Below are 54,920 nucleotides of genomic sequence, written 5' to 3' on the forward strand. Positions count from 1 at the left end.
CTTGCAACTAAATCTTATACACATCTTCACAAACCAGTCCGGTTCTACTTTATGGATCCCGCGGTCTTCGCCGCGGGATTTCGAAATGCAGCATGTACTCACATATCATGCGAATTCCCGCTGCTGTGACCGCGGGATCCCATGTTTTAGCACAGCCATCCTGGTTCTGCGATCAAATCCGCTGGTCGTGGACAAGATGTGATCAAGAGACAATTGCTTGCAACCAGAATTTTATGCACAAACTATAAGCTTCGATTTAGAAACATGAGAAACTATGATCCTGTTTGCAAACAAGCAGGCTACAACTCCTGGTTCCGGGGTCACAGCTGCGGAAACTCGAAATGCAGTAATTTATTTTTTTAAATAAACATCAAACCGGACTGTTTTACCCTCAAAACTACTATCAGGCTCTAACAACGGTTTCGTTTTTTGAGGCCATTTTACAACGACCCTTTGCTTCACATGTGATATCGCTGTTGTTAATAAGTCCAATGCATCTTCATCAGTACCAATCATCTGCTGTAAAACCTGCATGTCCTTTTTCACCAAAGCAGATTTACTTCGTTGTGGGTGCATGGGATCAATATAGACAACATCAGGATACTCAGTGTCAGCAAGACTTATCAAATAGGAACGGGCATCACCAGCATGAAGAGAAACATTTAATTTGTGTTTGTCCGATTCATCCTGATGGCCGATTGCATCGGATAATAAAGAAGCCATTAGAGGATTACGCTCCAACATGACAACCTGTGCGCCAAAACTGGCTAAAATCGCAGCATCTCGTCCCCACCCTGCTGTTGCATCAAAAATTTTAACCCCCGGTGCTGGTTTGCATGCACGAATCAAACCTTGTTTTTTTCCTTCTGATCGACGCTTACTCCAGGTTAAGGCAGTAAAATCTGCTGATAAAAGTGAGAAACCAGGTATTTTCAAAGTCAACTTACTTGAAGTGAGGTACAAACAGCTAGAGGCGTCTTTATCAAGGATAAAATCAAGTTGTTTTGCCAGGAGTTCTGCTTTGTCCCGCAATTCATCGCACTCATATCCTACTGATGTTATAAAGTTCATGATTGCGACAATAAATGATCGACATAATGTGCGAGGGACTGATAAACAGGCACCTCAGGATAAGCTTTTAATCCAGCGAGATCAGTCATAGATGACAACACCATAACTGGACTGGCACCAGCCGCATAGGCAGCCTCAATATCCGATACACGATCCCCGACAAAAGGTACACTATTAAGAGAGCAACTAAACTTCTTCGCTAAATTGAGTAACATGCCAGGTTTTGGTTTTCGACAAAAACAGTGCTCTGATGGGAGATGAATACAATAGTCAATTGCATCAATTCGCCCCCCAACCGACTCAATTGTCTGTATCATCTTCAAATGTATCGCTGCCAGCTCATCTTCTGTGTAAAAGCCTCTGGAAACACCGGACTGATTGGTAGCCACGCCAATGGTGTATCCCGCTTTAGTCAATTGAGCAATTGCCTGAATGCTTTCAGGAATAAGAATAAACTCCTCTACACTTTTAATATAGTGTAGAGAGTCCTGGTTTATTATCCCGTCACGATCCAGTAAGATTAATTGAGTCATGACAACTGTAACATTGAAATATCAGCAACGCCCTGTAATAAATCGTTTAATTGGGATAACAATGCCAACCGGTTCTTTTTTATAGCCTTATCATCAACCATAACCATCACATTATCAAAAAAGGCATCAACTGGCTCTTTCAAATGGGCTAGCTGCTTGAGTAATAATCCGTAATTGGCATCGCGATATAGAGAATCAACAGATTCTTTAACAGCATTTATGTGAGTATAAAGTGCTTGTTCAGCTCCTTCTTCTATAATATCCGCGTTAATATCCCCTTCCAGATCTCTTGTATCTGCGTGAGCCAATAAATTATTAACCCGTTTACAGGCCGCTGAAAGTGATGCAGCTTCAGGTAAGCTAATAAAGAGTTTTAGTGCATTTAACCGCAAATCCAGATCATAAAGCCAGTCGTCCTGTCGAGCACGTACGGCCTGAACCAGATCAGAGCTCACCCCTTGGCCTTGATAGTAAGATTGAAGCCTCTCAAGAATGAACGTCTTTAACTCAAGAACAGCAGCCTGATCCATAGTCACTGTCTCACCATAGTTTGCTGTAGCTTCATCAATCAAGGTCGATAAATTAAGAGGTGAAGGTGTTGCTATTAAAATACGAACCACGGCTAAAGCATGACGCCGCAATTTAAATGGATCTTTCACTCCAGTAGGTTTTTGACCTATAGCAAAAATACCCACTAAGGTATCGATTCTGTCTGCCAATGAAAGTGTCATACCTAAAGCAGATTCAGGAAGCTTATCTGCTGCAAATCGTGGCATGTATTGTTCATTCAACGCTTGTGCGACACTCAGGTCTTCACCATCATTTAATGCGTAATAATACCCCATCAACCCCTGTAACTCGGGAAATTCTCCCACCATCCCTGTCATCAAATCGCATTTACTCAATACAGCAGCACGTTCTGCTTGTTTGGTAGATAATTGAAGCGCATGACTTAAATGATGCATTAACGATTTAACGCGCAATGCTTTATCATGCAAACTTCCAAGTTTGATTTGAAAAACTACTTGTTCTGTTGATGGTATGTGCTCACTTAGAGACTGCTTTTTATCCTGTCTAAAAAAGAATGCCGCGTCGCTTAATCGGGCACGCATTACTTTTTCATTACCTGCTATGACCTGCTCAGGATTAGCACTGGCTATATTTGCTACAGTGATGAAATGAGGTAACAATGCGCCTTGTTGATCATTCAAAGCAAAACATTTTTGATGCGATTGCATGGAAGCGATCAAGGCTTCTGCAGGAACATCCAGAAATTCTTTCTCAAAATTGGCAATTAATGCCTGAGGCCACTCAACTATAGAAGTGACTTCATTAACCAGATCATCAGGCATAATGGCACTGGCATTTAAGGATTCAGCCAATTGCCCCACCTGTTCTTCAATCATTTTACGACGTGTTGCAAAATCGGCAACAACAAAGGCCTCACGTAATTGCTCTTCATAGCGATCAGCAGAGACTATTTTTATTTTTTGCGGATGATGAAATCGATGTCCCCTGCTTTCTCGTCCAGATTTAACGCCAAGAATCTCCTGTTCAATCACTTCGTCGCCATAGAGCATAACCGCCCAATGAACAGGTCTGGCAAATTCTTCATCACCATCACCCCAACGCATGGGCTTGGCAATAGAGAGCGAAGCTATGGATTGCACAACCATGGCAGGCAATAACGTCTTTGTTTGTGCGCCAGCGTTTTGGATCTCACAAACCATCCAGTCTCCCTTATCAGTCTGGATTCGGGTCAATGCTTCCACAGGCACTCCGCAGGATTTGGCAAAGCCTGTTAATGCAGGAGTAGGATTACCCTCTTTATCATATGCGGCAATTGCAGCGGGGCCTTTACGGGTCACCGTCTGACTTTTTTGCTCTGATTGTAAGTCCCGAATTAAAACAGCTAATCGTCTGGGTGTCGCGAATCGTTTCACTTCCCCATAACTTAATTGGGCCTTATCTAATGCCGCGAGTAATTGATTAGCAAACTCATCAGCCAAAGGCCAGACTGCAGCGGAGGGTAACTCTTCACACCCTAATTCAAAAATAAAATCATTGACCATCACACACCTTTTGCATAGGGAAGCCTAAAGCCTCTCGAGCTTGATAATAAGCTTGAGCCACTGCTCTGGAAAGCTGTCTTACACGAAGAATAAAACGTTGACGTTCAGTAACGGATATTGCTTTACGTGCATCCAGTAAATTAAATGAATGTGATGCTTTCATTACCATTTCATAAGCAGGCAAGGGCAGCTGCAGAGAAATCAGTTTTTGCGCCTCACTTTCGTAATAATCAAACTGTTTAAATAATTCATCAACATTGGCATGTTCAAAATTATATGCCGACATTTCAACTTCATTTTGGTGAAATACATCACCATAAGTGACAATTCCCTGTGAATTTTTACACCAGGGTAATTCAAACAAATTATCAACACCCAAAACAAACATTGAAATTCGTTCCAGCCCGTAGGTTAATTCCCCGGTAACGGGTTTACACGCCAAACCACCTACCTGCTGAAAATAGGTAAACTGTGATACTTCCATGCCATTTTGCCAGACTTCCCAGCCTAAACCCCATGCGCCCAGCGTAGGAGATTCCCAGTTATCCTCAACGAAACGAATGTCATCCACCAATGGATCAACACCCAAAGCACGCAATGAATCCAGGTATTTGTCCTGAATGTCCAAAGGAGAGGGTTTGAGTACTACTTGAAATTGATAGTAATGCTGAACTCTATTGGGATTTTCTCCATAACGTCCATCAGTAGGTCTTCTGGAGGGTTGCACATAAGCAGCCGACCAAGGCTCAGGACCAATAGCCCTTAAAAAGGTGGCAGGATGAAAAGTACCTGCACCAACTTCCATATCCAGAGGTTGTAAAAGAACACAACCTTGAGCAGCCCAATACTGCTGCAGTGTTAATATGATTTCTTGAAATGTAGTTGGTTTTGTCATGAAAGTCTCAAAATTTACAATTAGGAAGTTTTAAATAACTCCTCAAGTGATCGTATTGCTGGATAATAAGCCATCATCAACCCGAATTAAATATATTGAGACTATGCATTACATAGTCTCAACAGAATGTGACTTCTTATAATTCTTTACGATTGAATCACTGAATTACTCTAGTTTCCAGCAGCTTTCTTAATCAGTTCCTGCAATGACTCTTCACTTGCTGCGCCTGGAATAAATGAAGGCTCAGTACCTGATTTAAATTTGCCATCAGGAGTGGAGGCAACGATAAATGCTGGTGTTCCCATCAAATGCAGTTTTTCTGCCAATTGACGATTCGCTTCAAGAATATCAGTAACTTCCTTACTGTCCATATCTTTCTTGAGTTTATCCATATTCAAACCTAATGACTTGGCAGCATCCATAACATTTTGATCATCAAGACGTTTTTCAATTTTCAATAAAGCTTCATGCATCTGCTGGTACTTGCCTTGCATACCGGCAGCAAGAGCTACTCTTGAAGCCATTTCAGAGCTTTTGCCAAATATAGGGAATTCTTTGTAAATAACTCGTAAACCAGAGTCTTTTTTAACTAAACTATCGATAATTGGGGACATTTTTTTGCAGTGAATGCATTGATAATCGAAAAACTCGACTATGCTGACAGCACCCTTGGCATTACCCACTGTGGTCAGTTTACCCTGGAACAGTTGATCTGCATTTTCTAAAATCGCAGACTGTGCTTGCTGTTGCATATTCTGTTGTTGCTTTTGTTGTAATGCTTGAGAAGCTTCCAACAGTACCTCTGGGTTACTGATCAAATAATCATGAACCAATTTTTCAATTTCTTTTTTTTGAGCATCAGACATAGGGGTAGTTGTAGCATCAGCGGCCATAGTCATGGGTGATACTAAAGTAGTTGCCAGCGCTCCTGCAGTTAAAAATTTTGAAAATTTCACACAATTCCCCTTATTAATGGTTAACTAATAATTTAAGTTAATATCGGCAGCGTACTCAGAGTCGATTCACTACCGGACTGAATTTTAATTGAATCCAGTTTCTTTAGCCAGTCGCACCCTAGCACCGACTAAAGAAAAATTCAATATTAAATACCGATTACTTACAAAGACTAATGCTCTTATCACTAACCTGCACCTTAGCGGTTCTTTAAAAATGAGAACACTCATCAACAACCGTTAAATTAGCATAGGCCAAAACCAGCCATTTTACCCCATGTTCGCTAAATTTAACCTGAACACGGGTGTGCGCACCACTTCCCTCCACTGCAAGAACAACACCTTGCCCAAATTTTGCATGGACTACATTTTGTCCCATCGGTATTCCTGAAGATTCAGGTGCTGAAGGAATTTGACTTCGAGAACTTGACACCGGACTATACCGTGCCTTGACACGAACCTGATCAAGCAGTTGCTCAGGTAATTCTCGTAAGAATCGTGACGGTCGATGATATTCCTCTCGCCCATATTGCCGCCTTACTTCCGCGTAGGACAAGATCAGTTTGCGCATGGCTCGAGTCATCCCCACATAACAGAGTCGACGCTCTTCTTCGAGACGTCCGGGCTCTTCAAGAGATTGCTTTCCAGGAAATACCCCTTCCTCCAGGCCAACCAAAAATACAACCGGAAATTCCAGACCTTTAGCGGCATGCAAGGTCATTAAGTGAACATAGCGCTCATGTTCCTCAGCCTGCATCTCACCTGCTTCAAGTGAAGCATGGGCCAGGAATGCATTGACCAGGGGAAGTTCGTCTTCTTCGTCTTGTTCGTAACGGAATTGTTTGGCCGCGTTGATTAATTCCTGCAGGTTATCCAGACGTGACTCGGATTTATCTCCTTTAATTTTACTGAAGTGGGCGTAGAGTCCACTTTTTTGAATCACCTCAGAGAGCTGTTCATCCAGCTCCATAGCTACTGTCTTTATCTGCAATTGTTCGATAAGTTCTATAAAACGCAGTAGTGATGAACCCGAACGCTGCGTCATTTCACCTGATTGCAGCAGATTTTTCGCAGCATTCCATAAGGAGCACTGCTCTGCTTTGGCATGAGCTCGTAGATCTTCCAAAGTTTTTTCACCAATTCCGCGAGTAGGGAAATTAACAACCCGCTCAAATGCAGTGTCATCATTCGCATTCACCAACAAACGCAAATAAGCTAGAGTATCTTTGACCTCTGCCCTGTCAAAGAAACGAACCCCTCCATAAATTCGGTAGGCAATTCCAGCACGTAATAACGCTTCTTCTAACACTCGTGATTGAGCATTGGAGCGATACAGTATTGCAATTTCATCTGCACTGCCACCCTGATTAATCTCCATCATAATCCGTTCTGCAACAAAACGCGCTTCTTCCAATTCATTAAAAGCACTGTAGACAATTATTTTTTCACCGGTGTTTCCTGCGGTCCACAAATCTTTACCCATACGTGAGTTGTTATTGGTGATTAATGCATTGGCTGCTTCAAGAATAGTCGCTGTTGAACGATAGTTTTGCTCTAATCTGATGATGTGGGTATCTTTAAAATCAGTAGAAAACTTTTGAATGTTCTCAACTTTTGCACCACGCCAACCATAAATAGACTGATCATCATCCCCTACTGCCAATACAGGAGTATGTTCTCCAGCAAGTAAACGAATCCAGGCATACTGGATAGTGTTGGTATCCTGAAACTCATCAACCAGAATCGCCTGAAATCGCTGTCGATAATGCGCCAGAATTTCCGGATTATCCCTCAATAATTCGTGGGTTCGTAATAATAGTTCGGCAAAATCAATGACACCGGCTGTTTGACAGGCTTGCTCATAAGCACTGTAAATCGCTACCAGTGTTTTTGTTGGCCCATAAGATAAAGCATTAACATGCTGAGGCCTGATGCCTTCATCTTTTCTGCCATTAATAAAGGATTGGGCTTGCTTTACCGGCCAGCGATCGGGATCCAGATTTAAAGACGCGATGACTCTTTTAATAACGCGAGCCTGATCTTCTGAGTCCAGAATATGGAACTGCTCGGGTAAACGCGCTTCCTTATAATGGCGACGCAGTAAACGGTGGCATAAACCATGAAATGTTCCAACCCAGAGTCCCATCACCGGAGTATTCAGCATACTGCTTAATCGTGAGCGCATTTCACCGGCGGCCTTATTGGTAAACGTTACAGCCAGGATTCCATGAGGTGAAAGCTGTTCTTTTTCGATTAACCAGGCAATTCGGCTGACTAATACTCGAGTTTTACCACTTCCGGCACCAGCCAGAACCAACATATTATTTAAAGGAGCGGTAACCGCTTCACATTGGCGTTCATTCAAGCCCTTAAGAAGTGCTGTCATGCTCATAAATAGATTCCAATCGAACAGAGATGGAGCATTATCTTCAATTTAACTCATAAAGACAAAGGGATTATTCAAGTCTCTGGCATAAAATTCAGATAACGCTGGTATTGCTTTAAACCTATACAGAGCGCAAAATATTGTGATTTCTGTATTGCAGTTAATTAAAGTATACTATAGAAAAAATTATAAAGGACTAATATGCATTCCCTCTATCCAGCAATTAAACCTTATGCCCAACATGAAGTCAAAGTAAGCAAACCCCATGTACTCTATGTTGAAGAAACCGGGAATCCGGAAGGAATTCCAGTCATTGTCCTGCATCCTGGACCTGGTGCAGAAGCAGATCCTCATCTAAGACGATTTTTTGATCCCCAACGTTATAGAATCATCCTCTTTGATCAACGCGGTTGTGGGCGCTCTACTCCTCATCTTGAAATTAAAGACAATACAACATCCTTACTGCTTGATGATATTGATGCAATCCGAGATTTTCTGGGCTTATCCGAGTTTGTACTGTTCGGTGGTGGCTGGGGCTCATTATTAGCGTTACTCTATGCTCAAAAATTTCCCCAACAAGTTAAAGCGTTGCTGTTGCATCAAATCTTTTTAGGCAGACAAAACGACATTGACTGGTTCTATAAACAGGGTGCCAGCCTGGTGTACCCTGATTATTGGCAAGAATTTATCAGTTTGGTTCCAGAGAACAAGCGCCACGATATTCCCCAATTTTATGCAGATTGCCTGCAAGGATCTAACGATCTTATTCGAATGAGTGCTGCAAAAAACTGGGCGCTTTGGCAAGCACGATGCAGTAGTTTGCAACCCCATCTTTATGTCATCGATCAATACAGCGATCCTCATTTTGCTCTTGCACTTGCGACACTGGAATCCCATTTCATCAATAATCGTTATTTTATTGAAGAAAACCAGGTTATGGATCAGGTGCATAAAATAAGGCATATACCAACCTATATCGTCCACGGTCGATTTGATCTGGTCAGCCCATTAGCCGGAGCGTGGGAACTTCATCAGGCAATACCTGCATCAAATCTTAGAATTGTGCGCGATGCCGGGCACTCCGACAGAGAATCGGGAATAATTGATGCAATAATTTACGCGACTAAAGAGATTTCAAAACAAGGATTAGATGCATGTTAACTGTGATTCAGCGTGTTACTGAAGCGCGGGTTGACATTAATGACACTACGGTAGGGTCGATTAATCAAGGGTTAATGATCCTGTGTGGATTTGAGCCTGATGATACAGAGCAACGGTTGGCTCGAATGATCGATAAGTGCATCAACTACCGTATTTTTGATGATGGTCAAGGCAAAATGAATTTAAGCCTGAAGGAAATTGATGGCGGTCTTTTGCTCGTGCCGCAATTTACTTTAATGGCGGATACTCAAAAAGGCCTCCGACCTAGTTTTTCAAAAGCAGCGCCGCCTGAACTCGGACGACAACTCTTCGATAAATTATTAAGCATGGCACATCAAGCACATCCCAAAACACAATGCGGAAGTTTTGGAGCCAACATGCAAGTCCATTTGTGTAACGATGGGCCAGTTACTTTTTTGATGCAATTTTAAATCTCATCAGGATACTTCTTCATTCAAACTCAAATGGATTATCCTGATCTACCCCTCTTTAATTTGCAGCAAATTTCTTATTGTAAGAGCTGTTTGCAAGAAGCATAAACTGGTGTAACATCGTTCTAAGTATCTAAAAAATTAGAATAAATTATGCGCTTAATTGTAACATTTGCAACTATGGTAAGTTCTTTAGTGTTAACAGGATGTGCTCATAAAGGGACTAATCCCATAGACCCATATGAACCATTTAATCGCAAAGTTCATAACTTTAATATGGCTTTTGATGCAACCATGTTAAAGCCGCCTACACGACTCTATGTTGCGGTTGTTCCTGCTGTAGTGCGCAAAGGAGTTAATAATGCATTTAATAACCTTGACATGCTGCCCACGATCGCGAACGATATTTTGCAAGCTAAAGGAAAATGGGCAATAAGAGACTCCTGGCGTTTTGCCATTAACTCGACCATTGGAGTTGCTGGTATTTTCGATGTGGCGAATAAATTTGGTCTTCCTCCTCACTATAATGATTTAGGGCTTACTTTTGCAAAATGGGGTGATAAAAAATCCCCCTATATTGTCATCCCCTTTATAGGACCAAGCACCATTAGAGATGGTTCGGGCTGGCTGTTCCAATTTGCCCTGTGGAGTCCCTACGTTTATATGAAAAATGATGCTCTCGCCTTTGGTCTAATCGGTTTAAGGTATGTTGATTTACGCTCACAACTCTTTGAAACTGAACGGCTAATGAATGAGGCATTAGATCAATATTCGTTTATTCGTGATGCCTACTTACAGCATAGAAGTTATCTTATAACCGGAGCGGAGCAAGATAATGGTTCACTCTATGCTCAAGACGTCCAGGCAGATCAATCAGCCGCAGCTAACGATTATGTTGATGAATAATTTATTAAAATCGGCTTGATGCCATTTTGTTGCATGATTCCCCACCTTGAGCCTGAGAGATGGTCACTATTTGTGACCATCTCTCAGCCATAAAGCGCGGCAAGTCGAAGTAATTAGATAAAATATCAACAGCCCCTAACAACAATTCCCTCAGTTTCAGCTTTTATTGCTGGCGAATTTTCTCAAGACCGCGAAGAAAATCACCTGCTATATCCAATCCTGTTTCCTCTGAAATTTCTCTTAAACAGGTAGGACTGGTCACATTAATTTCAGTCAAATAATCACCGATCACATCAATACCAACAAAGTACAATCCTTTATCTTTTAGCACAGGACCAATTTGTTCGCATATCCATCGATCTCTTTCTGTGATGGGAACAACTTCTCCCCTGGCTCCGGCTGCCAAATTACCTCGTAACTCCCCTTGCGCAGGAATTCGCGCCAAGGCATAGGGTACTGGCTCACCATGAATCACAAGAATTCGCTTGTCTCCTGTAACAGCAATTTCAGGGATATAGCGTTGTGCCATAATGCACTTGGTTTCACCTTTAGTTAATACTTCAAGAATAACCGATAAATTTCTTCCCTGCTCATCCACATGAAAGACTGAACTTCCCCCCATGCCTTCCAATGGTTTGAAAATTACATTTTTATGCTCTCGCCAAAAGGCTTTTAATCGCTTGATGTCTCTTGATACCAGGGTAAGGGGACAACACTGAGGAAAATTCAAAGTAAAAAACTTTTCATTAGCATCACGTAAACTTTGAGGCTTGTTTGCCACCAAAACGCCATCTCGCTCGGCAAGCTCCAAAGCATAAGTGGTATAAATGTACTCAATATCAAAGGGAGGATCTTTGCGCATGAGTATCATATCAAAATCACTCAAGGGTTTTTCCCCCAGATCGTTTACTTCAGCCCATTCAGAACTGTGTAAATCACCAATATTGATCTCATGAACTCGCGCATAGGAATGACCCGCACTGCAAAACAAATCTTCTTGAGTAAAATAAACACAAGACCAACCCATTGCTTTAGCACTGGATATCATTGCAATAGTAGTGTCTTTATAGGGTTTCAAACAATGTAACGGATCCATTAAAACTGCGACTTTCATTATTCACCTCCGATAGCCCTGATTTCTCGGGCAGCGGCCAAAGCTGCCAAACGAGCAATCACCCCATAAACATAAAAGCGATTAGGACAATCAACCACTTCCAATTCATCACAGGGCATATTGCACGCTTGAGCAAAAGCCAATGGTTCGAAATGCATTCCTGGAGCATTCAAATTTTCATCAATTCCTCTCCCCTGATGAACTCTGTAGAATCCACCAACAACAAATTGACCAATCATATAGACAACAGGCTCAGCTACTGCTCCATTCGGCATGGTTTCAAAGGTGTAGACCCCTTCCTGAATAATCACTCTCTCAACCTTTCGACTTCCTTTGCTACTGGACATTTTGGTACGTTGTTTTCTATTTAACTGTCTGATTTCATTGGCATCGTGGACCATCATAACACTCATGCCATAAGTTCCATTATCTGCCTTAACGACAACAAACGGCTTTTCTGCAATTCCATAAACAGCATACTTATCAGCTATCAAACCAAGAATTTTTTCGACCTCTTGAGCTAATTGCTCAATTCCTTCCTGCGCCATAAAATCGACTCCATCAATGGCACTGAAATAGGGGTTAATTAGCCAGGAATCAATATCTACCAGCTCAGCGAATTCCTTGGCAACTTCATCAAAAAATTGAAAATGGCTTGATTTCAAGCGGGATGCCCAACCCAATTTAGCGGTGGGTCGTATTCGTTGCTCTAATCCGACCAATAGCTCAGGAACACCTGAAGACAAATCATTATTTAACAATAAGAAACAAGGATTAAAGTCATCCAGCCCTACTCGGTTATCTTGTCTTCGCAACGGCTCAATGAGTAAACTCTCACCATTTTCAAGCAATACTTCCGTGGGATTTGTTATTTCGGGATCCAGGCTTCCAATACGAACTATAAATCCTGCTTTTGTAAAGATAGTACGAAGTACATTTAAACTTTGTAAATAAAACTTATTACGAGTGTGGCTCTCCGGTAAAATCAGAATTTTAGTGCAATCCGGAATATACTCAATTAACACCGATTGAGCAGCCTGGACGCATAGAGGAAGAAAGTCTGGATTCAGATTATTAAATCCAGCCGGGAATAAATTAGTATCTACTGGTGCCAGTTTAAATCCCGCATGCCGCAAGTCTACAGATGATGTTAAAGGGGCAGGAGTTTCCTTCCATTTTTGCCTGAACCATGCTTCGATTGGAGCAACATGATTTAACAGAATTTTTTCTACATGAAATAAAGGTCCCGAATGAGCAGTAGTCAGATGGGGTACCGGTATGTCATTAGCGTTCATGCGTGTTCTCTAAATGTGGGAATGACCTGATGTTACCCTATGTTAATGATAAAATAAAAGATAAAGTCATCTATTCAACACACGAACTCCTGGCTCAATTCTCCAAATTATAGTCAAATAATCAGAGGGGGTTAAACTGATTCGAAAATGCCGCAAGGTCACATTAGGGTTAGTCAAAACGCCCTATCACGAACCAGGTATTTTATATCCCGCTTAGCCTTTAGCCATCTGGGTTAAGGAGAAATTATAAGCACACTGTCACTATCTGGCCCAAACAAAAAACACATAAAAATCCTGAGGATTGATTCATTCAGCACTTGAATGTCATAATTCAAGTTTTCACATTCTTGATGAACATACCCGTTTATGGATAAATTAAATACCTTAAAATCACTCCTCCTTCTCATCATTTTAGGTTTTATCTGGGGTTCAGGATATTCGTTAGCTAAATTTGCCATGACGAACGGGGTATCTCCTCTTGGGTATGCATTCTGGCAATCATTAGGTCCCGCTGTATTGTTAACCTGCATTTGCCTTGCCACGCAAAAAGCTAATCTGTTTCACCGCTCATACTACCCCTATTTTTTAATGTGTGGATTAATAGGAATAACCATTCCAAATACCAATATGTATTTCATAGCCAGTCATATCCCTGCAGGATTATTGGCAGTACTTGTGAACACCGTACCGCTTCTTGTATATCCATTGGCCCTTCTGACAGGCCAGGAGAAATTGGATGGATGGCGTTTGTTTGCTTTATTACTTGGCATGACAGGAATACTCTTTATCATAGGTATCAATACCGCAGGTTTGTATTCAGGTTGGACATTATTAGCCCTGTTAAGTCCACTAGGATTTGCTGTTTGCTCTATATACATCGGTATAAAACAACCCAAAGGAATAAACACCCTGCAAGCGGCAAGTGGCATGCTCCTGGCGGCCTCGCTTCTGCTAATCCCTCTTGTGGTATCCCAAGGGGCATTTTATCCTCTTTCTGGACCATTTACTTTTGTAAAACAAATTATCGTTCTGGAAATTATCTTATCCAGCCTGGGTTACTTACTTTTTTTCACGCTTATTCGTTTAGCTGGCCCTGTATTTTATAGCCTGACAGGTGGCGTCGTTGCCTTGACTGGCTTATTTTGGGGTTATCTCATTTTTGGAGAAACGCCTTCCCCTATGCAAAGTGTGGCCGTTGTTTTAGTCATTTCTGCCATTTTTCTGTTATCATGGAGGCAATCAATACATATGAAAGGAACCTGATTTATGATTGCTGAACTGGCAAAACAATTCAGTACCCAACTTGAAACCTTTTTTTACCTGATTGCTTTAATCAATGGAATGTTACATATTATTTTTGCAGGTGCCGTAGCACGAGATGCTGGTAATTTATACCGACTAGGACAAAAACCGGTTTTAGTATCTGCACCAACCTGGGCATTCGCTACTTTAATCGGTGGAGTATTGACTGCGACAATTTACTGGCTGCTTCATCATTCAACATTAACCAGACCGTCAATGAGAGAAATTCGTTATGACAAAGCATGATATTAAAACTATAGATGTTCATGAGTTAAAAAATAGAATGGATGCTCATCCAGATTTATGCTTAATTGATGTACGTGAGATTAATGAATGGCGTGATATGCGAATCCCTGGAGCGCTTCACATTCCCAAAGATGAAATCTCTGTAAAAATAAACGATTCAATAACAGATAAATCAAAACCGGTTTATTTGCATTGCCGAGGCGGAGTTCGATCGTTATATGCGGCTCAATGTCTTATGGATATAGGCTATCAGGACGTTTATTCAGTAGATGGCGGAATCATGGAGTGGGCAATGTTTGGTTATCCCGTTGAGCAGGAGTAGTTATGCTCCAACAGCAAGAGTAACAAAGAGAACCAATTATTCTTTCTTGTGATCTCATACTCCTGCCGGCTCTAGGAATTAAGTAGCCGATAGTAGCTGAAATGGAAAAACGTGGTAGAAATTTGAAACTTTCGTCTCTCAAACATTACATTGAGGCGACTGGAGGGAAGCTACGCCTTGATGAAGAGCTTCCTAATGGAACTCATTATGGTTTTATTGTTTGATGTGACTATGTTGACTCATGCACATAATCACTGTGTCATAAACTGTGGCATGGCTGTGGCAGCACTAGGCTGTTCTAGGCCGTTTCTCAATGATTTGATGCGTTGCAAGATATTGATTTATAAAGCTTTTAAAACTAGAGCATTAGGCTTCGAACCAAGGTGTCTGGGGTTCGAGTCCCTCCGAGCACACCATTTAATCAAATATTTGTAACACTTTTTACTGCATCCTTGAAACTTGAGCCCTACTACCTGTACCCACTCCCAAGCTGCTGATTCTGAGGCCGATTCTGCTAGCCTCAGCTATGAATTTATCCCGGTAATACAGCAAAACCTTGTAATAGTTCATTGTTAATGGTTGAAAATCCTCCCCCTGCATACACGGTGTTGCCATTGAGGGCTAAGGCATACACAACGCTGTTGGCATTGAAGTTCCATGGCGTAGCTAGGCCAGTACTGGCATCTAATGCCGCAATACGATTTCGCGTTTGACCGCCGATAGAGGTGAAGCCCCCCCCTGCATAGACGGTGCTACCGTTGAGAGCTAAGCTGTATACAATCTGGTTAGCGTTGGGGTCCCATGGCGTAGCTAAGCCAGTACTGGCATCTAATGCCGCAATACGATTTCGCGTTTGACCACCGATGCTGGTGAAGCCCCCCCCTGCATAAACAGTGCTACCATTTAGGGCTATGGCATGCACGTAACCGTTAGTGCTGGCGTTGGGGTCCCATGAGGTAGCCAAGCCGGTTCCCATATCCAATGCGGTAATGTAGTTGCGGAGTTGACCACCAATGATCGTGAATTCCCCTCCTGCATAGACGATGCTACCGTTTAAAACTAGGGCAGACACGAGGCCGTTGGCGTTGGGGTTCCATGGCGTGGCCAAGCCGGTTACGACATCCAAGGCCGCAATACGGTTGCGGGTTTGCCCGCCGATGCTGGTGAAGCTACCCCCTACATAGAGGGTGCTGCTGCTGAGGGATAAGGCATGCACAGTATTATTGGCATTGGGATCCCATGGGGTGGCTAGGCCGGTTACGACATCCAGGGCGGCAATGTGGTTGCGCGTTTGACCGCCGATGCTCGTAAAATCCCCCCCTGCATAGACAGTGCTGCCACTGAGAGTTAACGTTCGTACCGTGGTGTTTACATTCGGATTCCATGAGGTGACCTGGCCGGTGCTGGCATCCAAGGCCGCAATACGGTTGCGCGTTTGACCGCCGATGGAGATGAAGAAACCGCCTGCATAGACGGTGCTACCGTTGGGGGCTAAGGCGTACACAACGCCGCTGGCATTGGGGTCCCATGATGTCGCTAGGCCAGTACTGGCATCTAATGCCGCAATACGATTTCTCGTTTGGCCACCGATGCTCGTGAAGTCGCCCCCTGCATAGACGGTGCTGCCGTTTAGGACTATGGCACGCACGTTGCTGTTAGCGTTGGGGTCCCATGGGGTTGCCAGGCCGGTTCCGTCATCCAACGCCGCGATACGATTGCGGGTTTGGCCGCCGATGCTGGTGAAGCCCCCCCCTGCATAGACGGTGCTGCCACTGAGGGCTAAGGCAATTATGCCGCCGTTGGGGTTGGGGTTCCATGGAGTCGCCAAGCCGGTTCCGGCATCCAAAGCGGCAATGTAGTTGCGGCTTGCACCGCCAATGCTAGTGAAGTCTCCACCTGCATAGACGGTGCTGCCACTAACGGCTAAGGCATACACGATGCTGCTGCCGGCATTAGGGTTCCATGGTGTCGCCACGCCGGTTCCAGCATCCAGGGCGGCGATACGGTTGCGGGCTTGGCCATTGATGATCGAGAATTGCCCCCCTGCATAGACGGTGCTGCCGCTGAGGGATAAGGCATACACCCTACCGTTGGCATTGGGATCCCATGGGGTTGCCAGGCCGGTGCTGGCATCCAATGCCGCGATACGGTTGCGGGTTTGGCCGCCGATATTGGTGAAGTCACCCCCTGCATAGACAGTGCTGCCGCTGAGAGCTAGGGCCAACACAATGGAGTTGGCGTTGGGATTAAAATCGGGATCTACAGTGTAGTCAGACAAAATATGGGCGATTCGGTTGCGGGACACACCACCAACCTGTGTAAAGTTCCCTCCGATGTACCAGCCTCCCATCCCGTCGGAGATAACGGTATAAATAGTATCGTTCACCTTAGGAAAATGAGCTAACGGTTGGGCAGTATTCTCATCAATTGGCGCACCATAACCGGTGTTTGGCCCTACCCTAGTAAACGTGCCACCAAGGTAAATGACATTATTAGCAAGGTCTGGCAAAAGGGCATATACTGTACCATTGGTTACCCAGGGATAGTTCACGGCAAGACTGATGTTGATGCTGTTGGTATTGCTTCCTGAAACCGGGACACTGATGGCCTCGTGTGTGGCAGTACCTGGGGTGAACATTAACTGACAGCTCGCTCCCGGAGCAATGCTGGTGCACTGGGAGGCATCTTGTGTTACATCATTCCAGCTTGGGGGGAGCGTGGCGGCAACGTTAGTGGCCGTCACGTTTAAAGAGTGATTGGTGATGGTTAATGTCCAGATTGCTCCGGTAAATGTCAACGAGGCTGGAAGTAAAATTAATGGGGAGCCTGTTACCGTAATTGCGGCATCGGTAGGTGGCACCGGTGGTATCGGGGGAGCACTGCTAATGTTCAAACTACTCCCCGGACTTGGCCGGTAGCATAGATTTAGATTCGGGCTGCCATTCGAGTTTGCCTGGCACAATAACGGCCCGCCATGGACGCCGTCTTTGGGCAGTGCGCTGCCCGTAATCGCCAGATTTAACGTGCAGCTGCTGCCCGCCTGCCCTTTGGGAGCCAACAGGCAGGGCATGGTTTGCGCAATACCCTGTAGGGGTTGAATCACCAGTCTTTTAGGCTTGCCAGACTGATTTTGTACCACATACTGTACGTTGGCCGTCTCATCTTCGGCTACGCTTTGGGTGGGATTACTTCCCGGGGCCGGCAGGATGGTCCAAAGAGGAGCTGCCGCCTGTGCGCCATTGAGCATTAACCCTGACAAAAGTAAGGCTAATATCCTGTTCCAAAAAATGTGTTTGATGCTTCTTTGCATTCGTTCTGTCCTTATAGTTTCCTCAAGGAGAAGAAACAACGCCTCATGAACTCAGGGATAATTGGGAGTTCTCCTCAATGGGGTGTTGGCTCAACTAACTTAAATCATGGCGAGACATCATCAAAAAAGTCGCTGTCGCGAACTAGTTTATTGACTCTTACCTATTGAAATTTAATGGTTTTTTTATTTTTCATCAAAAAATATAGCATAAGTGTCACTGTCTTTTCAATTCAATGCCAACACTTTATAAAGTAGCATCTCAGAGAGAGCTGATGCACTTAAATCTGAGTTTAATGGATTGAGGCCCTGTCCTTATGATTGAATCAATACCACGATCAGACCACGCTTTATAACGTCTATGAATCTGGCGCCAATAGCCGTAATAATAAGGAAGAAGACGCCTTTGGCAGACAGTGCGCAATACATACCAAACTCCTTCCATAAAGCGACGGACTCTTGGCTCATCTTTGACATGCAATCCCTTTATGCAACGAAGATAGGAGTGAATTTTATCCTATAATTTTTTTGATATGTTATGATTCATTTAGACAGTTCCATTAGTGCTTTTTACGACGGCAAATCGAATTGCACTATAAAACCACCTCCTTTTCAATCAAATAAAATTTCGTTCACAGAACCTAGGCTGATTCGACTTATGCAGTATACAAACAGGGGGCGGTAGTTCAACTCTTTAAAAAAATGGCACATTAATTAGGGCGGGTTTAAAACTTATCTGCGCAGACTACGTGCCTCGATTTGTTCCTGAGAGATGGTCACAAAAAGTGACCATAACTTTTTGAAAAAAATGATAATTTTTTTTGGAGTGCATGAAGAATTGTGATCTAATAGTTTTGACGAAATTATGAGGCTCACCATCATGCACTTGACTGAATTATTACATAAAACCTTCGAAGAAGAACTACCCCACGTTCATAAAAAAAGACTAAGTAACCTAACAGAAGCTTGCGAATCGACAATAGGAAGTAACACTCTCTGTTTAACTGGATTAGGACGCGCGCTCATCAATTCGAATAAAGAGTCTAGTAACATCAAAAAAATTGACCGGCTTTTAGGAAATGGTTCACTTCAAGCGGAACGAGACTCATTTTATCAAGCTAGCGTAGCCTGGGAGCAGGCCCAAAGGGCCGTATCCCAGGGTTTCTTTTAAGTTGAAAATGGATTATTGCCATAAAATTAGTGAAAGAGATTGGTCTAAGTGAGTTTGGAGAGTAAATGAGTGGTGAACTTAAGCTGGCATAACAATAAAACCTGGGATACGGCCCTTGGGGCCTACTCCCAGGCTGTCTCTTGATCACATCTTGTCCACGACCAGCGGATTTGATCGCAGAACCAGGATGGCTGTGCTAAAACATGGGATCCCGCGGTCACAGCCGCGGGAATTCGCATGATATGTGAGTGCATGCTGCATTTCGAAATCCCGCGGCGAAAACCGCGGGATCCATAAAGTAAAACCGGACTGGTTTGTGAAGATGTTTATAAAATTCAGTTGCGAGCAACCAGGCTACTTAACTGAGACATAGTTGATTGTAAACACGCTCTAACCTAATCCATTTGACATGGGAACAGGCTCCGCTGAAGGGGTTGTATCTTTAGCTGGTGTTTTAGGTACAGAAACCTTTGAACTGCTTGCTCCATACAAAGTGGAACGATGTTTGGCAGGGCTTACTGTTTGTTCCTTTTTAGCTTCCGCGCTGTCTATGTTTTTATTGAAAAGTAATGCTTCTTTTAATTTGAGATCTTTAATATCATTTTCGACTTTATATCCATCATTATCAAATGGGTTTACAGGCAGATAACCCTTTATGCAATCACCACCTACATAAACATGGTTAAGGAAAAATTTAAGCAGACTGGGGTACATGTAAGCCAAATCGATATCACCAGGCATATTATCTATTTTTAAATTAAGGCTCGCTCCCAGGAGCCGCTTCATAATACTGTTATCTGCACTTGCTACTAACTTGTATATTCCACCATAACTTTCTACAATTTTATCATAGATATAAAAGGCTAATGTATTCAACACTCGTGCTGCTTCAAATTCATCATCCTGTCTATCAAGGAGTTCTATTGTTTTTAATAAGAGACGCGCTTGAATTTTCCTTACTCCAGGAAGTAATTCAGTGTCCTCCCATAGTTTATCAAGATCCTTTTTATAAGTTTCCTTATGCTCTTCAATTGTTGATGCTATGGCTTCTTTAATACTGATTTTTAATGTTTTATATGCTACTAATTGATAAGACATCTTAATTTCTCCTTAAACTCCATTAACAGGATTAGTGAATTTCTTTCACCAAAAATCAGTTTAAACTAATTAATTATTTTCGTCATGTGTTTTCTTTTTACTAACTAATTAAATTTCAACCTATTGATTTTAATTAAAAATATCAGGGTCTGTTGACCTTTCATCCACAGACCACTACTTCGCGCGCATAAAAGAAGAAATATAGGCTATGGGAGCAATTATCAACAGAACCAAGAAGACAATTCAGTTATTAATTTATTGCTTTATGGGTCTTTTTTAAGGTAATTTAATCAGCAATTTAACTTTTAGCAGTTACTCGAATGATAAGAATCCTCTGCCGTTCCTTGTTGTTTTTTTATGCTTTTACTGGATATGCTCAAAACCCCCAACCCAAGCTGATTGTACAAATTGTAGTTGACCAGTTACGTGGCGATTTAATCCATAACCACCAACATCAAATGGGCTCCGGGGGCTTTAATTATTTACTAAGCCATGGTATCAATTTTAATAACGCCCATCATCCTCATGCCAACACCACGACATGCGCAGGTCATGCAACCATAGCAACTGGTAGTTATCCTTCGATACATGGAGTCATCGATAATGACTGGTTTGACAGAAAATCCAAAAATCTTATCTATTGCATGGAGGATTTGGACAACCAGATTGTATCGACAATACACACAAAAAAATCCATACCAGGCCGCTCTCCAAAAAACTTGCAAGGCACGACTCTGGGGGATGAAATCAGCCTGGCAAATAAAGGAAAAGTGTTTGCGGTCTCTTTAAAAGATCGCGCTGCGATAACATTGGCAGGTCATTCAGGAAAAGCATTCTGGTTTGACAAAATGAACGGTGGCTTCGTATCCAGCAGGTATTATTACACCAGTTATCCGCACTGGGTTCAAACCTGGAATGCACAGTATAAGCCTATAGCCTTCGACTGGACTCTTAGTCGCCCCATAACTCAATATCAAAACAGTGCAACAAAGCCATTCAAAGAACAATATGGAGATTTTAGCCAAACATTCCCTCATCATGTTAACAATCCTCCATCCGAATCTTATTTCAAATCGTTATCCAGAACTCCCAAAGCAGATCAATTAACTGCTGATTTTGCAGAACAATTACTTATTAATGAACAATTAGGAACATCAGGCAATAAAACAGATTATCTTGGCATCAGCTTTTCAGCAGTCGATGCCATCGGGCATCAATTCGGTCCAAACAGCCTAGAAGCAGAAGATAATTTAATGCAATTAGATAAAACATTGAGTCATTTATTATCTGTAATTGACAAACAGACAGGGCTCGAAAATACACTCATTATACTCACAGCGGATCATGGCGTTAGTGACGGCCCAACATTGCTTAAAGCACATGATATCCCGCAAGGTAAACCTTTTGACATTGTGGCATTAGAGCAAGTCATTAGGCTAATGTTATCTGAAGAATATCAACTTCCTCCTGAGACTTTGATGTCCATTACCCCACCCTACATCTACTTCAACCATCAGATCATCGCTGAGCACAAATTAAATGTCGCTAAGGTTAGCAGATTTATATCCAGTGCGCTGCCCCAGCAACCAGGCATATACAGAGCTTATCCATTACCCGTTACCAATGTTGAAGAAGATTGGCTCACTGCCAAAGTTAATCGTATGGCTTACCCTTATCGCGCAGGAGATGTGTATCTGATTCCTCCTCCTTATCAATCGCTTGATGACAAACAAGAGGATACAGTTTCCCATGGAACCCCATGGCAATATGATAGTTATGTACCTTTATTATTCGTCAATCCAAAATTTAAACCGAAGCTCATTTCACGACCAGTGTACACTACCGATATTGCTTCGACCTTATCGGCTTTATTAGGTATTAAACCACCTTCTGGAGCGGTTGGTGTTCCCCTGACTGAAGTCGTCGCATATTTTAGGTAGGGTCTTCAGGTTCAATGAATAAAATTTAATCAGAACGTAAAAAACATCATTGCGAGTGTTAGCGAAGCAATCCAGAACGGATCTTCGTTTACTTGCAGGAATGGATTGCTTCACTGCGTTCGCAACGACGACTTATTTGCAAGAAATTAAAAATTCCTTCACAGAACCAAAAGATTTATTATCATTTTAAATAAATAAACCCTAGCCAGAGAATCAACAGTTTATGTTTAAAATAAAGCTGCCTGTTGTTCAGGCAAGTTCCATTTAGATTATCTGAATGTTTTACTGCCATGCGAGGAATGAATGAAACTCTGACAAATATGATTAATCGACATGAAATACCTCATATACAATTGAATTTAACGCAAAATAGCTTTACTATTTGCACAAAATTTTTAACGATATCATTATGACTAAACAAGCTATTATTATTGGAATTTCCGGGCCATCAGCATCGGGTAAAAGTCTTTTAGCAAATACTATTGTGAGCGAACTTGGCTCAGAGCAGGTAGTAGTGATCTCTGAAGACGCATATTATAAAGATAACGGCCATATGCCTTTTGGTGAACGTGAAAAAATAAACTACGATCACCCGGATTCATTTGATCATGCGCTACTTTGCGACCATCTGCGCCAGCTTAGAATGGGAAAATCTGTAGATATACCGATTTACTCTCATTCGAAACATTTACGCTTACCTGAAACCAGAACAGTAGGTCAACATGCGATTATTGTTTTAGAAGGAATTTTGCTATTCAGCGACAAAGCCCTTAGAGAAATTATGGATATTCGCATTTTTATGTCTACCCCATTGGATGTATGCTTAACCCGACGTTTAAAACGAGATGTTGTTGAACGCCATCGCTCTTTTGAGTCAGTTCTCCACCAATACGAAACAACGGTCAGGCCTATGTATTTGCAATTTATAGAACCATCGAGCCGATATGCCGATATTATTGTACCTCGCGGTGGTGAAAATCGAATTGCCATTGAAATGATTCAAGCAAAAATGCGCGAATTGCTCGCATCACATACTACTAAATAAGAGTAAGACGAAGGAGAATACTGTGGGATTTTTATCTGGAAAAAAGGCCTTAATTATCGGATTAGCAAGTAATCGTTCCATTGCCTACGGAATAGCAAAAGCATTTCATGCTCAAGGGGCGGAACTCGCCTTCACCTATCAAAATGAAAAATTACAGTCTCGTGTTGAAAACATGGCGGCTGAATTTAATTCTACGCTAACTTTCCCTTGTGACGTTGCTCGGGATGAAGACATCAGCGCTTTATTTACTAACCTGGGTAAGCATTGGGATAAATTTGATATTCTGATCCATTCGGTAGCCTATGCTCCAGCAGATCAAATCAGTGGTGATTTTATTGAATGCTCTAATAGAGAAGGATTTAGAATTGCTCACGACATCAGCGCATACAGTTTGGTAGGCTTGGCTCAAGCTGCATTGCCAATGATGGAGGAAACGCAAGGCTCTATATTAACCTTAAGCTATTACGGGGCAGAGAAAGCAGTACCCAACTATAATGTTATGGGTATTGCAAAAGCAAGCCTTGAGGCAGCAGTACGTTATCTGGCAGCAAGTCTGGGTCCACGAGGGCTAAGAATCAATGCTATATCAGCTGGGCCGATTAAAACGCTTGCCGCAGCAGGTATCAAAGATTTTCGCAAAATACAGGCAGCCTATGCAAACATTACTCCACTGCAGAGAAATGTTACAGCTGATGAAGTTGGAAATACAGCAGCATTTCTTTGCTCTGACCTGGCGTCAGGAATAACCGGTGAAGTGGTTCATGTGGACGCAGGTTACCATGCTGTTTCAACAATGAGTGAACTAGGTTAATCGGATACATTCAGACTGCCTGGCAGCTTAAATATCTGAAATAACCTATCAATTTAGACTGGTTCCCAGCGCCACTGTCTCTAGATGATATCTGTGGCTGCACAGTGAATTTATCCGGCATTAATCCAGAAATGTCGGATAACAACCCTAAAGCACTGGATCCAGCGATAAAGTCCTGAATGATCTCCACTTTTTTTAGCGTAGGTTGGGCCTTGGATCAAAACTACAGAAATCCGAAGTGCAACATTAGTCCCCATCTTAACCGAATTCCCGCGGCTATGACCGCGGGATCCAGGAGTTGTAGCCTGTTTGCAAGCAAACGGGATCATGCTTTCTCAAGCTTCTAAAACGAAACTTATAGTTTGTGATTAAAATCCTGGTTGCGAGCAACCAGGCATAATTGAGACATAGTTGATCAATGATGTTGGCATTGAAGTATGAGATCTCGCGGGCTTCGCAGCGGGAAGTCGACTTAGATTTATTTAAAGGCAGCTACCTGATGCTGAGACATACTTGATCTAGAGTGAAAAACTGGACTGATTTGTTGAAGATTCTGTTGCTCGCAAACAGGATTGTTTCGAACGTATCTCGTTACATTGTAATGCTTGTAAAGTAATAGTTTCTAATGGGTATAAATCAACAGAATTGATGGTAACGATAGACTTAATTACTAAAGGTACTGATACAGTATCAGTTCAATAAAATGCCTATCGTTGCCAAATGAAAATCTTAAATTTTAATGACGCTCAATTTTAGCTTGTTTCAGCAAGGCGTTTACATACAAATCGTAATCCATCATGCCATAACTTGCTTCAATTTGCTGAATCAGGCTCTCCTGTTGTTCCTTGTCCAGTGAACTCAATTTTCCATCATTGATTCGCTTAAGTCGGACTACGACGTAATCACCATTATTCAGGATGAGACCATCACGACTTTCAGGTCTAAGTAGATTAAAGGCCAAATCATTAATTACAGTATCAGCCTTATCACTATCACGAGAAGATTGAACGACTGACTTCCATTCCAATTGATTTGATGTCATCAGATCTTTTTGTTTTTCATCTTCGACTGGATTTAATAAATTCATTCCCACTTCTTTCGCTTTAGCATCAGCCTGAGATTTTGCAATGGTCTTTTCAATTTGCTCACGAACATCAGCCAGCTTTTGTTTTTTCGAGGGAATATGCTGATTAACTCGAATGACAACAACAGAATCGTTATCCAATTGTATTGGATCGCTATTATTACTTAATTCGAGTACATCATGGCTAAACGCCGCATTAATGACTTGCTTGTTTTTAGTAATAGCATCACTACCTCCCAAACGAGAGAATGGCTCTGATGTTTGAATTTTTAATTTCAAAGCATCCGAAACAGGATTTAAAGTATCAGGAGTCTGATAACTTAAATCTGAAAGCTGTTCCAAAGCCTGCGCATATTGTGTTTGTGCCATGTCAGTTAAAAGCTGTTCTTTAATTGTTGAAGACACCTGTTCCAACGATTTGGTAGTTACAGGTTTGTAGGCTATTAATTTAAAAATCTCCAGACCATGCTTCGTTTTTACGGGTGCAGAAATCTGACCTTCCTCGGTCAGATCAGATAACACTTTAGCATAATCAGTTTGACCTGCAGTTATCCAGGGCAGAACTCCCTTATCCGCGACAGAAAGCTTATCATCAGAAATTGTAGAGACCATGTGTTCAAACTGTTTTGGATTTTCTTCCAGCTGAGCATAAGCATCATCTGCATTCTTTTGAATTTTTTCCTGTTCTTCCAGAGTAGCGCCCTCAGGTACAGCAAATAAGATATGCGCTACCTTCCACTGAGCAGGTGTAAGATAATTATTTTTATTTTCTTCATAATAACGAGCAACATCGTCATTGGAAATTTTTAAACGCGATTTAATATCATGCATTGATAGTGTAATGTAATCTACAGTAACTTGCTCTGGAGTCCTGAACTCATTTTGATGTGCTTTATAATAAGCATTTATATCATCTCCGCTGACTTTAATCTGCTTAAGAAAATGAGATGATGCTACGGTTAGGTAATCATAGTCACGCGTTTGCATGTACAATCGAACAAAACGCTTAATTTCATCAGGTAATGCAAACGAGTTACCCATAAAAGCATAGCGCTGCTGATTGAGTAACATCCCCTGACGCACCTCATTTTGAAAGGTTTCAGGAGTAAATAAAGCACCACTTAATGCCTGCTGATAACGCTCACTTGAAAAATGTCCGTCCACCTGAAATTGTGGAATATTAAGAATTGCGGCATTCGCTTGATCTGTAGTCACTTCAAATCCGTATTTGCGAGCAGCCTGGAGGGTTACTTCATTAGTAATCATTTGATTAAGGACTTGATTTTGCAGATTTTTTTCATCTGACGCGGTCATCTGTGCCAAATCTTGCTGAGCTCGAGTACGTCTGTAGTTAGTTTCAAATGATTGATTGGTTATTGGCTCATTGTTCACTACAACCTTGGCATTGGATGTTTGATGCGATTGCAAATAATAATCCACACCAAAAAGAGTAAATGTGATAGCGATTAATATGATGACTAACCAAGCTACAACACCTTGAATGCGTTCATTTAACTTCTGCAACATGTCCCGAGATCCATTAATGATATTTAATAAGCTTGATAAAGGCAGATAGTACCATAAGCTGATAAAAAAAACGCGCCTTTCGGCGCGTTAATCTGGCGGAGTGGACGGGGCTCGAACCCGCGACCCCCGGCGTGACAGGCCGGTATTCTAACCAACTGAACTACCACTCCAATTCATGGTGGGTGCTGTAGGGATCGAACCTACGACCCTCGCCTTGTAAGGGCGATGCTCTCCCAGCTGAGCTAAGCACCCAGAAAACTTAAGCTTCTTGTACAGCTTCTTTAAGGTTTTTACCCGCTTTAAATTTCGCTACTCTAGATGCTTTGATCTGAATAGTTTTCCCTGTTTGTGGGTTTCGACCAGTACGTGCTGAACGATTACCTGTTGAAAAAGAACCAAATCCAGGTATTACAACTTGATCGCCACTTTTTAAGGCATCAGTTACAGTAGTCATAAAAGTTTCAAGAACTCTGCTTGCGTCAGCTTTTGTCAAACCTGAACCGCTTGCTATAGCATCAACTAATTCACTCTTATTCATCTTTTCCCCTTTACAGTTAATCATCCATATTCCGGAGCCATTTAAACAGATTTAACTGCTCCAGTCAAGTTCCTACATCCTTGCAGTGCCCGCCAGTGGCGGACTACGAGGAGAAATATACCCTTAATTAATGTGCATGTAAATCATTATTTTTAATTTTTTTTGATTTCTTATTCGCTAACACCTCAGATTGTACATTTGTTGACTGATCTACCCAAGGACTGCGTTGTAAAGCCAGCTCAAGAACCTGTTCAATGGTCTTAACAGGGTGAATTGAGAGCTTTCTTAAAACGTTATCAGGTATCTCTTCAAGGTCTTTTACATTGTCTTCAGGTATCAGTACATGTTTAATTCCACCTCGATGGGCAGCCAATAATTTTTCTTTTAAGCCGCCTATGGGCAAAACTTGTCCACGCAAGGTAATTTCACCGGTCATTGCGACGTCCGCCTTCACGGGAATTTGTGTCACCACAGATACAAGAACTGTAGCCATACCGATTCCAGCACTAGGTCCGTCTTTTGGAGTAGCTCCTTCAGGCACATGCACATGAAAGTCACATTTTTCGAAAAAGTCATCAGCCAGACCCAGTTTCTTGGCTCGACTTCGAACTACTGTCATCGCCGCGTGTATGGATTCCTGCATCACCTCACCTAATTGCCCAGTATGCGTTACTTTACCTTTACCTGGCATCATGGATGCCTCGAGGGTTAATAACTCACCTCCAACACTGGTCCAGGCTAATCCGGTTACTTGGCCTACCTGATCAAACTCTTCAGCTAAACCATATCTGAATTTTTTCACACCCAGATACTTTTCAATATTGCTCACCGTTACAGTGATTTTTTTTATTTTTTTGTTGGAAAGAATTTCTTTAACTACTTTTCTGCAAACGCTCGCTATATCTCGTTCGAGGTTACGAACACCAGCCTCCCGCGTGTAATGTCGGATAATGTCTCTAATAGCACCTTCACTGATATGAATTTCATTTGTATTCAATCCATTCGATGCAATTTGTTTTGGTACCAAATACTGTTCCGCAATACTTACTTTTTCATCTTCGGTATATCCTGCAAGACGAATCACTTCCATTCTATCCAGCAAGGGAGCAGGAATTTCAAGAGAATTGGCTGTTGCAATGAACATAACGTCACTCAAATCATAATCAACTTCAAGATAATGATCGCTGAAAGTATGATTTTGCTCTGGATCCAGAACTTCCAACAACGCTGAAGCAGGGTCTCCACGAAAATCCATTGCCATCTTGTCGACTTCATCGAGCATAATAAGCGGATTCTTGACACCAGCTTTACATAGCTTCTGAATTATTTTACCTGGCATGGAGCCAATATAGGTTCTTCTATGACCGCGAATCTCCGCTTCATCTCTTACACCACCAAGAGCAATACGAATAAATGTACGTCCAGTAGCATTTGCAATAGATTGTCCCAAAGAAGTTTTACCAACCCCTGGAGGGCCTACCAAACATAAAATAGGACCTTTCAAACGTTTGACACGCTGTTGTACTGCCAGATATTCGATGATTCGTTCTTTAACCTGTTCCAAACCATGGTGCTCTTTATCCAATAATTTTTCTGCTTTGAGCAAATCAAACTGGATTTTATTTTTTTTCTTCCAGGGAACCATCAGCATCCAGTCAAGATAATTGCGAATGACTGTTGCCTCTGCAGACATAGGTGACATCATTTTTAATTTATGAAGTTCAGCCAACGATTTTTCTTTCGCTTCCTTGGGCATTCCGGCTTTATTAATTGATTGCTCCAGCTGTTCAATTTCATTGCCCTCTTCGCCCATTTCCCCTAATTCTTTTTGAATGGCTTTAATTTGTTCATTGAGATAATATTCTCGTTGACTTTTTTCCATCTGTCTTTTAACGCGGCCTCTGACTCTTTTCTCAACATGTAAAAGATCAATTTCATTTTCAATCGCGGCCATTAAGCGTTCCAGCCTAGTGCCTACATCCAAAGTTTCGAGCAACTCTTGCTTGTCATCTACCTTAAGAGTTAAATGAGCGGAGATGGTATCAGCCAATCGACCTGGTTCTTCAATACTGGCCAAAGGTGATAATACTTCTGGTGGTATTTTTTTATTTAATTTAATGTATTGTTCAAATTGAGACATCAAGGAACGCATTAAGATACCAATTTCTGGTTCTTTTAATTCCTGATTCACTTCTTCTATAGGATCAAGTAAAGCCTCAAGATACCCTTTTTCCTGATTGTATTCTTTTACTCGAGCACGCTTTTCTCCCTCAACAAGTACTTTTACTGTACCATCAGGAAGTTTTAGTAATTGCAAAACACTGGACAGCGTCCCTACCTGAAAAATATCATCCGGAGTTGGATCATCATTAGCCGATTTGCGTTGAGCAACCAGGAAGATCTGTTTGTTATCAACCATTGCCGCTTCAAGGGCTTTGATTGATTTTCCACGTCCGACAAATAGAGGTATCACCATATGAGGGTAAACCACTACATCTCTTAATGGTAAAACAGGAACGTTAGACATATTTGTCGTCTCACTTAATATCATTTCATTTTCACTAGACATGATGAACCCTTATTCAAACGAAAAGCCTTGATTAGAATTTTGCTACGTTTTATATGAGTATACAGATATTAAAGCCAGTGAACAATTCGTTAAATGAGCGATAAATTATTGATTTTCTGGTAACAAATTCAAAAGTGCTTCTAACTTGTTAACATAGAACAATGTCAACACATCTACAAATGTTCGCCTGTTTTAGAACGATGAGGGATGAAGATTTGAATCCCATAGTGACTGATTTTCACTATGAGATTCAATAGACACGAGTTATTCCTTACTGCCTGCGGCGCTTATCATCTCTTCATGTTCATAAATAAGAATAGGTTTGGATGAATTATTCACTACACTCTCATCTATAACAACCTTATTCACCCCTTCTAATGAAGGTAATTCATACATGGTGTCTAAAAGAATATTTTCAAGTATAGCTCTCAAACCGCGAGCGCCCATTTTTCGTTCCAAAGCTTTTTTAGCGATTGCTGTCAAAGCTTCGTCCCTAAATTCCAGATCAACATCTTCCATTTTGAAGAGAGACTGGAATTGCTTGGTCAATGCATTTTTAGGCCGAGTCAGAATATCAATTAACGCAGCTTCATCCAGTTCCTGTAGGGTTGTAACGACAGGTAAACGGCCAACAAATTCAGGAATCAATCCGAATTTAACTAAATCATCAGACTCAAGTTGGTTTAGGACTTTAGAAACTTCTTCACTATTGTCTTTTTTATTTTTTAATTGTGCAGAGAATCCGATGCCTGATTTGTCACTTCGTTCGCGAATCACTTTTTCCAGGCCAGCGAATGCGCCTCCGCATATAAATAATATATTTGAAGTATCTACCTGGAGAAATTCTTGCTGTGGATGTTTACGTCCACCTTGAGGCGGCACGGAAGCAATTGTTCCTTCGATCAGTTTGAGTAAAGCCTGTTGCACGCCCTCACCAGAAACATCTCGGGTAATGGAAGGATTATCTGATTTCCTTGATATCTTATCAATTTCATCAATATAGACTATTCCTTGTTGCGCTTTATCAACGTCATAATCACATTTCTGCAATAATTTTTGAATGATGTTTTCAACATCTTCACCAACGTACCCTGCTTCAGTTAAAGTGGTGGCATCAGCCATGGCAAAAGGAACATTTAAGATTCGTGCGAGAGTCTGTGCCAGCAATGTTTTACCACTCCCTGTCGGACCAATGAGTAAAATATTACTTTTACCCAGTTCCACACCATCCTCACTCTTGTGCTGCAAACGTTTGTAATGGTTATAAACAGCTACAGACAATACTTTTTTAGCATGTGGCTGTCCTATAACATATTCGTCAAGAAAACTTGAAATTTCTTTAGGTGAAGGTAAATGGGCTTCTGTTTCTTCCTGAACTTCATGTGTTTCTTCTCGAATTATATCATTACATAACTCAACACATTCATCACACACGAATACAGAGGGTCCTGCGATAAGTTTTTTAACTTCATGCTGACTCTTGCCACAAAAAGAACAATATAGAACTTTATCTCCACTTCCGTTACCGGATTTACTCATAACCTAACCCCTTCTTACAGCTACTACCAGATTAATTAGTAATATACATGTAAAATTTTAGTCAATCAGAAAAAGATAAGCCAATTAAATAATGCCAATTCCGCAAAAATCAAGCGGAATTAGCATGAATATCGATTGGCTAGTTACTCAGATGTACCTGATACAAGCTCTCGATCATAAAGAACCTTATCAATCAGTCCATAATCAACTGCTTGAGAAGCGCTCATGAAATTATCTCGCTCAGTATCACGCATAATTTGATCAGGTGTTTTTTTGGTATGTTTCGCCATAATGCTATTTAAACGCTCTCTAACTGCCAGAGTTTCACGCGCATGAATTTCAATATCCGTTGCCTGGCCTCTATAACCGCCGAGGGGTTGGTGAATCATTACTCGTGAATTCGGAAGGCAAAAACGTTTACCATCCGCACCAGCACAGAGTAACAGGGCAGCAGCACTTGCTGCCTGACCGATACATAAAGTGCTTACATCTGGTTTAATAAATTGCATTGTGTCGTAAATAGCAAGACCAGCAGTAACGACACCTCCAGGTGAATTGATATACAGAGAAATATCTTTCTCAGGATTCTCAGATTCAAGAAACAATAATTGGGCAACTACCAGATTGGCCATATGGTCTTCGACTTCACCCAAAAGAAAGATAATTCTTTCCTTCAACAGTCTTGAGTAAATATCATATGAGCGCTCACCTCGAGATGTTTGCTCGATAACCATTGGAACTAATCCACTAGCACTTCGAATTAAGTTATCTGAATAGCCCGGCATACTTAGTCTCCTTTGTTCTCAGTGCCCTTTTTGGGATTCATCACTGAATCATAATCCTTATTTTTATATTTAAGCTTTGCATCTTCGGCGATTTTATCAGCAACCATATCTTCCATCACCAGAGCTTCTATTTCAGCCATATGTTCTTTACTGGATTGATACCATGCTCTTAATTCATCAGGACTTTCATAAGCACTGGCGAATTTATCAATCATAGCATTAACTCTGTCCTTGTCTGCAACTATTTCATGTTTTTTAACATATTCTGAAAAGAGCAAGCCAAGATGAACGCGACGTTTTGCCTGTTCTTCAAACAGTTCACGAGGAAAATCAGGAATTTGTTCATCGTCTTTGTGTTCATGTCCAAACAAGCGATGATACATGTCGTGTTTTAAGTGTTCGATTTCTTTATCAATTAAAGCTACAGGTAAATCGATGGTGTTTACTTCCATCAGCTTATCAAACAGTTTTTCTCTGTTCATCATGTCGACACGACGCTCGAGTTCTCGAACCATGTTGTCTTTAATGTCTTTTTTGAGCGCCTCAATACCGCCTTCCTTGATATTGAATTTTTCTGCGAACGCATCATTGAGTTCAGGTAATTTACCTTCCATCACTTTACGGACAGTAATCTTGAATGTAGCTTCTTTACCTGCTAAATCTGCATGACCATAATCTTCAGGGAAGTTCACTTTAATATCAAAAGGCTTGTCTTTTTTGCCGCCAATAATTCCATCTTCAAATCCAGGGATCATTGCTCCAGAACCGATGATCAATTCATGTCCCTCAGCGCTGCCGCCTTCGAATGGTGTGTCGCCAAGGAATCCTTGGAAATCAATAACAACCTTATCACCTTTCTTAACCGCATGGGATGCTTCATGCCATTCTTTATTTTGCTCAAGTAATTTATCCATCATGTCGTTAACGTCTTTATCGGTAACTTCCGAACGTGTTAACTCAACAGTGGCTTGATTCAATTCTGCAACTTCAAATACTGGCATTACTTCAAATACTGCGGTATATCGGAAATCTTTGCCCTGCTCAACCTGTTCAGGCTCAACATAAGGATAGCCTGCGGGAACCAGTTCATTTTTTTGTAGGGCTTCAAATAATGTAGACTGTACCATTTCTCGAGCGACTTCTTCCCGTACGCTGTCAGAGTAGCGGCTCTTAACTACATTCATAGGTACTTTTCCGGGACGGAAACCATCAACCTTAACTTTGCGAGCAAGATTTCTGAGACGTAAGCTCACTTCTTCCTCAACTTTCTCTGCAGGTACAGAAACTGTTACCTTACGCTCCAAACCTTTTAAGGTCTCAACAGAAACTTGCATTAATTCACCTCTTGGAAATTATCATGAAATGGTGCGAAAGGAGAGACTCGAACTCTCACGGGTTGCCCCGCTGGAACCTAAATCCAGTGCGTCTACCAATTCCGCCACTTTCGCAATCAGGTTGGATTATCAATCAGTAATTCAGTCTTGTAAAGACTCAGATGGAATCTTTAGCGCTAGACTTTTAATTTATTTACAAATGGGGTGAACGATGGGACTCGAACCCACGACAACCGGGATCACAACCCGGGGCTCTACCAACTGAGCTACGCTCACCATAATAATTTTCCAGCAAACTTAGTACAACATGACGGCTGGCGCGCCCGGCAGGATTCGAACCTGCTACCCTCGGCTTAGAAGGCCGATGCTCTATCCAGATGAGCTACGGGCGCTTAATTGGTCGGGGAGGAGGGATTCGAACCCCCGACATCCTGCTCCCAAAGCAGGCGCGCTACCAGACTGCGCTACACCCCGTTACCCGTCCAAGGACAGAGCGCAGATAATACTAGCTCATATCACCAACGTCAATAACCTAAAGCATTAATTTTTTATTAAATGTTTAATTTAATTTAAATCTTATTCCTTTTGATTTCAAAAAGATCATTTTAGAACATTATTGCCCTTCTATCTAAATCATGTAATTTAAGCTAGCATTAACAATCATGGACTTAACTCTGAATTATGAACACTATACTGTTACCTTTATTCGATAATCTTACTTATCTGCATAAAAACCACGAACACGTGATTTTACCGGATACCCGATTTCAAAATGACTTTAATTACACCTTAAGCTTTCTTAAAAGTTATACTGGAAGCCAGGGAACATTTAACAGCTACCGCCGCGAAGCCGAACGCTTGCTTCAATGGTCCTGGCATGTGAAAAAAGCAACAATTGACGAACTAAAACGGGATGACATTGAAGAATACATCCATTTTTGTCAAAACCCGCCCAAATCCTGGATCAGTTTGAAAAAAGTACCACGATTCATAGAAAAGGACGGCAAACGAATCCCCAATATAGAATGGCGTCCTTTTGTTGTTACTATCAGTAAAACATCTATAAAAAATGGTCATAATGCATCTCTGGATCAATTCAGTTTATCTCAAGGTGCAACCCAGGAAATATTCGCCATCTTAAGTACCCTGTTTAATTTTTTAATAGCTGAAGAATATGCTGTTTCCAATCCCGTAGCACTTATCCGTCAAAAAAGTAAGTTCATTCGCAAAAGACAACACAATGCACCGATACGGCGTTTAAGTCTTTTACAATGGAATGAAGTATTGCATGCTGCGGAATCAATGGCAGAGGAGTCACCAGAAAAGCATGAGCGTACTCGATTTATGTTAAGCTTGCTATTTGGTATGTATTTAAGAATATCGGAACTCGCGGCCAGTGATCGCTGGATTCCCAGTATGAATGATTTTGCCAAAGACAGTAATGGCCATTGGTGGTTCACTACTGTGGGTAAGGGAAATAAGGAGCGGCAGATTGCAGTGAGCGAGGCAATGTTGGAAAGCCTGACTCGATGGCGTTTATTTTTAGGGTTAACTCCCCTGCCCTCACCTGCGGATAACTCCCCATTAATTCCCAAAATTCGGGGAAATGGCCCCATGAGTGATACCGCTCCTATTCGCAGGATTATTCAGCGTTGTTTTGATTTGGCAGGTGAACGTCTTCGTCAAAAAGGACTTTCTGAAGAAGCCGATAATTTATCAGCCGCTACAGTGCACTGGTTGAGGCATACTGGAATCTCTGAAGACGTCAAAATTCGACCACGAGAACATGTTCGGGATGATGCAGGGCATAGCTCCAGTGCGACCACAGATCGATACATCGATATTGAGAAGCAAGCACGTTATCAATCTGCACGAAACAAAACTATAGAACCCAGCGATTAGAATGTTCACAGGGATGTGTCGACAAACCGTTAAATCATTCTGTTAACTATGGTAAAATTAGCTATTAATATCTGTTCAATGGTTCATGATGCTTACCCTTCGTCAAATTACTCTCTCTCGTGGCAATAAAATTTTACTGGATAAAGCCGACGTCAGCCTCTATGAAAAGCAGAAGATTGGTCTTATTGGTCATAACGGCTGTGGCAAATCGACTCTATTCGACTTTTTTCTTGGAAAACTGAACTCAGATACAGGCGAATATTTAATTAATCCACAATTAAGTATCAGTCACTTATCACAGCAGTTACCTGACAGCGATGAGAAGGCTCTGGATTTTGTTCTCGCAGGCGATGAAGAATATATTAAACTATTGGCTCGTTTGGCAAAAGCCGAGCAGTCAGGTAATGATGCTGAAGTACTGGCGTGTCATGAAGAACTAAGCCATAGCGGTGGTTATAGCAAACCGGCTCAGGCCGCTACGATTATGTCTGGTTTAGGTTTCAGAGGAGATCAACAAAACGCACCAGTCAATAGTTTCTCCGGAGGCTGGCGTATGCGGCTAAGTCTCGCACGTTGCTTGATGAAACCAGCCGCATTACTGTTACTTGATGAACCGACGAACCATCTGGATATGGAAGCCATATTTTGGCTTGAGCGTTTTTTGAAACAAAGTCCAAGTACGATTATTTTGATATCGCATGACAGAGAGTTCCTCGATGCCTTTGTAACTCATATTTTACATATCGAGCATCAAAAGCTTAATTTATACTCTGGAAATTACAGTTGCTTTGAAAAAACTCATGCCCAACAATTAGCATTACAACAGATAATGCACGAAAGGCAGCAAGCTAAAATTACTCATATGATGTCCTTCGTCAATCGATTTAAAGCAAAAGCGACCAAAGCCAAGCAGGCACAAAGTAGATTAAAAGCAATTGAAAAAATGGAGATTATTGCCGCAGCACAGGCTGATTCCCCATTTTCTTTCGAATTCTTTCCCTGTCCTCGAGCAGGTAATCCATTGATTCAGTGTAATCTGGTGGATGCAGGGTACCAAACTCCAATTTTGAAGAAAATTAACCTCTCCCTGAACCCAGGAGATCGAATTGCATTGTTAGGGCCAAATGGTGAAGGTAAATCCACTTTAATTAAAACATTAACCGGAGCGTTACCTACTTTAAATGGAACCATTCATCGATCAGCCCATTTAAAAATCGGGTACTACGCACAGCATCAATTGGAACAATTGGATTGTCAATTAAGTCCTGTTGAAACCATTCAGATCCTGTCTCCTGAAGTCAGAGAACAAACCATCCGTGATTTCCTGGGCGGCTTTAATTTTATAGGAGATATGGCAGTCCAGCCCATTCAACATTTTTCAGGCGGTGAAAAAGCACGCCTTGCGCTGGCAAAGCTTGTTTGGCTTAAACCCAATCTGCTCCTGCTTGATGAACCAACAAACCATCTGGATTTGGGAATGCGATCTGCAATTGAACTCGCATTACAAAGCTATGAAGGTGCTTTAATTCTTATTTCGCATGACAGACATATGCTGAAAACAAGCGTGGATAATTTTTATTTAGTCCATAACCAAAAAGTACAGCCTTTTGATGGTGATCTGGATGATTATTATTCCTGGCTGCAATCTAAAGATGTAAAAACAACAACCTCATCTCAAACAACAAATGACTATAAAGAAAAAAAAGTAATTCAAAACCGCTTAAAAAAACTGGAACAAATCATTGATCAATTACAGAATGAAATTAAAAAGCTGGATATACAACTGGCTGATCCGAGTCTCTATGAAAACAGTAATCAGCAGAACAATTTAAATCAGTTAATAAATCAAAGAGACAAAAGTATTTCTTCCTTGCATCAATCAGAGGAGGAATGGTTGGACTGTTGCACTATATTGGAACAAATGTACTAAATTAACTAGCGCAATAACCCAACCGGAGTCAAAACAGCGTTCTATTGCTGATGATGGTATCAAAAGACTTGAGGCCAGCATCAGCAATTCTGGATGATTGAAAACAACGAAGCTCAAGGTATATTTAATTATAACGCCAGAGTTTGTTGCTGTTTACATTCATCAGTAGCAACAGAAGATCCTTTATATAATGTTAAATAATCTTTGAATTTAGTTGATGTAGTCTCTGGACTTGCCGTATCGGTCAAGCGTTTAATATACTCTCGCTCTAAGGAGCTGCTGATCTGGGTACCTTGCCCTCGTTGAACTGATTTATTAAATTTACGATGCAGATCATTACAGATGCCCAGTAATTGCTGCATTTTATCAAAGGATAGCTCTTCCTTCTCTTCTTGTGATTCTAACAAGTTAGTTCCTAAATCAACCAAATGTTGCACTCCTGTATTTTCTTCTATCTTTTTGTAAGAGCTGAATAAGGTCAAAACACCACGGACAAATGGTTTTACCAAAAAAGTTAATGGAGTCATGGCTAATTCAATAACTCCACGAAGCAGATGAGCGCCTCCATCTAAAATGCGTGTTGGGCTTAAAGTGCCTATCCCCAATACTGACTTGGTTATCCCCATGAACACATTAACAACGCCAGTGAATGGTTGCTTAAAATCATTCATTACTTGATAACCACTTTTGTAAGGCTTAAAAAAATCAGCAAAAATTTTGGTGGTTTTTTTCATTGTATAGTGTATAGGCACATAACCGAACTGACCTAACTGGATGTCTGGATCGTAAGATCTATGAGGGTAGGGTCGAAAATCAACAACATCATCCGGATTTGCTCTGGCTAGTAAGTGATAATATGCATCTATAATCGGTTTCTTGTCGACTTCAGGGATATAAGCGGAGACGACTTTGGAACCTTGAACGCCTTTAATGACTTTTAATGAGCTTCCTATTTTAACCGCACTGTAATTTCTGACTTCTTCTACTTTTTGTTCTGCATAAACAGAAAACCAAGATTGGTACTCATCCAATGATTTTTGAACCAGGTTTTTATCCTTGAGGCCTTGCACAATTGCAGGTGCCATACAGGTGAAGAATTTGGCAGATGCCTCCAATCCAGCATTTAGACCTTTAAAGTATGATAATCCAAGTGCTGAATCCCCATTTAACGACACAAATACATCCTTGTGAGTCTCTGGATTCTGGAGGTGTGTAAACGTTTCAGTTACTCTTGACGCCGGTAGTTCATTCACACTAATCCGAATAGAATGAGGATTAATGTTACTGCCTGATAATTTAAGCCGCTCATAAAGATAACTGTCGATAAAAGTCTGCAAATGGTCTGGAATTTCACGATACTCCAGTTCGTTGCCAAAAGGTTTTATTGGATTTTGAGCATTAGATTTCTCCTTAAGACCATTCAAAATCATATAATCCTCTTTGGGAATAATAATTTGCATGGTCACAGGGGTTTTACCTGTTTTAGGGTCTAATCTTCCAACTTGCTCTGTCGCAATTAGCCCGTGATGAGCTAATCTTTGATAAAATTGTACTGTTAGGTCCAGATTAGCATCCACTTTGCCATCTATTTCCAAACGCACTTGCATCGCATAATCAATTTCATAGTGAATTCGGTTGTCTTTAGGAAATAAAGCCTGGTTCGTCACACTATGCGTACCATCGGCTCCGATGACCAATTCAGGATCATAGGCTAACACTTGTTCTCTAATCGATTCGGGCTTCACTTGTTCAATAATAATTTCAACACCTGAATCTCTTGCTATGTCCCGGAACGTTTCTTGTAAGGTATTAGTTCGAATATTGGGACTTTTGCGAAGTTGTTCCATTAGTGCAATCAAACATGGATCATCGCTGGATTGTGTTGCTTGAATTAAAGCTGCCAACTGCTTATGCTGCATCACCAAAGTGTGTTTTCTTTGAAATTCCTCATATTTTTCAAGAACTACAACTTTTAATTGAGGATTTAATTTTTTTAAACCCCACGCTTGGGCTAAGCCAATGGGACCTCCCCCAACAATGACAACATCTGCCTTTTTAGATTGTGGTTGCGATGGTGGATTTGATTGATTCTGTTCGTCCTGTGGCATGGTTGAGCTCCAAAGCTTTTTAAGTTATTAAAAATATTCTATCTTAAAATGCTTAAGGAGCGATTAAATTGCCCATTATTCAGGCAATCTTAATTGATCTAATAATGATTTGGCTGCTAATTGTTCTGCTTTTCTTCGATTGGCACCATGACCATAAGACACATGCTTTATCCCATCTACTGAACAGGTAACATAGAATATTTGATCGTGTTCATCGCCCTCTACTTTAGTTAAAGTATATTCAGGAAGAGCAAATTTTTCCGCTTGTAAATACTCTTGTAATTGTGTTTTGGCATCTTTTAAACAATCATTTAAATTAGGATTATCTAGCCGGGAACGGTATAAATTCAATATCACGTCTTTAGCAGCATCAATACCTCTATCCAGAAAAATAGCTGCAAAAATAGCTTCCAGAGCGTCAGCCAAAATGGAGGCTCGGCGAAAACCACCGCTCTTTAATTCACCCTGTCCCAGATAGAGAAAATCACCAAGAGACAATTCTTTGGCAATTTCAGCCAGCATTTCACCTTTGACCAAAAAAGATCGCAAACGGCTTAATTGGCCTTCACTTTGAGAAGGAAATCGATGAAACAATTCATGGGCGATGACAAAACTTAAAATAGAATCACCAAGAAACTCAAAACGTTCATAATTATCACTGCCCACACTACAGTGAGTCAGTGCCTGCTTCAAATAAGCAGGTTTTTGAAATTGATAGTTTAAGCGCCTGCACAGTCTGTCTAAATCAATTTTCACTGCCAACTACCACCTCGTATGTATTATCAAAATCAACCATCAAGCTCATATTATATACCAAGGGCTTTACAACCTGATATTTTAATTTTACCTTGAATCTGTTCGGGCCATCCGGTGAAATGACTAACTGTTCATTGTTTAAATCATCAACACCATTGATATCAAATCGTTTGGAAAGGCTTGTTCTAAGAGTCTCAATATCGCTGTAAGAATCTCCAGTTAAAGTAGAAACAGGTGTTTCATTTAAACCTTTTATAGACTGAACTATAGAATAGTGTTGCAAATACACAGGAACCACCCTCATCACCACCACTGCAGCCATAACGACCACAATTACAGTAAACAACATCCCGATTAAAGTCATCCCTTGCTGCTTTTGCATTTTATAGTCCCTTATTTAATTAATCTTCCGATCTTTGACCAACGTAAATTATCAGTCTTACCATTCCAGCTCATCCAGACCAGAAAGGCTTTTCCTCTTAAATAATTGTCAGGAACAAAGCCCCAGAAACGACTGTCTGCACTGTCGTCACGGTTATCACCCATCATAAAGTAGTTCCCTTCAGGAACAACTATATCAAAATCGACAGCAGGAACATCTGCTCGGACAAAAATATCGTGTACTACGCCATTTAGATCTTCTTTATATTGGGCAACCGGTTTTCCCGAGCTTTCGTCTATAGTGTAGGCAACAAAAGTTTGCTTTGCTTCTTTACCATTCACCGTTAATTTTTTATTGTGATAAGTCACATGATCGCCAGGCACACCGATGACACGCTTGATGTAATCATATGAAGGGGCTGGCGGCCAACGAAATACTGCGATTTCCCCCGTTTTAGGATTGGATATGGGAATAACCTTCTTTTCCAAAACAGGAAGTCTTAACCCATAGGCAAACTTATTGACTGCAACAAAATCGCCAACTAATAATGTAGGCTCCAATGAACCGGAAGGAATTCGAAACGGTTCAACTAAAAAGGAACGCAATAAGAGAACAATAAAAAAAACCGGAAAAAAGGAACGAGAATATTCAATAATTCGACCTGGTTTTTTATCCGAACCTCTCTTTTTAGCCCAAAAAGCCACATCCAAAAGATAGATAAATCCACTGATTGCGGACAGAATTACTAAAATTAAAGCAAAGTTCATAAATTAATTTCCTAAAAATAACCCAATCTAAAATCCATATGTCCTGTACACACTGATTATTTCTTTTTATCGGTCTGAAAAACGGCCATAAACGCTTCTTGAGGAATCTCAACATGTCCTACCTGTTTCATGCGTTTCTTACCCGCCTTCTGCTTGTCCAGCAATTTTCGTTTACGCGACACATCACCGCCATAACATTTTGCGGTCACATTTTTTCTTAAAGCCTTAACTGTCTGTCGCGCAATAATATGACTACCTAGAGCTGCCTGAATAGCCACATCAAACATTTGTCTGGGAATAAGCTCCTGCATTTTTTCAGCAATTAACTTGCCACGGCTGTTGGCGGAACTTCTATGTACAATAACCGATAAAGCATCCACTTTTTCGCTGTTAATTAATACATCCATTTTCACCAAATCAGCTGCATCAAAACGTAAAAAGTTATAATCCAGCGAAGCATAACCACGACTAACGGATTTCAGTCGATCAAAAAAGTCAGAAACCACTTCGCTCATTGGGATATCATAAGATACAGAGACCTGGCGACCACTGTAAGTCATATTCACCTGAACACCACGCCGCTCAACACATAAATTAATAATAGGCCCTAGATAGTCTTGTGGAACCAAAATGTTCGCTCTGACTATGGGTTCATACATTTCTTTTATCTGTGGTGAGGGAGGTAAATGTGATGGATTATCAATGAACAGCGTTTCCCCTTTTTGAGTCACAATTTTATAAACCACCGTTGGTGCGGTTGAGATTAAATCCAGATTGTATTCCCTCTCCAAGCGCTCTTGTACGATTTCCATATGCAGCATTCCAAGGAATCCACAGCGAAAACCGAATCCCAATGCCTCTGACGACTCAGGTTCGTAGAACAGTGATGCATCATTCAGGCTTAATTTAGCTAATGCTTCCCTGAAGGCTTCAAAATCATCCGAGCTAATAGGAAACAATCCGGCATAGACCTGTGGCTTAACCCGTTGAAAACCAGGCAATACCTGTTCGGCAGGATTTTTATCAAGAGTCAAGGTATCCCCAACCGGAGCCCCTTGAATTTCCTTAATCCCGGCAACAACATAGCCTACTTCACCGGCGTTTAAAGCCTCCAGTTTGGTTCTTTTAGGCGTGAATATTCCAACCTGATCCACTTCATAGGATCTGCCAGTTGACATCACCCGCATTTTATCGCCTTTGCGTATGGAACCATTAACAATACGAACCAGAGATACAACTCCAAGATAACTGTCAAACCATGAGTCAATAATCAATGCCTGCAAAGGAGCATCCAAAGTCCCTTCAGGAGGAGGGATGTTAGCAACCAGCGCTTCTAGAACGTCATCAACACCGATGCCACTTTTTGCACTGACCCGAATGGCATCATGCGCGTCAAGACCAATAATGTCTTCGATTTCATCAATTACCCGTTCGGGCTCAGCTTGGGGTAAGTCAATTTTATTTAATACAGGAAGAACAGTCAGAGACTGATCAATCGCCGTATAACATACAGCGACAGTCTGGGCTTCGACCCCCTGGGCTGCGTCAACAACCAAGATAGCGCCTTCACAGGCAGCAAGTGAACGTGACACCTCATAGCTGAAATCAACATGGCCTGGAGTGTCGATAAAATTAAGCAGGTAGGTTTTACCGTCTTTAGCAGTATAATTTAACGAGACACACTGCGCCTTGATAGTAATACCGCGTTCGCGCTCGATGTCCATGGAATCAAGAACCTGAGAGCTCATTTCACGCTCGGTTAACCCGCCACATATCTGAATAAACCGATCAGCCAAAGTAGATTTGCCATGATCGATATGGGCAATTATTGAAAAATTACGAATCCGCTTTAAATCGCTCAACTGAAGTAACCCTTTTTTGCAAATTGCATAAGTCTATCTTAAATGTGGCCGTGCAGAAAGTAGGCTAAGCTATTTCTGTTGTATTTGTGGTCTAATTGGTTCATTTTGCAAAGAGAATTTGCTAATGCCCCTCAATTTTACTAAAATTCTTCCTTTCGCTTTAATAATAGGATGCACCATGCGACGACTCATCTGGTTAGGTTACACCCTACTGTTTCTTGTGTCCTGCACAAGCTATGCAGACACAGCCTTTACTCAACGCCAAGACGTTCAGAATTTTATAAACTCCATGGTCAAAAACCATCAATTCAACAGAAAACAGCTCACAGAAACCATGAATCAAGTGGTACTGCAACCACAGATTATCGAATCAATGGAAAAGCCCTATGAAAAGAAAACATGGGATGTATACAAAGGGTTGTTTCTAACACCTCAAAGAGTGAAAGGTGGTTTGGATTTTTGGGCTGCAAATAAAAAAGACCTCGACAGAGCTCAAAAACGATATGGCGTACCGCCCGAAATTATTATTGCGATTTTAGGTGTTGAAACCCTTTATGGTGAACGTCAGGGAGATTATCGTGTTCTTGATGCATTGGCCACTCTGGCATTCAACTATCCTAAACGTTCTCCTTTTTTTACCAAAGAGCTAACCGAATATTTACTGCTTTGCCGAGAGCACAAAGTACCGGCAACCCATCATAAAGGTTCCTATGCAGGCGCTATAGGTAAGCCTCAATTTATGCCCAGCAGTTATAGATATTATGCCGTAGACTTTAATAACAAGGGGCATCGTGATTTGGTGACGAATAATGCGGATGCCATTGGGAGTATTGCCAACTATCTTCATAAGCATGGATGGAGATTAAATGGTGGAATCGCGCAACCGGCTAAAATTACAGGATGGAAATACAAACGCATCCAGATGAATCCTAAAACGGCAAATTATAACTTTGCTCAATTGGAAGCAGCAGGGATCAAACCAGTTACCGCATCACTACATCATCCAGCGCGTGCTGGCGTCATTGAGTTATTGACTAACGAGGGTAAAGAATATTGGTTGGCTTACCCTAATTTCTTTGTAATCACCCGTTATAACTCCAGTCCTCAGTATGCAATGGCTGTCTATCTGTTATCACAGCAATTAAAACAGCAGTGGGTGGCACAAAATACCAAAAAGCATAGGGCTTATGTATGATTCGAATATACTGTTTATGAGATATACTGAAACCAATTGCGCCATTAACATCGATAAATTAAATAGAGTTTAACTCATGGATAAATGTTTCTTGTATACTCAGCATCTTGATGATAATGGCTGCTTTTGTTTGAAAATATCTTCTGAAGGCGCATTAATTGCGCCGCCAGAACAACGTACTTTTGCTGAAATTAAATCCTTGCAAAGTGAATGTACAACGTTAATTGTTGAATCAACCGCCAGTGCCAGCATTCTTAGCCTGGAGCTTCCCTGGCTTCCGGAACGAAAAGCCCGGGTCGCAATTCCTTTTGCTCTGGAAGAAAAGCTCGCTCAACCTGTAGAAGAGCTTCATTTTGCATTTGACAAACTAAGATATCAAAACAACCAGTATCTTATTACCGTACTCAGTAAAGCACGATTACAATTCATCATGCGGCTCCTTGACGAACACCAAATCATCTATGAAGAAATTACTCTGGATTGGTACGCACTGACTGCCAATGAATTAATCGTTACAGAATCTTCACTCCTGGTGCATCATGATGATTTTAAAGGAGCACTTTCTGGAGAGCTTGCTCACTATTATTTAAAAAATCACCCGCAGGATAAGGTTCTGTTATTTAAAGACAGTCAATTAACTCCTGACAGCTCAGTGGTCAAAGACAATGATTCATCGTACCTTTGGATAGCTAAAAAATTACTAACAACAAAGCCATTAAACCTGTGCCAAGGTGACATGCAGCATGGGAATACTTCCGACTGGATTAAAAAGGGATATCAAATCGCAGGTGTATTGTGCGGTTGTTGGTTGGCTTCTCTACTGTTGGTAAATGCCATATCCCTACATTCATTGAACAAGCAAAACAAACTACTCGATGACCAGATCGCGACTATTTATCATGAGTTTTTCCCTGATGCCAAACAGGTAATTAGCCCCAAATTCCGTATCGGCCAACTTCTTGGAGATAATAGCGCAAACAGTCAAACGCGATTTTGGTTTTTATTAAATCAATTTGCCAAAGCCATGAATGCCGAGCATAACACGATAGAAAACTTACGATATCAAAACAAAACATTATCAGTAACCCTGGTCAGCACTGATTTCGCTAATCTGGAACAACTGGAAAATAAATTAAAAACAATGCAATTAAAAGTAAAACAAACCCAAGCATCAACTCGAGATCAACAAGTAGTCGCTACCCTGGAGCTCACGTGAAATCCTATTTGAATTCGCTTAATGAGAGAGAAAAATGGATGGTACTGGCTGCTGTTTTAAGCCTTGTCATTTATTTTTACTATCAATTTCTTTATACCCCATTAAGCAATAAAGTCACTTTGAAATCTTCTCAGCTCATTGAAAAAACTGAGACGTTGGCCTGGATGAAACAGGTAAGGCAAAAGGCGCATTCAGCCACAACAAAACAAACAGTAGATAACAGCCAATTACTCACCCTGCTCGCAACTCAACTAAAAAATAATGAAACACTGAAATTTCCCTATCAATTACAACAGACCGGTGCAGGAGACATCCAGCTCACCTTTGATACAGTCCCCTTTAAGCTATTTATGCAGTGGCTTGCTAAAATCAATGATAAATATACGATAACAATCAAGCAATTTGATGTGGAACATACCACTACCCCCGGAGTGACCAAATTGATGATTATTATCACTACAGCAGCCTGACTTACAGCTCTATTCATCCATATTATTTTGGACATTACCCCAGTTGGTTACCCCTGCACCCTGCTTAATTTCAGGAGGTAGTTCATTTAATGCTTTTTGAGCTGCTTCCTGACTATCATAAGTACCGTATAAGCCCTTGTAATAGGACTTACCATTTCGCTGATATTTAATCTGGGCCATACGATCATTTTTTGGTGCCTTATATAGTTTTTGTGCTACTTTTGAAGCCTTCTCATCATCAGCGACCTGAATGGTATAACCTTGAGGATTTTGACCGTTTACCCAATTTCTATCCCTATCCTTAAACGATACTGGGGAATGATATTCACCAACATGATAGGAGTCTGGTACACTAACCCCATTTTGAGCAGGTCCATTTTGATAGCCATAATTGTACATTCTATAATCGGCCTGCGGATACAATTGAACATCATCATAAGTATACGTACGATAACTGGCTGAATTATATTCTTCATAAACCATACATGAAGATAAATTAGTGATGCACACCCCCAAAAACAGGAATCTTATTTTATAATTCATCATAACCCCCTGATTTATAATTTTTACTTCTGCTCTTATTGGTTGTTATCTACCGATTTCAAGAAAACTTTAGCAATCCAGTTGTTTCCAGCTAAAGTATGTCATAAAGTATCTTTTTTGTTTCTCAGTGATAAATACTATGTGGACACATCGACGCTCTGGTCAAACCAATCAACGAGGTTCTCAGGATCATCGAGATCCCTATGAACGCGACAGAACCAGGGTAATACACTGTCCTGCCTTTAGAAGATTACAAAGAAAAACTCAGATTTTAGGAACAGATGAAGGAGATTTTCACCGTACTCGCTTGACTCACTCGCTGGAAGTGGATTCAATTGGCCGAAGCATCGTTCATAATCTGATTAATAATCAGAACCACCCGAAATTTTTATCCAACCTGTTACCCCCAGATGATCTGATTAGTGTTATCTGCCTGCTCCACGATATAGGGCATCCCCCTTTTGGACATGGTGGAGAAGTCGCTTTAAATTACATGATGCGCGAATACGGTGGATTTGAGGGTAATGCACAGACACTAAGGCTACTGACCAAGGTTGAAAACAGTTATGGGGGATTTGGCCTTGATTTAACCCGCCGCGCCTTATTAGGCCTACTAAAATATCCCGTCAAACGATCCGATGTGGCGGCAAAAAAACTACCTCCTATTCATGAGTCCATCCATAAAACCATAAAAATTAACGATTGGTTGCCCCCCAAAGCGTATTTTGATTGTGAACAACCTGAAGTCGATTGGCTCTTATCTCCATTTTCCGAAGGTGATAGAACCTTATTTCAATCGCTATCCAAACAACCACAAGATACTCAATGCGGTAAATCAGCGTTCCACAGTTTTGATTGCTCAATAATGGATACAGCGGATGACATCGCTTATGGCGTTCATGATTTGGAGGATGCCATTCATTTAAGACTCATTAATCCCTCTCATCTGGATACATCCGAATTCAGAGTGCTGCTTGGCAATACCTCCCTGACCAAAGATCAGGATCGCTTAATCAACTCATTATTTTCAAATGATCTCTGTTTAAGAAAACAAGCCATTGGGGAAATGGTCAATTATTTTATTACCTCAACCCAAATTGTGACGATGAATGAATTATTCGAAAATAATTTATTGAAATACAATATTGCACTAATCCCGGAAGCAGCTGCATTATTAAACTATTTAATGCAATGCATTTATCACAATGTGATTGATTCTCAGGAAGCACGTACTTTTGAATACGGCGGACAGACCGTAGTGCTCCGCTTGTTTGACGCCATCAGCTCCAATCCTGCCAGTCTGTTGGATAATAAAAATCGTCAGTTGTTTAAACAGGCTGAAGATGAAACTCAGGCCTACCGGGTTGTTTGTGATTATATAGCCAATATGACCGATGAATACGCCTACCGAATGCATGAACGCTTATTCGGCTTTAATACGAGAACCATATTTGAGCGACTTTAATAAAATCAGAGAGATATAGATTAATGACTAAAATTTTATTTTTGTATGGCCTGCTTCTCTTGAGAACAATTAAATGGATTTAAACGCACAATTACGTCAATTACTCAATAAATCTATATATACCAGTGAAACATTTGCATTGTTAGATTTAGGAGCCAACCCGAATATCCTCAATGATTGCGGCTACAGTCTTCTTCATCTATTAGTTTTTAATCATCGTATGACAGAAGCATTTCAACTGATTGAGAAATATAACGCCGACATCAATATTAAAGATAAGTTTGGATTGACACCTTTGTATTACATGCTGAATGACGGCTTCAGTGTTGACTCTCTTATTGCGATGATTCGATTGGGCGCCAATCCGAATGTACGAAATAGCTCTGGATCAGCACCCATTCATCAGTTTATACGATTGAAATTCAGTTACGCGCTTGAATTGCTTAAAATGCATCCCGAAAGCATTCATTATAAAAGTAATGAAGGCACTCCAATACAACTCATGATGAATCTAAGAAATACTCAACGTTTTTCAGCAGACAATTACATCATCATGGTACGAAATGGCGCCGATCCCGATTCGGTGGACAGAAATAATAGTTCCTTGCTTAGCATCATTTTGGAAATGAATAAACCTGAACGGAGCAAAGAATTAGTCGCTTTGAGTCAACTATCTCCCCAGGAAAGAAAATTGTTTACACCAGACTTAATAGACTATTTCATTCAGGACGATGGGATAATGCACCTGGTTTGCGATCTGCAACAGAACAAAATAAGTAGGCATCATCTTCCCCTCCTGGCCAAATTTCCTAATGCTAAAGAGATGGTCATCAAGTACATCCGGAATTTAAGCAGTGATGTACAGGAAGATCTTATAAAAGAATGCTTATCGCCTAAAACTTCTTTGAATCAATTTTTTTCCATTCAACGTGGATGGTTTATGACTAGTACCAGCAGAGGTACTTTTGCTCAACTGATAAAAATGCAAAAGGCACTGATAGATAATAAAATTCTTGAATCAAAATCGTTTCATGATGCACCAGAACAGAACCATTTCACTCCAACTAACATGGCATAATGGATATTTTATAAGCGGCATTGATTTTGAAGAGTATTCATTAACAGAGCATACTTTCTCAATTGATTACTCCACCAAGTTATTAAAAGGAACATAGGTTCCATCCCAGGGAATAAACGCATTCATATCATTAAAGAAGCACAAGGTCGGTGGATTCAATAAAAATGAATGGCCAATTAATAAAGGTGCAAGGCTCTCTTGTAATTGATGCTCAATATCCAGTTCCCTTTGTCTATCAACTCGTTTATATCGATAAGCCAATGTAATATGAAAAGGATGAGGAATTTTGCTCTTCAAATCAAACTGATGCGCAATATCGTTAATCACTTGTTTTTGGGCCAAAGGCAAGCGAACAACCAACTTTACAGTTCGGCTCACCTCAAGTGACTCAATGCTGACTTCAGGACAAAACTTGTTGTGTTCAAAGGCAGTTTGAATTGTTTTAAAAAGAGGTGTATTCGAAATAAGAAAATCCTTCCATCTCCCACTTCCAACCGCCCTCTCTGTAAAAAGATTAAGAGCCGTCATGTGATAACTTTTATTAGAAAGAGGGGCATAGCAGGAAGCAAGCAAGGTAGACTCATTGATTAATCGATTAATGTCTGCCCATAAGCATTGATCAGCAGATTGCACCGATGCCACAACAGTGAGACCTGGAAAAGGAGTATATTCACCCTTATTATTATATTTTCGAAGCACCATGATATTCGAACATTCGACCCGATTGATACAGAGTATAACCTGACAACTCAAATATAAATACCAGCCTGGCTCAAGATAATCCCTTACAGGCAACAGCGGCTTTTTATGGACTAAACTATAAAAAGCAATCACTCGAAATAGTTTTACGCGGATTGCTGGACTACACTATTAAAATACAGGGAGCACAAAGAGGTTACGATGAATAAATCAAGCATTACACTACTCTTGTCCAGTGTTTATTTAGGGTTGAGCATCAACACAGTGATTTATGCATCCTCCTCTTCCACATTGCCTGCTGATTTATTGTACAATAACAAGCCAATTAATCCTTTGTGTTTTGATCAGGGAGAACTCTCCAACAAAACTCTATCATTAACTGATAATTGTGAGCTTGAGCCAATTAACGTACTTGGCCAATCTAAAGAATTATTAAACGAAGGATATTACGGTTTTGAATACAAATTGAAGGACGATTCAGGCTTTGCTTCCAGTTACAGTTATTATAAAGTAATCGGTTATTACAATCACCTCTATACCCTTCTGTTGATCAGCAACACAGGAGGCAGTGGTCATTTTTCCTCCCTATATCTAGTCAATCGTGATCAGAACAAATTGCATATTAAAACCTTACCTTTTGGTGGAGATCGTTGTAATGGTGGTTTAAATGAGGTAACACAGAATGAAAACATCCTCACTTTTACCTCCAATATTACACCAGGAGATTTTCTTTCCATCAGTAACAACAACCCCGAGCAATTACAAGCGTATGATGATTTGGACGCCTGCGCAGCTTGCTGCGTTGCAACTGCTTCATACACAACTGATTTACAAAAAGACAGTACCAAGGCGACATTAACATCCATCCAGTTTTCCAAGGATCCCGAAACCCTTTCTGATTTAAAGTCCCCTGAGCATACTGGATATCAAGCATGCTTTAATAAGCTCGTGTTGAGCTATATCACAAAAGATAAAACCACATTGTCAGTACAAGAGCTAGGGACTTTCATGAATGAGTTTAACTCCAAATGTACCCAGGCAAAAAAATCAAACCTCTGACCGATCTGCTCCTACTGTATCTATAATTAACAAGAACAGTAGAAATAACAGCACCACAGATTCAGCTTAGAGCCATAAGTGCATCAGTGCTGCGGTTGAAGTGAACAACTCACCGCTTTAAGGTGCGTTGTTCATCCGGATTATCTGAATCCTGTCGCACTACCCCACTCCTGGCAAAAAATGTATTGGAGAACAGAGAAGCATCCCTCCCTGGTGAAGAGGCTACTGGTGGTAATCGAAATCCTGCTTCATGGTGAGGAATAGTTGAGTCCAGGCTGATTTGATGGTTTGCTCGAAGTTCCTCTTGTTCCAGTAACTCTTCAATAAAACGCAATAACTCGGAATGACCAGTAATTTTCACCCAATCAAGAACTGTATCACCATCCATATTCTTTACCTTCAGGACGCTCACTTTATCTCTATCAGGCAGGCAATCCAGAAGAGGTATCAAAATCCCGGGATTGCTTATTGCTACCCGGTGCAACACGGTATTTCCATACGCGCTTCGTACCATCAAGGCATCAGCTCTCGCCTCACTGGGCAAGCAGTCCATTAGCTGTTTCAGGATTTCGTGACATTTTGCTGCGACCAGGTGCAGCACGCTATTACCACCCTGAAATTCCTTGATTAAAGCCCCTGCCCTTATTCCTTCAGGAAGGCAGTCCAATAGCTGTTTCAGGATTTCGGGGCGTTTTGATGCGGTGAGATGGAGCATGGTAACACCATACTCATTCCCTGCCATCACAGCATAAGCCCTCATTGCCTCGGGTAGACATTCCAGAATCTGTTTTAGAATTTCAGGACTGCTAATTGCGACTTGATGTAATACCGTATTGCCATTAAATTCCTCTACCATCACAGCACAAGCCCTTAATGCCTCGGGCAAGCAATCCAGAATCTGTCTGATAATTTCAGGATGGTCTGCTGCTGCCTGATGCAATACGGTAAAGCCCTTAGGGTTTTTAATCATAACGGCGCCAGCTCTTTCTACCTCGGGCAGACAGTCCAGTACTTGTTTTAAAATTTCCGGATGGTCTTCCGTGACTTGGTGCAGTACGGTCAAACCGTTCGGGTTTTTAACCTTGATCGTGTCATATCGAGCTGCTTCGGGCAGACATTTAAGTAGCGAAATCAGAATTTTCGGGCTGCTGGTTGCGAGCAGATGCATCACGGTATCTTCAGAATCATTCGTTGCCTTCAAAGTAACATCCCTTACTTTTTCAGGTAAGTAATCCAAAAGCTGGTGCAGTATTTTCGGGTGGCTGGCTGCTAGCCGATGCAGCACAGTATTGCCGCCATGACTTCGTACCATCACAACTCCCGCTTTTTCTATTTCAGGCAGGCAGTTCAGAATATCTTTTAAAAATTCGGGGTATTTTGCGGCCAGGTGCATCATGGGAATACCTTTGTAATTTTTTGCAATGACAACATTAACCCGCTTATGCTCAGGTAATGCCTGAAGAAACCATTGAACAAAAGTAAAGTGTTGATTATCAATGGCCGCTTGAAGCGGAGGGTAAAAACTTCGAAATTTCACCCAATATTTAGCCCCTTGTTCAATCAGGAGGGAAGCAAAGCATATATTCCCGTATTCTGCAGCAAGATAAAAAGAAGTTAACGCATCCCCATTGGTGGCATTGGGATCAAACCCCGGAAGCCCAACGATTTGACGCACTATGGCTGCGGGCATATCCTTAGACGCTGCTAGCAATCGTGCGACATCAAGGCTGGATGCGGGCGTGATAGTGCGGGGTGTGAGCAGCACAGGAACGGGAGATTCTCCTGTCGAGTCAGGTGCAGCAATACGTTCAACCTGGGCAAGCAACGCTTCGGGCCAGGAATCTCGTGAAAGCGCATCGCCTGCGGTGTTCTGCTCCTGATTGCATCGGTTGCGGATGAATTCAAGCAGGTTGGGAAGACACTGTCGAAACAGATTCGACCAGCTGTCAGCAGGATAGCACAGAGCATGAAGCAGGATGCGGTTTATCTGATAGGGCGTTACTTCTAAAATACCGTCTTCCCCTGCTCTGGCTAACCACTCGGCAAGCATCGCATCTTTTAACCGGATGGCTGGAATGCTGTTGCTTCCTTCACTGTTTTCTCGAAAGTACAGGTCACAAAGTCGGGCAAAAAGACTGGCACGGGCGGCTGTTCCTTCATCACCGCTTGCGGCAAACCAGTTTGCCGTATAATTACTGATGAAGTCATGATAGGCACCGTTTCGCCACACAGCGAAACCACGCTCAAAAGCGCGCAGGCGTTCTTCCAACCTAACGGTATCGTCAAGCAGGGACGCAAGAGTAAGGTCAGGGTTATGGAGGCACTGACTATAAACATGAAGCGCCCCCACCCAGGCGTCCTTGTTGTCCTCGGGCATGTCGCAGACGTCGAGCAGATTTTTATAGTCTTTATACTGATAAAGCGAATCGTGAAGCCTTAAGACAAGGTAGAGGATACTCAAGGGGTCTTTTTCGTGTGCAGGGTTCGCAAGGGATTCCGGGCTGAAGTTTACTCCCCGAAGCCAGGCGAGTGTGTCCTCAGCAAGCGGTCGCAGCCCGGTTGCGGTGATGCTGCCCGAACTTAGGGCCAGCGTGTGGCGTTTGGCATGACGTTCAAGGGCCGCAAGGATGGGGATGAAATGACAGGGGATGGATTGCAATCCTGTCTTGCTGCAATACCCGTTGATTTTTTGCATCATCTGCTCATCCGGCGCTATCCCTATTGTGCGAAAACGCTCCAGCACGAAGTCCCGTGCCGCGTCTGAGCCACCGGCTTTTTTTATGGCATTTCGAACAGTACCCGGCATGGTGCCGTATGCCCATGGCAAAAACAGGGACTGAAAATGCTCATTAAAGGTGGAGCGTTCCGCGCCTACCGGGTCTCGCCCGTCGGGAAGATTGATGTTCATCTGCTTTCCAAGCACTTCACGCGCCATGAAATCGAACAGCCCCTGCATGAGGACATCCTCTGCATTCAAAGGCAGGCGCTTGCCTTCATAGCCATCAAGCGCCATGAGCCAGGCATGGCGTATGCCTGTAGAGCAGATGCGTGGTGTGGCTTTCGCCAGAGCGTTATTGATGCGGTCAAATTCCTGAAGGCGCTGCAGCCGTTCATTTTTGGCGTTGCTCCCAGGCGGCACCGGCCATCGTTTTTTATCCAGGTCTATCAGTGCTGAGAGAACCACTGCATAGACCTCAGGCAGTGGCAGGTACCATTCAGTAGAAACCTGCTGCCCATTGCGTTCCTCAACCAGAGTAACCCGGTCAAGTTCTTTGCTCAAGGTGCGTGAACTCAACGTTGCTGCCAGCCATGCTTTGGTGGGTGCCTCCAGAAAAGATGATTTGACTCGTCCTTCATACCTCGTTCTGACACGACTCATCCGCTCTAGTGCTTTGGTATTAGCGGTCATTTCAATAGTCATCTCGCAGGCGGGTACAACAACCGATGAAGAGGCTGCGGATGAAGAAGAAGCGGCAGCCACAGATGAAGCGGGTTGAGCAGGCACTTCGCTTTCCTTCTTTCGCAACAGATACCGTGAAGCCAGCTGGATGGCAAGCATGGCTGCTGCATTCGAGGTTACTTTGTTGTGCGTGCTCTGTGCGTCCTGAGCGCTTTCAATCACCGCTTGTGTGAGGTTGTCTGGCATTTGGGACTTCCCAGGATAACTGTAAAAGTTTTCACTCTATCACAGGGTGTATAAACTGAGCAATATGAACTCACACGATGCTGTCGTGACGACATGCAAGAGGAATAAAAATTATTGATTAAAAGAGAGAGTAAACATCAACGTGAATTTCATAATAATTCATATGACGGACATAATATCTATGGGTGAATCTTTCAGCCAAGTCTTCCTTGTGTTACCAAAATTGCAGGTCAGCGAGCCATATCAACTTACTTCAGTGTCGAATGCGAAATGGTGACCCGCCTGCGCGCACTACTGTCCGGTAAAAGAAGAAATAGTTGAGCGTCCTTGATAAAGCGCTAAGATAGCGCCCTAAATCCCCATTTAGGTCAAGGACGTACAGTGAAAGATACCGTTTTTCAAGAAAT

General features: G+C 41.6%; 43 protein-coding genes, 6 tRNA genes and 1 pseudogene. 19 read left to right on the forward strand and 31 right to left on the reverse strand.

Translation table 11 applies throughout. The features are described 5' to 3' along the window. Nucleotides 1-351 precede the first annotated feature (351 nt). The 6 genes from ELY21_RS13385 to uvrD all read right to left on the reverse strand — a co-directional run bounded on the left by ELY21_RS13385 (nucleotide 352) and on the right by uvrD (nucleotide 7,916). The gene (locus ELY21_RS13385; protein ID WP_127110262.1) at nucleotides 352-1,071 is read right to left on the reverse strand and encodes a class I SAM-dependent methyltransferase; all 720 of its coding nucleotides are present in this window, start codon (nucleotides 1,069-1,071) and stop codon (nucleotides 352-354) included. Then, nucleotides 1,068-1,604 carry a D-glycero-beta-D-manno-heptose 1,7-bisphosphate 7-phosphatase gene (gmhB, locus tag ELY21_RS13390; protein ID WP_127110263.1) on the reverse strand — a complete coding sequence of 179 codons (537 nt, stop codon included), beginning with the start codon at nucleotides 1,602-1,604 and terminating at the stop codon, nucleotides 1,068-1,070. Before gmhB ends, ELY21_RS13385 begins: the two co-directional genes overlap by 4 nt. Further along, nucleotides 1,601-3,676, reverse strand: coding sequence for a glycine--tRNA ligase subunit beta (glyS, locus tag ELY21_RS13395; protein ID WP_127110265.1), 2,076 nt, complete (start codon nucleotides 3,674-3,676; stop codon nucleotides 1,601-1,603). The genes gmhB and glyS overlap by 4 nt, the downstream gene beginning before the upstream one ends. Then, nucleotides 3,666-4,571 (reverse strand): glycine--tRNA ligase subunit alpha, encoded by a 906-nt coding sequence (gene glyQ, locus ELY21_RS13400; RefSeq protein WP_028383087.1) that lies wholly within the window; start codon nucleotides 4,569-4,571, stop codon nucleotides 3,666-3,668. Before glyQ ends, glyS begins: the two co-directional genes overlap by 11 nt. Nucleotides 4,572-4,741: 170 nt before the next feature. After that, on the reverse strand, nucleotides 4,742-5,527 hold the full coding sequence (locus ELY21_RS13405; protein ID WP_127110267.1) for a DsbA family protein: 786 nt from the start codon (nucleotides 5,525-5,527) through the stop codon (nucleotides 4,742-4,744). A gap of 208 nt (nucleotides 5,528-5,735) precedes the next feature. Then, complete coding sequence (uvrD, locus tag ELY21_RS13410) at nucleotides 5,736-7,916, reverse strand: DNA helicase II (RefSeq protein ID WP_127110269.1); 2,181 nt, start codon at nucleotides 7,914-7,916, stop codon at nucleotides 5,736-5,738. 195 nt (nucleotides 7,917-8,111) lie between these two features. Here uvrD and pip point away from each other — a divergent pair, with 195 nt between their 5' ends. The 3 genes from pip to ELY21_RS13425 all read left to right on the forward strand — a co-directional run bounded on the left by pip (nucleotide 8,112) and on the right by ELY21_RS13425 (nucleotide 10,408). Beyond that, nucleotides 8,112-9,071 (forward strand): prolyl aminopeptidase, encoded by a 960-nt coding sequence (gene pip, locus ELY21_RS13415; RefSeq protein ID WP_127110271.1) that lies wholly within the window; start codon nucleotides 8,112-8,114, stop codon nucleotides 9,069-9,071. Further along, the gene (dtd, locus tag ELY21_RS13420; protein ID WP_127110273.1) at nucleotides 9,065-9,502 is read left to right on the forward strand and encodes a D-aminoacyl-tRNA deacylase; all 438 of its coding nucleotides are present in this window, start codon (nucleotides 9,065-9,067) and stop codon (nucleotides 9,500-9,502) included. Before pip ends, dtd begins: the two co-directional genes overlap by 7 nt. Nucleotides 9,503-9,655: 153 nt before the next feature. Next, nucleotides 9,656-10,408 (forward strand): VacJ family lipoprotein, encoded by a 753-nt coding sequence (locus tag ELY21_RS13425; protein WP_127110275.1) that lies wholly within the window; start codon nucleotides 9,656-9,658, stop codon nucleotides 10,406-10,408. Between the two features lie 163 nt (nucleotides 10,409-10,571). On the opposite strand, the gene gshB is transcribed toward ELY21_RS13425, so the two are convergent. Next, nucleotides 10,572-11,522, reverse strand: a complete 951-nt coding sequence (gshB, locus tag ELY21_RS13430) for a glutathione synthase (RefSeq protein ID WP_199741721.1) — start codon at nucleotides 11,520-11,522, stop codon at nucleotides 10,572-10,574. Continuing rightward, nucleotides 11,522-12,817 (reverse strand): glutamate--cysteine ligase, encoded by a 1,296-nt coding sequence (gene gshA / locus ELY21_RS13435; protein WP_028383094.1) that lies wholly within the window; start codon nucleotides 12,815-12,817, stop codon nucleotides 11,522-11,524. Before gshA ends, gshB begins: the two co-directional genes overlap by 1 nt. Nucleotides 12,818-13,183: 366 nt before the next feature. Between gshA and ELY21_RS13440 the strand changes: the two genes are divergently transcribed. The 4 genes from ELY21_RS13440 (at nucleotide 13,184) to ELY21_RS15940 (ending at nucleotide 14,911) form a co-directional block, all read left to right on the forward strand. Next, on the forward strand, nucleotides 13,184-14,080 hold the full coding sequence (locus tag ELY21_RS13440) for a DMT family transporter (RefSeq protein ID WP_127110279.1): 897 nt from the start codon (nucleotides 13,184-13,186) through the stop codon (nucleotides 14,078-14,080). Nucleotides 14,081-14,083: 3 nt separating this feature from the next. Beyond that, entirely contained in the window at nucleotides 14,084-14,365 is a 282-nt protein-coding gene (locus ELY21_RS13445) for a hypothetical protein (RefSeq protein ID WP_127110281.1), read from the forward strand. After that, complete coding sequence (locus ELY21_RS13450) at nucleotides 14,352-14,687, forward strand: rhodanese-like domain-containing protein (RefSeq protein WP_127110283.1); 336 nt, start codon at nucleotides 14,352-14,354, stop codon at nucleotides 14,685-14,687. The genes ELY21_RS13445 and ELY21_RS13450 overlap by 14 nt, the downstream gene beginning before the upstream one ends. Before the next feature lie 101 nt (nucleotides 14,688-14,788). Next, complete coding sequence (locus tag ELY21_RS15940) at nucleotides 14,789-14,911, forward strand: hypothetical protein (protein WP_255411190.1); 123 nt, start codon at nucleotides 14,789-14,791, stop codon at nucleotides 14,909-14,911. A 308-nt stretch (nucleotides 14,912-15,219) separates the two neighbouring features. Here the strand turns inward: ELY21_RS15940 and ELY21_RS13460 are convergent, their stop codons facing one another. After that, nucleotides 15,220-17,997, reverse strand: a complete 2,778-nt coding sequence (locus tag ELY21_RS13460; RefSeq protein WP_127110285.1) for a PQQ-binding-like beta-propeller repeat protein — start codon at nucleotides 17,995-17,997, stop codon at nucleotides 15,220-15,222. Between the two features lie 325 nt (nucleotides 17,998-18,322). Further along, nucleotides 18,323-18,505 (reverse strand): annotated as a pseudogene (locus tag ELY21_RS13465) (transposase); the annotation flags it as partial. Between the two features lie 369 nt (nucleotides 18,506-18,874). On the opposite strand from ELY21_RS13465, the gene ELY21_RS13470 reads away from it, so the two are divergent. Beyond that, nucleotides 18,875-19,165 (forward strand): hypothetical protein, encoded by a 291-nt coding sequence (locus ELY21_RS13470; protein ID WP_127110287.1) that lies wholly within the window; start codon nucleotides 18,875-18,877, stop codon nucleotides 19,163-19,165. A 390-nt stretch (nucleotides 19,166-19,555) separates the two neighbouring features. Here the strand turns inward: ELY21_RS13470 and ELY21_RS13475 are convergent, their stop codons facing one another. Beyond that, nucleotides 19,556-20,263 (reverse strand): hypothetical protein, encoded by a 708-nt coding sequence (locus tag ELY21_RS13475; RefSeq protein WP_127110289.1) that lies wholly within the window; start codon nucleotides 20,261-20,263, stop codon nucleotides 19,556-19,558. 320 nt (nucleotides 20,264-20,583) lie between these two features. Between ELY21_RS13475 and ELY21_RS13480 the strand changes: the two genes are divergently transcribed. The 3 genes from ELY21_RS13480 (at nucleotide 20,584) to ELY21_RS13490 (ending at nucleotide 24,059) form a co-directional block, all read left to right on the forward strand. Then, complete coding sequence (locus tag ELY21_RS13480; RefSeq protein ID WP_127110291.1) at nucleotides 20,584-22,203, forward strand: alkaline phosphatase family protein; 1,620 nt, start codon at nucleotides 20,584-20,586, stop codon at nucleotides 22,201-22,203. Nucleotides 22,204-22,612: 409 nt separating this feature from the next. Next, entirely contained in the window at nucleotides 22,613-23,248 is a 636-nt protein-coding gene (gene udk / locus ELY21_RS13485; RefSeq protein ID WP_028383099.1) for a uridine kinase, read from the forward strand. Between the two features lie 22 nt (nucleotides 23,249-23,270). Continuing rightward, nucleotides 23,271-24,059 (forward strand): enoyl-ACP reductase, encoded by a 789-nt coding sequence (locus tag ELY21_RS13490; protein WP_127110293.1) that lies wholly within the window; start codon nucleotides 23,271-23,273, stop codon nucleotides 24,057-24,059. A gap of 736 nt (nucleotides 24,060-24,795) precedes the next feature. Here ELY21_RS13490 and ELY21_RS13495 read toward each other — a convergent pair. The 12 genes from ELY21_RS13495 to ELY21_RS13550 all read right to left on the reverse strand — a co-directional run bounded on the left by ELY21_RS13495 (nucleotide 24,796) and on the right by ELY21_RS13550 (nucleotide 33,909). Beyond that, entirely contained in the window at nucleotides 24,796-26,670 is a 1,875-nt protein-coding gene (locus ELY21_RS13495) for a SurA N-terminal domain-containing protein (RefSeq protein WP_127110295.1), read from the reverse strand. Nucleotides 26,671-26,763: 93 nt separating this feature from the next. Further along, nucleotides 26,764-26,840, reverse strand: a tRNA-Asp gene (locus tag ELY21_RS13500). Between the two features lie 6 nt (nucleotides 26,841-26,846). After that, nucleotides 26,847-26,922, reverse strand: a tRNA-Val gene (locus ELY21_RS13505). A gap of 7 nt (nucleotides 26,923-26,929) precedes the next feature. Continuing rightward, nucleotides 26,930-27,208: an HU family DNA-binding protein gene (locus ELY21_RS13510; RefSeq protein WP_028383104.1), complete on the reverse strand. Its 279-nt coding sequence runs from the start codon at nucleotides 27,206-27,208 to the stop codon at nucleotides 26,930-26,932. Between the two features lie 127 nt (nucleotides 27,209-27,335). Beyond that, nucleotides 27,336-29,777: an endopeptidase La gene (lon, locus tag ELY21_RS13515; RefSeq protein WP_127110297.1), complete on the reverse strand. Its 2,442-nt coding sequence runs from the start codon at nucleotides 29,775-29,777 to the stop codon at nucleotides 27,336-27,338. Between the two features lie 264 nt (nucleotides 29,778-30,041). Continuing rightward, entirely contained in the window at nucleotides 30,042-31,316 is a 1,275-nt protein-coding gene (gene clpX, locus ELY21_RS13520; RefSeq protein ID WP_028383106.1) for an ATP-dependent Clp protease ATP-binding subunit ClpX, read from the reverse strand. A 143-nt stretch (nucleotides 31,317-31,459) separates the two neighbouring features. Then, the gene (gene clpP, locus ELY21_RS13525; protein ID WP_028383107.1) at nucleotides 31,460-32,101 is read right to left on the reverse strand and encodes an ATP-dependent Clp endopeptidase proteolytic subunit ClpP; all 642 of its coding nucleotides are present in this window, start codon (nucleotides 32,099-32,101) and stop codon (nucleotides 31,460-31,462) included. Between the two features lie 2 nt (nucleotides 32,102-32,103). Beyond that, on the reverse strand, nucleotides 32,104-33,435 hold the full coding sequence (gene tig, locus ELY21_RS13530) for a trigger factor (RefSeq protein ID WP_028383108.1): 1,332 nt from the start codon (nucleotides 33,433-33,435) through the stop codon (nucleotides 32,104-32,106). Between the two features lie 29 nt (nucleotides 33,436-33,464). Then, nucleotides 33,465-33,549 (reverse strand) — tRNA-Leu (locus ELY21_RS13535). 86 nt (nucleotides 33,550-33,635) lie between these two features. Next, a tRNA-His gene (locus ELY21_RS13540) sits at nucleotides 33,636-33,711 on the reverse strand. A 39-nt stretch (nucleotides 33,712-33,750) separates the two neighbouring features. Beyond that, nucleotides 33,751-33,827: transfer RNA gene (locus tag ELY21_RS13545), tRNA-Arg, on the reverse strand. Nucleotides 33,828-33,832: 5 nt separating this feature from the next. Further along, nucleotides 33,833-33,909 (reverse strand) — tRNA-Pro (locus ELY21_RS13550). Between the two features lie 207 nt (nucleotides 33,910-34,116). Here ELY21_RS13550 and ELY21_RS13555 point away from each other — a divergent pair. Beyond that, complete coding sequence (locus ELY21_RS13555) at nucleotides 34,117-35,337, forward strand: site-specific integrase (protein WP_127110299.1); 1,221 nt, start codon at nucleotides 34,117-34,119, stop codon at nucleotides 35,335-35,337. 88 nt (nucleotides 35,338-35,425) lie between these two features. After that, nucleotides 35,426-37,267: a ribosomal protection-like ABC-F family protein gene (abc-f, locus tag ELY21_RS13560; RefSeq protein ID WP_127110324.1), complete on the forward strand. Its 1,842-nt coding sequence runs from the start codon at nucleotides 35,426-35,428 to the stop codon at nucleotides 37,265-37,267. A 128-nt stretch (nucleotides 37,268-37,395) separates the two neighbouring features. Here the strand turns inward: abc-f and ELY21_RS13565 are convergent, their stop codons facing one another. The 5 genes from ELY21_RS13565 to lepA all read right to left on the reverse strand — a co-directional run bounded on the left by ELY21_RS13565 (nucleotide 37,396) and on the right by lepA (nucleotide 43,142). Then, nucleotides 37,396-39,375 (reverse strand): NAD(P)/FAD-dependent oxidoreductase, encoded by a 1,980-nt coding sequence (locus ELY21_RS13565; protein ID WP_127110301.1) that lies wholly within the window; start codon nucleotides 39,373-39,375, stop codon nucleotides 37,396-37,398. 75 nt (nucleotides 39,376-39,450) lie between these two features. Then, nucleotides 39,451-40,131 (reverse strand): ribonuclease III, encoded by a 681-nt coding sequence (rnc, locus tag ELY21_RS13570; RefSeq protein WP_028383111.1) that lies wholly within the window; start codon nucleotides 40,129-40,131, stop codon nucleotides 39,451-39,453. Further along, nucleotides 40,121-40,513 carry a DUF4845 domain-containing protein gene (locus ELY21_RS13575; RefSeq protein WP_127110303.1) on the reverse strand — a complete coding sequence of 131 codons (393 nt, stop codon included), beginning with the start codon at nucleotides 40,511-40,513 and terminating at the stop codon, nucleotides 40,121-40,123. Before ELY21_RS13575 ends, rnc begins: the two co-directional genes overlap by 11 nt. A gap of 11 nt (nucleotides 40,514-40,524) precedes the next feature. Next, nucleotides 40,525-41,280, reverse strand: a complete 756-nt coding sequence (gene lepB, locus ELY21_RS13580) for a signal peptidase I (RefSeq protein WP_127110305.1) — start codon at nucleotides 41,278-41,280, stop codon at nucleotides 40,525-40,527. Between the two features lie 56 nt (nucleotides 41,281-41,336). Further along, nucleotides 41,337-43,142, reverse strand: coding sequence for a translation elongation factor 4 (gene lepA / locus ELY21_RS13585; RefSeq protein WP_127110307.1), 1,806 nt, complete (start codon nucleotides 43,140-43,142; stop codon nucleotides 41,337-41,339). A gap of 178 nt (nucleotides 43,143-43,320) precedes the next feature. On the opposite strand from lepA, the gene mltB reads away from it, so the two are divergent. The 3 genes from mltB (at nucleotide 43,321) to lspM (ending at nucleotide 46,023) form a co-directional block, all read left to right on the forward strand. Next, nucleotides 43,321-44,337 carry a lytic murein transglycosylase B gene (gene mltB / locus ELY21_RS13590; RefSeq protein WP_127110309.1) on the forward strand — a complete coding sequence of 339 codons (1,017 nt, stop codon included), beginning with the start codon at nucleotides 43,321-43,323 and terminating at the stop codon, nucleotides 44,335-44,337. Between the two features lie 76 nt (nucleotides 44,338-44,413). After that, nucleotides 44,414-45,553, forward strand: coding sequence for a type II secretion system protein GspL (gene gspL / locus ELY21_RS13595; RefSeq protein ID WP_127110310.1), 1,140 nt, complete (start codon nucleotides 44,414-44,416; stop codon nucleotides 45,551-45,553). Continuing rightward, nucleotides 45,550-46,023, forward strand: a complete 474-nt coding sequence (gene lspM / locus ELY21_RS13600; RefSeq protein ID WP_127110312.1) for a GspM family type II secretion system protein LspM — start codon at nucleotides 45,550-45,552, stop codon at nucleotides 46,021-46,023. Before gspL ends, lspM begins: the two co-directional genes overlap by 4 nt. A gap of 9 nt (nucleotides 46,024-46,032) precedes the next feature. Here the strand turns inward: lspM and ELY21_RS13605 are convergent, their stop codons facing one another. Beyond that, a complete protein-coding gene (locus ELY21_RS13605) occupies nucleotides 46,033-46,569 on the reverse strand; it encodes an SPOR domain-containing protein (protein ID WP_127110314.1) in 537 nt (178 codons plus the stop codon). A 136-nt stretch (nucleotides 46,570-46,705) separates the two neighbouring features. On the opposite strand from ELY21_RS13605, the gene ELY21_RS13610 reads away from it, so the two are divergent. Together ELY21_RS13610 and ELY21_RS13615 are read left to right on the forward strand one after the other, a co-directional pair. Continuing rightward, nucleotides 46,706-48,031 carry an anti-phage deoxyguanosine triphosphatase gene (locus ELY21_RS13610; RefSeq protein WP_127110316.1) on the forward strand — a complete coding sequence of 442 codons (1,326 nt, stop codon included), beginning with the start codon at nucleotides 46,706-46,708 and terminating at the stop codon, nucleotides 48,029-48,031. Between the two features lie 73 nt (nucleotides 48,032-48,104). After that, complete coding sequence (locus ELY21_RS13615; protein WP_127110318.1) at nucleotides 48,105-49,109, forward strand: ankyrin repeat domain-containing protein; 1,005 nt, start codon at nucleotides 48,105-48,107, stop codon at nucleotides 49,107-49,109. 66 nt (nucleotides 49,110-49,175) lie between these two features. On the opposite strand, the gene ELY21_RS13620 is transcribed toward ELY21_RS13615, so the two are convergent. Then, the gene (locus tag ELY21_RS13620) at nucleotides 49,176-49,811 is read right to left on the reverse strand and encodes a DUF1868 domain-containing protein (protein ID WP_028383120.1); all 636 of its coding nucleotides are present in this window, start codon (nucleotides 49,809-49,811) and stop codon (nucleotides 49,176-49,178) included. Nucleotides 49,812-50,009: 198 nt separating this feature from the next. On the opposite strand from ELY21_RS13620, the gene ELY21_RS13625 reads away from it, so the two are divergent. Further along, entirely contained in the window at nucleotides 50,010-50,867 is an 858-nt protein-coding gene (locus ELY21_RS13625) for a hypothetical protein (RefSeq protein ID WP_127110320.1), read from the forward strand. A gap of 109 nt (nucleotides 50,868-50,976) precedes the next feature. On the opposite strand, the gene ELY21_RS13630 is transcribed toward ELY21_RS13625, so the two are convergent. Beyond that, nucleotides 50,977-54,513 carry an ankyrin repeat domain-containing protein gene (locus ELY21_RS13630; protein WP_127110322.1) on the reverse strand — a complete coding sequence of 1,179 codons (3,537 nt, stop codon included), beginning with the start codon at nucleotides 54,511-54,513 and terminating at the stop codon, nucleotides 50,977-50,979. Nucleotides 54,514-54,920 lie beyond the last annotated feature (407 nt).

This window comes from Legionella sp. km535 (assembly GCF_003990085.1).
Classification (GTDB): Bacteria; Pseudomonadota; Gammaproteobacteria; order Legionellales; family Legionellaceae; genus Legionella; species Legionella moravica.

What these genes read in the sequence shown, in the direction of transcription:
- gmhB (WP_127110263.1), bottom strand. Translation starts at nt 1,604, where the DNA reads ATGACTCAATTAATCTTACTGGATCGTGACGGGATAATAAACCAGGAC.
- ELY21_RS13605 (WP_127110314.1), bottom strand. Translation starts at nt 46,569, where the DNA reads ATGATGAATTATAAAATAAGATTCCTGTTTTTGGGGGTGTGCATCACT.
- glyS (WP_127110265.1), bottom strand. Translation starts at nt 3,676, where the DNA reads ATGGTCAATGATTTTATTTTTGAATTAGGGTGTGAAGAGTTACCCTCC.
- ELY21_RS13425 (WP_127110275.1), top strand. Translation starts at nt 9,656, where the DNA reads ATGCGCTTAATTGTAACATTTGCAACTATGGTAAGTTCTTTAGTGTTA.
- udk (WP_028383099.1), top strand. Translation starts at nt 22,613, where the DNA reads ATGACTAAACAAGCTATTATTATTGGAATTTCCGGGCCATCAGCATCG.
- ELY21_RS13445 (WP_127110281.1), top strand. Translation starts at nt 14,084, where the DNA reads ATGATTGCTGAACTGGCAAAACAATTCAGTACCCAACTTGAAACCTTT.
- abc-f (WP_127110324.1), top strand. Translation starts at nt 35,426, where the DNA reads ATGCTTACCCTTCGTCAAATTACTCTCTCTCGTGGCAATAAAATTTTA.
- pip (WP_127110271.1), top strand. Translation starts at nt 8,112, where the DNA reads ATGCATTCCCTCTATCCAGCAATTAAACCTTATGCCCAACATGAAGTC.
- ELY21_RS13630 (WP_127110322.1), bottom strand. Translation starts at nt 54,513, where the DNA reads ATGCCAGACAACCTCACACAAGCGGTGATTGAAAGCGCTCAGGACGCA.
- ELY21_RS13575 (WP_127110303.1), bottom strand. Translation starts at nt 40,513, where the DNA reads ATGCAAAAGCAGCAAGGGATGACTTTAATCGGGATGTTGTTTACTGTA.
- ELY21_RS13555 (WP_127110299.1), top strand. Translation starts at nt 34,117, where the DNA reads ATGAACACTATACTGTTACCTTTATTCGATAATCTTACTTATCTGCAT.
- ELY21_RS15940 (WP_255411190.1), top strand. Translation starts at nt 14,789, where the DNA reads ATGGAAAAACGTGGTAGAAATTTGAAACTTTCGTCTCTCAAACATTAC.
- lepB (WP_127110305.1), bottom strand. Translation starts at nt 41,280, where the DNA reads ATGAACTTTGCTTTAATTTTAGTAATTCTGTCCGCAATCAGTGGATTT.
- ELY21_RS13385 (WP_127110262.1), bottom strand. Translation starts at nt 1,071, where the DNA reads ATGAACTTTATAACATCAGTAGGATATGAGTGCGATGAATTGCGGGAC.
- gshA (WP_028383094.1), bottom strand. Translation starts at nt 12,817, where the DNA reads ATGAACGCTAATGACATACCGGTACCCCATCTGACTACTGCTCATTCG.
- lon (WP_127110297.1), bottom strand. Translation starts at nt 29,777, where the DNA reads ATGTCTAGTGAAAATGAAATGATATTAAGTGAGACGACAAATATGTCT.
- clpP (WP_028383107.1), bottom strand. Translation starts at nt 32,101, where the DNA reads ATGCCGGGCTATTCAGATAACTTAATTCGAAGTGCTAGTGGATTAGTT.
- ELY21_RS13510 (WP_028383104.1), bottom strand. Translation starts at nt 27,208, where the DNA reads ATGAATAAGAGTGAATTAGTTGATGCTATAGCAAGCGGTTCAGGTTTG.
- ELY21_RS13480 (WP_127110291.1), top strand. Translation starts at nt 20,584, where the DNA reads ATGATAAGAATCCTCTGCCGTTCCTTGTTGTTTTTTTATGCTTTTACT.
- gshB (WP_199741721.1), bottom strand. Translation starts at nt 11,522, where the DNA reads ATGAAAGTCGCAGTTTTAATGGATCCGTTACATTGTTTGAAACCCTAT.
- ELY21_RS13620 (WP_028383120.1), bottom strand. Translation starts at nt 49,811, where the DNA reads ATGGTGCTTCGAAAATATAATAATAAGGGTGAATATACTCCTTTTCCA.
- tig (WP_028383108.1), bottom strand. Translation starts at nt 33,435, where the DNA reads ATGCAAGTTTCTGTTGAGACCTTAAAAGGTTTGGAGCGTAAGGTAACA.
- ELY21_RS13615 (WP_127110318.1), top strand. Translation starts at nt 48,105, where the DNA reads ATGGATTTAAACGCACAATTACGTCAATTACTCAATAAATCTATATAT.
- ELY21_RS13470 (WP_127110287.1), top strand. Translation starts at nt 18,875, where the DNA reads ATGCACTTGACTGAATTATTACATAAAACCTTCGAAGAAGAACTACCC.
- glyQ (WP_028383087.1), bottom strand. Translation starts at nt 4,571, where the DNA reads ATGACAAAACCAACTACATTTCAAGAAATCATATTAACACTGCAGCAG.
- uvrD (WP_127110269.1), bottom strand. Translation starts at nt 7,916, where the DNA reads ATGAGCATGACAGCACTTCTTAAGGGCTTGAATGAACGCCAATGTGAA.
- ELY21_RS13450 (WP_127110283.1), top strand. Translation starts at nt 14,352, where the DNA reads ATGACAAAGCATGATATTAAAACTATAGATGTTCATGAGTTAAAAAAT.
- clpX (WP_028383106.1), bottom strand. Translation starts at nt 31,316, where the DNA reads ATGAGTAAATCCGGTAACGGAAGTGGAGATAAAGTTCTATATTGTTCT.
- gspL (WP_127110310.1), top strand. Translation starts at nt 44,414, where the DNA reads ATGGATAAATGTTTCTTGTATACTCAGCATCTTGATGATAATGGCTGC.
- dtd (WP_127110273.1), top strand. Translation starts at nt 9,065, where the DNA reads ATGTTAACTGTGATTCAGCGTGTTACTGAAGCGCGGGTTGACATTAAT.
- ELY21_RS13625 (WP_127110320.1), top strand. Translation starts at nt 50,010, where the DNA reads ATGAATAAATCAAGCATTACACTACTCTTGTCCAGTGTTTATTTAGGG.
- ELY21_RS13565 (WP_127110301.1), bottom strand. Translation starts at nt 39,375, where the DNA reads ATGCCACAGGACGAACAGAATCAATCAAATCCACCATCGCAACCACAA.
- ELY21_RS13460 (WP_127110285.1), bottom strand. Translation starts at nt 17,997, where the DNA reads ATGCAAAGAAGCATCAAACACATTTTTTGGAACAGGATATTAGCCTTA.
- ELY21_RS13475 (WP_127110289.1), bottom strand. Translation starts at nt 20,263, where the DNA reads ATGTCTTATCAATTAGTAGCATATAAAACATTAAAAATCAGTATTAAA.
- ELY21_RS13495 (WP_127110295.1), bottom strand. Translation starts at nt 26,670, where the DNA reads ATGTTGCAGAAGTTAAATGAACGCATTCAAGGTGTTGTAGCTTGGTTA.
- ELY21_RS13440 (WP_127110279.1), top strand. Translation starts at nt 13,184, where the DNA reads ATGGATAAATTAAATACCTTAAAATCACTCCTCCTTCTCATCATTTTA.
- ELY21_RS13610 (WP_127110316.1), top strand. Translation starts at nt 46,706, where the DNA reads ATGTGGACACATCGACGCTCTGGTCAAACCAATCAACGAGGTTCTCAG.
- mltB (WP_127110309.1), top strand. Translation starts at nt 43,321, where the DNA reads ATGCGACGACTCATCTGGTTAGGTTACACCCTACTGTTTCTTGTGTCC.